The following is a 46,453-nucleotide window of genomic DNA, read 5'->3' as shown; positions in this document are numbered from 1 at the left end:
AAAGTCGAAACTGGCATAAAATCAAATACCTTGATAAATGCCTTAAAACAGTTGATCCAAAAACAAGGGTATCATTTATAAAAGTTGTAAAGTCGTGTAAATATTTATAAACATGCAAACTATTCAATATCTTGTTGTGCTTTATCTGCTAAAGCTGCACAAAGAATTACAGAGACAACTGGTTTTCCAGCTTCGACAATACATAGATTATTAAGCGTTAATCCACAGAAAGGATTTGAGTATGGCCACGAAAACCCATTGACTTCAGATGTAATTTTGATTGATGAGTGTTCTATGATTAATTCTTATGTATATCATGCAATAGTTAGTGCCATCAAAGAGGGAGCAAAAGTTATTATGTGTGGTGATAACAGACAGTTACCACCTATCGGATATGGAAATATTTTTGGAGATTTACTTCTTAAAACAGATAGTTTACACATTTCTCATTTAACAAAAGTATTAAGGCAAGCTGAAAAGTCAGGTATTTTATCCGATGCAAATAAGATTCGTGAAGGAATTATGCCGATTGAACAGCCAGAATTAAGAATTGTTAATGGCGAATTACAAGATATGACTTATATGTTTAGGGACACAAGAGAAGGACTTAGAAATATTGCGATTAAGTCATATTTAAAAGCGATTGAACAGGATGGAATGGATGAAGTAGCTATTATAGTTCCAAGGAAAGAGAATTGAGATAATAGTACATTAGAAATCAATATCAGACTAAGCGATATCCTTCTTGATAAAAATGGAAGAACAATGAAGATAGGAAAAAAGGAATATCTTATTGGTTCAAAAGTAATGCAAGTTGATAATAACTATGAGAAAAATGTTTTTAATGGAGAAGTAGGATATATAACCAAAATTGAAGAAGTTCAAAACGGTAAAGAAAAGACCTTGGAGTTTACTGTTGAATTTAAAATGAACGACCAAACAAAGGTTATTACTTATACAAGAAATGAATTAGATCAGTTGGATTTAGCATATGCAATGACAATTCATAAGAGTCAAGGTTCAGGATATAAAACGGTAATAATCATCATTGATATGACACATTACACATTATTAGACACTTGTTTATTGTACACGGCAATTACAAGAGCAAAGAAGAGATGCTTGCTTTTAGCAGAACCACAAGCATTTAAGATGTGTATGGATAATAACAAGAGTAAGAGTAGACAGACCTGGTTAAAGGAGATGTAAAATTGCAAACTATATATAGTGGTAAATACACAATATAACCACTATATATAGACCAAATATTCCGATGAAATAGGACATTTATTGCTTTTGGAATGAGAGGTTGTGTATGAAGTTAATTAGAGAAGAAGTGTTTTATGTGTCGTGTTCCACAAATGATTTTGGATATAAGAGTAATGACACATATGAATTTTTATCTATAGAAGAAGTTGAAAAATTTCTCGGCATGAAAAATGATTATATAAACCATGTTTATTATCATGGAACAGATAGATATGGAACAGAAAGAAGCCTTGGATGTAATGAATTTCCAGAGGCAATATATTCACGCACTGAATATGAAATAGATTGGAGTGATGAAAATAGTTTATGATTTAGAGTGTAACGATAATTATTACGTTTATACCGAAAATGATTTTTATTCATGTAGAATTGTAAAATGGTTTATACCAAAAGAATTACATAATAATGAAATAGTTAAATCTCAAATGAGCATGAAATTGTTTGATGATTTATTTATGCATGTCAATTCAATAAGAGTTTATAACGTTCAACTTGCTAACCTGTATCTTGATATCGAAAAACAGTCCATTGAAAAGAGAAAACAAGTATATAAAGAAAAATGCTATAAGATTATGGATTCTATTAACAGAGGATTATCGCCTTACCATTGGGAAGTAGAAGAAACATATGAGGATGTAAGAGGTGGGAAAACTCCATGTTATTTAATTGGATTGTTTAATGGTGAGAATAAGATGATTGAGAAAATTGAGAAAATGTGAGGTGAATGTATGATAGGTGATCCTGCAACAACGAAAGTTGATATAGATAAATTATCAAAGGCAATGCAACCAAAACAGAATTTAAAAGTATTCTTAGTAACAAGAAAAGCAGATTGGTGTGAAGATGATGCTATTGCAGTTTTAGCAATAGATAAGTTACATGCGGAACGATGCAAGGTGTAATTCTTCTTACTTCGCAAAAGGAGAAGTATTGGTTACTGAGGTAAAAGCAGATAAAGAGAAAGTTATTTTAATTTCAAATGTGTGAGTGTAAAGGAGAATAAAAATATGTCGATTTTATTAACTATTGTGTTTTTGGTTTTATTAATTGTTGCTACAAATAAAGATTGGGATAGCGCAGGAAGTTTTTGTACGATTGGATTTGGAATATGTTTAGTATCTATTGTTGTATTAAGTTGGAATATTATCAGTAGCCGTACTTTGGAATCTAAAATAGATATGTATACAGAAGAAAATAAGGATATTGAAGAAGATATGAATGTTCTTGTAGAACAATATATGAATTATGAATCTAATACATATGGCGATTTAAAAGAAGAAAATAGTATTACTCTTGTATCGTTGTATCCAGAATTAAAAGCAGATACATTAGTAGAAAAACAAATTGAAGTATACATAGAAAATAACAAAAGGATTAGAGAACTTAAAGAGAAAATGATAAACATAAGAAACTATAAATGGCTTTTGTATTTTGGTGGATGAAAGATAGGTTTCATTTGTTGTATTATACATAAAATTGGAGGTTCCGAATGAAATTAGCAAGAAAAATTATGATGTATACATTATTAATATGTATTGCTTTTATCGTGATTTATTCTGTTGTTGATTATCTTGGAAAACAATCAGAATATCATGAAAGCAGATATGAATTAGAAGAAATAGAAAGTGGTATATATGCTAGAACTTATCATACAGTATCAACGATTCCAGCGCATAACTACGATATAATTGAAATTTGTATAAATGGAAAAGTTCGTACTTATAAAGGAAGTGTAGATATAACTTATACAAATGAAAATCCATATGCTGTAATCATGCAAAATAATCTTGTTAATGATGATAAAGTTTTTGTATATGTTCCAAAAGACACTGTTGATTACAGAGAAAGTGTTGGTGTGAAATGATTAAATTTAGAGCGTGGGATAAAGAAGCAAAAGAAATGATTTATGATGTATAAAACACATATGATTTTACTTGTAGCGGATCTGGTGCTATGGAACCTTCGTTTAAAGATATGCTAGAGGACAATGACAGATATGAAGTTATGCAATTTGTGAATCTGTGTGATTTTGATGATAAGGAATTATATACTGGTGATATTTCTCAGAATCAAAAAGGAGAAGTATTTGTTGTTTACTATGGGAAGGTGGATTTTGTATGTGCTTGGTAAAGGAATGGAATTGGGCAACTTCCAATGGTGTTTCTCCAACACAATTTAGAGGGTTAAGTGATATGAATTGCGGAGGGTGGTTCTTAGAACAACATAGAATTATTGGTAATATCTATGAAAATACAGAATTGATTGCTAAGGAGAGGTATTAATGAAACTTTTAGAGATATGGAAAAGAATAGGTAAGCAGCCATTACGAATTACACGTAGAAAAGATGCGATTGTATTTATTGGTGATTCTGAATACAGAATTAAAAATATCAGATATGATCGTGGACAATTTATCGGTTTTGAAGCAAAACTAAAAGAAAAAGTGGAATGGATAAGTAAAGAAGTTAAGCCCAAAGAAGATACATGGATAATTGTTAAAGACAAAGACGGTCAAGAATATAGAGATCATCAGTGGACAGGTCATGCATGGTATCATTTTTCAATAGGGAAAGATAGTTGCGATGGTTGGAGAAGTGATGTAGATATAGTTAGTTGGAGATATCAGGAGGATTAATCGAATGGCAGGAACATTAAAAGAGATTACAGAAAATTATGAGAAATTACATAGATTACAGATGATAGAAACGATTTTAGATAAAACGCATAGTTATGTTCATGATGTAGTTAGCAGAGTGGAAGACGAGTTCGATGATTGTGTAGATTTTGAGGATTATATTACAGAGAGCGTGATAAAGAGCACTAAAGAAAATCTTGCTACGTTAGGAAAATATTTAGGTTGTAAATCGTATGCTGATTTAATAAGTGATGTAATGCATAAACAGTAAGGCTTTGAAACGCTCGTTTTATTCAGTGAAGATGAGGTGATTATGTGAAAATAATATTTTTAGACGTGGACGGAGAACTTACATATAGTAATTATCGGAATGAGGAAACAGCAAATATTGATATTGAAAAGGTAAAACTTCTTAAAGAAATATGTGACAAAACAAACGCAAAAGTAATCATTAGTTCTAGCTGGAGAGGAACAGAAGATTACACGCCAAAAATATATTATGTATTAAGAAAAATATTATCAAAAAACCATATAAAAGTTTTAGGCGATACACCATATATAGAAGCAGAAATAGTAGGTAGTGTTCCTAAAACAATCAGATTAGAAGAAGATTTAAATATCAACTGCAAACATGGTACTGGTAGAGCTGCTGAAATTCAAAAGTGGATTAACGAGAATGATGTAGAAAATTTCGTGATTTTAGATGATGAAGATTGGCAATGGTCTGATTATGGTTATGAAAATAATTGGATTCAACCTACTTGGTTTGGTGATGGAGGACTAAAAAGAGAGCATGTGAATAAAGCGATTGAAATATTAGGAGAGAATAAATAAATGTTATGGTCATGGAATGAAACAGATAATGAAACTTGGACACATGGCACATTCGATACAAAAGAAGAAGCAATACAGGATGCTTTAGGCTGTAAAGAATGGATTGAAAGAAGTTTATCTACAGATAATCCTATTATTTTTGTTGGTGAATGTGAACTTGTTCCACTGAGAACTGATCCTGACCCAGATAGAATTATGGAGGAGTTAAATGAAGCATATTATGATGACTCTGGATGCGATACATATATTTATGATGGTGTAACAGACGAAGAAAGAAAATGGTTAGAAGACAGGTTATCGGAATTGATGTTTGAATTTCATAAAAAGATTAGTTTGAATCCTGGATGGTTCAAGGTTATTACTATGGAAGAAATTAATTTGAATGATTGCGAGGAAATGGTTTAGATGAAAGATTTCTTAAATAACAAAATAAAAATCGGAGATAAAGTTGTAGCAATGAGACATAGAGGAACTTCATCTTTTTTGTATAAAGGAGAAGTTACAGGGTTTAAAGGTCAATTTGTAGTTATAGGAAAAATCGAAAATGTAGAAAGTGAATGGGGACTATATGATGAAATGAAAGTATCTTCGTATAAAGTTGTTGTTATAAATGATATAGTATCAAAGTCTTGAAACCACGCTTTCAAAGGTAGAAACGAGGTGCAATAATTATGGACAATAGAGCAATCACAGAATATAAACTTATCATTAAAGTATGTGATAGATCGGAATGTGCGAAATATGATCCTTTTGGTTTGTGCTATGTAGATGACTGTTTGAGTTGTCCAAATGCAAGAGTAAAAATTATTCGTCAGGATGGCATAATTATGAGGAATGATTTTGAGAATAATAAAAATGCTAACGAAGAAAGTAAAATATGCGCATATAAAAGGATGTTAGATAGAGATGGTATTGAACTTTTTGAAAAAATGTACAATATCAAATTCACTAAATTTCAGAAATGGTATTTAAACAGATTGCTTAAAACAAATAAGAAGCAATAAAACAAGTCTTTCAAGAGGAGGATTAATGAACAAATTTATTAAGGATATTATTGATAAAAACTGTAGTGATAAGCAAAAGAAAAAAGAGTTAGATAAGTTAAATGATGAAATTGAAATGGCAATAGGTATTTTATCTGGGAAATTTCAATATTGTCAAGATTGTGACGATTATTATCTCGCAAAATCTTTCTTGTCTGATTCAGAAACTAAAAATGCAAGGATTTGTATTTATCAAGATCCCATCAATAGCGGCGGTAATGATTACGCAGATGGGTATGTAGATATTAAATATAGTATTTGTCCAAAAGGGCATAAACATGAAGTAAGTAGAAAAGAAAGAACAAGATAAATTCGCAATTTCATTGATTAAAGAAAGGAAAATATTATGGAATTAAAAGGTCAAGTAATCTTAGATGATGAAACTATGGATAAACTAAAAAAGCAAATTAGAGAAGAAGTAATCAATGAGATAAAGGAAGATGGCAATTATTCATCTGAAATTGAAGAATATATGAATAGTTGCAATTTTGAAAATTATATGAGAATGATAGAACTCACAATAGATAATGTCATTAAGAATACAAATAAAGAAGATATACATTTTGAATCTGGTTGGAAAGCATGGAATAGACTTGTGACTCTTAAAAGTTTATTTAGTATTTAATGCTGTTAAAATGTGTGTTTCAAAGGAAGGAGAACGTGATTGATAAAAGTAATCAATTTGTTTAAGCAGATTCAGGAGACAAGCAGTTTAAATGATAAGAAGGCTATTATTATAGCAAATAGGGATAATGAATTATTTAAAGAGTGTTTGAAGTTTTTGTTGGATGGGAATATTGTAACAGGAATCAGTACAAAGAAAATAAAAAAGAAAGTGACTCCAAGTTCTGAGTTAGCACCATATTATTTGGGCATACATAGCACATTTGAAGATGTCATGGACTATTTGAAGAAGAACAATACTGGAAAAGATGAAGATATTTACGAGATTCAGGTATTTTTATCTGGACAAGAAGAAAATAGAGATTTTTATGAGCAGATGATTACAAAGAAATTTAGGTTGGGTGCTGATGCGAAATTGGTAAATAAATGCATCCCTGGACTAATTGATACTTGGGAAGTACAGTTAGGATCTTCGTATGAAAAACTCAAATTGAATGAAGGAACATGGTTTTCTTTGAGTCAGAAGATGAATGGGAATAGAGCCTCATTTTACCAAGGTAAACTTATTAGCAGACAAGGTAAAGAATTTAGTGGTATGCAGCACATTATATATGATTTACAACAACTAGGCATGGGATGGTTTTATGATGGAGAACTTATTAGAAAAAACATAGATAATCTGTCAGATGGAGAAAACTTTAGAATTGGAACAGGTGTTATTAATTCAGACGCAGAATCTAAGAATGAAATAAAATTCGTCATATTTGATTATTTTCCAGAATCAGAAATTCCCAATAAACAATCAAATAATAAATATAACGTGCGTAGAAAGATGTTAAATGAACTCAGAAAAGTCATTAAAGAAAAGCAACTTCAAAATGTGGAAGTTGTAACTATGGTATATGAAGGAACGGATCAATCCCAGATTATGAAATGGCTTGAATATGCTGTAGAACAGGGGTGGGAAGGTCTTATGCTGAACAAAGATGCAATATATAAGTGTAAACGAACTACTGATCTTATCAAGATTAAAAAATTTTATACAATGGATCTTCCTGTTGTAGAAGTATTGGAAGGTGATGGAAGACTGACAGGGACTCTTGGGGCGTTAGTTCTTCGGTACAAAGATAACACTGTTAATGTTGGCTCTGGGTTTGATGATGCAACTAGAGCAAAATTTTAGAAGGATAAAAATAATCTTATAGGAAGAGTTATTGAAGTTAAATATAAAGAAATCAGTAAAGATAAGAAAACAGGTCTTGAAAGTTTACAATTTCCTATTTTCGTGGGCATAAGGGAGAAAGAGAAATGTATAAGCTATGATTAGGACAAAAACGCATACAAATTAACTTATTACTTAAATCTAACAAAAGAGGTGATGGATAACAATTCAATAGAGTTGGTATATGAATAATAAAAAAATAAATATAGTTTTTTTAATATTGATTGTAATAGTTGGCATTATGATTTTTGGTGAAAGAAAAACAATTAGAAATGTTAAAAAAGTGGAAGTTGAAGTTATGCATAAAACTATAATTGGCAAAAAATCACCTAAAAAGCAATGTAGAAAAAAGATTTTTGAGAAAGAGAATATATTAACTGAATCAGAAACCATAAGAAACGAATTTTGGTCAAAATTAGAATCCATAGATTTTTCAAGTAAGAAAGAATGGTTTATTTCTTATAAGAGATTATTGGAAGAGTATAAGGATTATTCTGATTATTTAGAAATACCAAAATCAGTATATGAAGAATATAACATTGACGAAATAAAAGTGTTTCAAAAACTAGTTTCTGCAGAGACAACAGGAGGAGATTTTGAATCAAAATGCAATGTTGCAAGTGTTGTTTGGAATCGTATATATTCTGAAAAATATCCTGATAATATCATTGATGTTATTTATGAAAGAAATGGAAGCGTTCAATTTACACCTACATATGATGGAAGAATCAATATCGTAGAAGTTACAGAAGATGATGTATTGGCGATAGAGTATACTTACATGTTTGGCTCTACAGCTTACGACTGTATCGCATTTGACAATGTGCCAGGAAATTCATGGAATAAAAATAAATTAGAAGAAGTTTTTACAGACAGTATAAATCATACATTTTATAGATAAAAAAGGAGGTTCTATATATGTCAGCAGATAACGGGGTTTATATTTTAAAGACAAAGGACAATCAGATTAGGGTTGCACATTCAAGTGCAATTAATGGATTGTTTGATTTTAACGGGAATTACATATCAGAACAAATAACCAGGCATTTCGGTATTAGATATACAAAAAATATGGACAGGGCTGTTAGAATAGCAGAGAAGATCAGGAAGAAATTACCGGTATGTGAATATGGGATACAGGTTCTTCCATATTGTGATAAAACATGGAATGAAATTTTAGAAGAAACAGAATAACATTATAAAATTAAAAGGGAGAAATTTTTAAGAGATATAAAACTGTATTCACCTGAATTGATTATGGAATTTGTAAATATATGCTCAATGTATGATTGTGACATAAATATTTACATAGATAAAATTATTATTGATGCAAAATCTGTGGTTGGAGTTTTTGGTACAATACCTGGGGAAAAGGTAAAAGTACAGGCAATGACTATGGATGAAAGTGTTATTTCATCGTTTGTTGAAGATATGAGAAAGTTTGAGGTGTAAAAGTGCAAATAGATAATTTTAGGCATGAAGATAATTGGCAGGAAATTAAAGATTCTACCATGAATACTATCAATAAAACTACAGGAAAATATCCCGATTCAACATGGAAAAGAAAACTTATTATGTCTGAACATTCACCAATAAGAAGAATGAAATTTTATTGGAGATGGTGTGAACTAAAATCATGGGTAAGTGTACATATGGTAAGACATAAAATTGGCATTGAGCATTGGGTATCAACACAAAGACCAGATAGAACAAATGATCAAGATAGAAATAGGGATAAATTACCGCAAGGTGCACTGGTAAACCATGCGTGTGAGGCAGATGCACAAGCATTAATAAATATTAGTCGCAAACGATTGTGTAATTGTGCTGCTACAGAAACGAGAAAAGCTTGGAAATTAGTAAAAAAAGCTGTAGCAAAAACAGAACCAGAACTTGCAAGTTGTATGGTAAGGGAATGTGTCTATCGTGGATTTTGCCCTGAAATGTTTTCTTGTGGATATCATAAAACAGAAGAATATCAAAAAGAACTTGAAGAGTACAGGAAAGGAATTAATGAATGATTATTGTCTTATTAGGGGCTTCCGGGTCAGGGAAGTCCACAATTGAAAAAGAACTGGCAACCCATCATGGATTTGAAAAGATTATTTCATACACTACCAGACAACCCAGGAATGAAGAAGTAAATGGTAAGGATTATTATTTTACAGAAAATAATACATTTGCAGCTATGGTTAATACTGGTATGTTGGCAGAATATGATGAATATTCACAAGGAAGATTATATGGAACATTAAAATCGGATTATGTTGATGGAAATAAAGTAGTAGTACTCACTCCGAATGGACTCAGACAACTTAAGCAGAATTGCTCTAATGATAATATTTTTACTGTACTTGTTAATGCAAGTCTTGGTACAAGAGTTAAAAGATACATAGACAGATGTGGTGTAAATGAATTCACATTTGATGATAAGAACGAGATTGCTGCTAGAGTAGAACGTGATTTTTCTATGTTTTTAGGTTTGGAAAAAGAAGTCAATTTTGTAGTTGATAATAATGAAGGAACAGATATTAGCGATGTTGTAAAAGTCATATTACATCAGGTAGAGTAGAGAGATAATTTTGTAAAAACTTTAAAGATATATAAAGTGTGGAAATGAACGTATTATCATTTGATGAAATGAATGCATGGAAAAAAAGAATTAGATATAAGGATTGGAGAAGAAAAATTTGATAATAAAATTAAACACCATACAAGATGTTAACGATTTTGTTTCTATGTGCAATAAATACAAAGGAGAGTATATTGATGTAAAACAAGGAAGACAAGTTATTGATGGAAGAAGCATACTTGGAATGTACAGTTTAAATCATATGAAAAATTTGGAAGTTGAAGTGGATGGAGATGATTTGAATTCTGTATTTGAATTCTATGAATCAATTAAAAAATGGCAGGTAAATGCAAACAATAAAATGAAATAAGTAGCATATATTGCCTGTTTTATTGGCTAAGGAGGGAGAGATTATTGTTAAGCGGATTGGTAGAAGGGCTAATTGTAGCATGGATATTAGTTCAGTTTGATGTAGACAAAATTTGTATTGAGGTATTGCAACCGTTTATAAAACAATATGAATTAACAACAAGTCACTTTTATTTTACTTTAGGCTTTATTGGTTTTATAAGTGGATGTATTTATCAGATACATAAATGAGGAGGAAACAATTATTGCAGATAATTAAAAAAGACGGAACATTAGAACAGTATGATGAACAAAAGATAATCAATGCTTGTAATAAAGCTGCAAGAAGAGCAATGGTTGAATTATCTGATTCCGACTATCAGATAATTTGTAATGCTGTATGGGATAAAATGGTAGAAAATGATTTAGAAGACACTGAAATTTATGAAATGCATAATATTGTAGAATCTGTGCTTGAAGAGTTTTATCCAGTAGTTGCAAAGATGTATAAAGAATATAGAAATTATAAAAAAGACTTTGTACATATGATGGATAAGGTATATGAAAAAAGTCAGACAATTAGATATATTGGGGACAAAAATAATGCTAATACAGATTCTGCATTAGTTGCAACAAAGAGAAGTCTGATATTTGGAGAATTAAATGGAGAATTATACAAGAAATTCTTTTTAACTTTAAATGAGAAACAAGCAATGAAAGATGGATATATTTATATTCATGATAGGAGTTCTCGCTTGGATACTTTCAATTGCTGCCTTTTTAGAATTGGCAAAGTAATGAAAAATGGCTTTGAGATGGGAAATGTATGGTATAACGAACCAAACTCACTTGATACGGCATTTGATGTTATGGGAGATATCATTCTTTCGACGGCAGCACAGCAGTATGGTGGCTTTACAGTGCCGGAAGTGGACAAAATTCTTGCTCCATATGCAGAGAAATCATATTGGAAATATAGAAAAGAATATGCAAATATATGCGGATATATTGAAAAGGATAATGGAACTCTCATTACTAATACTTCCAGTGCTGAAGAATGGGTAATGAAAAAAATTCAGCGTGACTTTGAACAGGGATGGCAAGGAATTGAATACAAGTTGAATACGGTTGGTTCCAGTCGAGGCGATTATCCATTCGTTACAATGACTATTGGATTGGCAACAGATAAATTTGGTAAGATGGCAGCGATTACATTGCTTAATGTACATAAAGAAGGTCAGGGAAAGAAAGGATTTAAGCGTCCTGTGTTGTTCCCTAAGATTGTATTTTTGTATGATAAGAATTTGCATGGAGAAGGTAGTGAGAAATATGAAAGCGCAGATGTATTTAATGCGGGTATTGAATGTAGCAGTAAGACAATGTATCCTGATTGGTTGTCTTTAACGGGTAATGGATATGTTCCTGAAATGTATAAAAAATATGGAAGAGTGGTCAGTCCCATGGGCTGCAGAGCCTTTCTATCTCCTTGGTATGAAAATGGTGGAATGTCACCAGCAGATGAAAAAGATAAACCAGTATTTGAAGGACGTTGTAATTTAGGAGTAGTTTCACTTCACTTACCTATGATACTAGCAAAAGCTAGACAAGAATCAAAGGATTTCTATGAAGTTTTAGAATATTACCTTGAATTAATCAGAGGATTACATAAACGTACCTATGATTATATTGGAGAACTGAGAGCAAGCGTAAATCCAGTAGCTTTCTGTGAAGGCGGTTTGTATGGTGGTAATTTAAAGCCGGAGGATAAGATTAAATCAATTCTTCCTCAAATGACTATGAGTTATGGAATAACAGCACTAAATGAATTGCAGAGATTATATAATGGCAAGTCAATCCGTGAAGATGGTAAATTTGCATTGGAAGTGATGCAATACATTCAGCAGTACATAGATAGAATCAAAGAAGAAGATCACATTCTATATGCAATTTATGGAACGCCAGCAGAAAGTCTTTGTGGATTACAGATTGAACAATTCCGTAAAGTATATGGAATTATTGAAAATGTATCAGACAAGCCATATGTAAGCAATAGTTTTCACTGTCATGTATCTGAGCAAATGTCTCCCATTGAAAAACAGGATAAGGAAGAAAGATTTTGGGAGTATTTCAACGGAGGAAAGATTCAGTATTGTCGCTATAACTTAGGATATAACATAGAAGCAATTAAGACATTGGTTCTCAGGGCAATGGATAAAGGTTTCTATGAAGGTGTAAATCTTGCAATGTGTTATTGCGAAGATTGTGGGTATCAACAGGTAGAAATGGATGTATGTCCTAAGTGCGGAGGTGGCAAGATTACAAAGATTGATCGGATGAATGGCTATTTGGGATTTACGAGAGTTCATGGAGAAACGAGATATAATGAAGCCAAGAATGCGGAAATAAAGGATAGGGTGTCGATGTGATGAATTATCATAACTTAACTTATCCAGATATGAATAACGGAAGTGGTTTGAGAGTCGTGTTATGGCTCTCAGGCTGTTCTCATAAATGCAAAGGATGTCAGAATCCGCAAACATGGGATGCTAATAGCGGTATCCCATTTGATGAATCTGCAAAAGAAGAATTGTTCAGAGAGTTAGATAAGGATTATATTTCAGGCTTGACATTGACAGGAGGTGATCCGCTTTTTGAGAGTAATCTTGATGGTGTTTTAGATTTAGTCACTGAAGTAAATAAACGGTACAACATTACGCAATATATAGTGGACAATACAGAAGAACAATACAATATATTGAACAAAAATGCCAATAAAATCCTTCTTTCAGCCCCTCAGAAATCTATATGGTTATATACAGGATATGAATTCAATGAAATATTTGGAGAAAATCAATTTAAAGATTCAGGCAATGGGTATTTTAAATGGACTAAAAGAGCAGATATAGTCTCTAGGTGTAATATTCTTGTAGATGGTAAATACATAGATTACCAACGTGATCTGACACTTCCATATAGAGGCAGTAAAAATCAAAGGCTCATCAACATTCAGCAATCATTACAAAAAGGTGAAATTGTATTATGGAAAACATGATTATAACGAGTGAATGTGAACAATGTATTCACTCAGCAATCAACGAAACAGATAAAACAAGAGTGAAAGTACATTGTAATATAAAAAATAAAACATATTATTGGGGACAATGTATTCCATGTGATTATAAGGAGGAATTTAAAAATGAAAACAGAAACCATTAAGTTTAAACGGACAAATATTAATGCAATTATTCCAACAAAAGGAAGCGAAAATTCTGCGGGATTTGATTTGTACGCATGTATCGCACAATCAATTTTCATTAATCCACATGAAACAAAAATGATTAGCACAGGTTTAGCTATGGAATTGCCAGAAGGTACATTTGGGGCTATATTTCCTAGAAGTGGCATTTCTACAAAACGAGGTTTGGCACCAGCAAATAAAGTTGGAGTATGTGATTCAGATTATAGAGGTGAATATAAAGTCGCCTTACATAATCATTCCGAAGTAACCCAGTGGGTGAATCCTGGGGAAAGAATTGCACAACTAATCATCATGCCATTTGTTGATGTGTGTTTTAATGAGATAAATGAATTGTCAGAAACAAAACGAGGTGATGCGGGCTTTGGAAGCACGGGAAAATAATAGAAATGAAAATATAAGTATTCCAATTAAAGATAAGATTAATCTCACCATAAAAGAGGCTGTAAAATATTCAAATATAGGAGAGAAAACTATTAGAACGCTGCTTAAAAAGAAAGGATGCCCATTTTTATTGAAAGTGGGAAACAAGCAGTTAATAAAAAGAAGAGAGTTTGAAAAATACTTGCAAACGTCTCACTATTTATAAAAATGCATTGATAAAGATAGTTGTTATGTGATACAATAAATCATGTAATAATTATCTTTCTGTGCATAAAGAAAGGATATGCAATGGGAAAGAATCTAAAAGGAAAAGAGATTGGACAAGGAATAATCCAAAAAGCAAATGGAAGATACGAGGCAAGGTATACAGACAGATTCGGAAAACGCAGGTCGATATCCGGGCATGATTTAAAGGACATTAAAAAAAGATACAATGAAGCCATATATGAAAATGATAAGGAAGTGAATTTACGGGAAAATATAAAACTTGACGATTGGTATGAAAAATGGATGAATGTATATAAATATGATTCCATCAGAAATAACACAAGGCAATATTACAACCTAGTATATAGGAAGCATATTTCTCCATATTTGGGGAATTTTTATCTGAAAGATATTACTAATTTGAAAGTCCGAGAGTTGATAAAAATTCTTGACAAGCAGGGTTATCAGTTTGAGACAAAGAACAAAGTGAAAATATTGCTTGTTGACATGTTCAACAAAGCCGTGTTTGATGAGTTTTTGAGGAGAAATCCGGCAAAGGGGATTTCAATAAAAAGAGACAAAGAGAAAGAAACTAGAGTTTTATCCTTGGAAGAGCAAATAGATTTCTTTGATTGCTGCAAGGGGACTTTTTATGACAATTTTTTTAATGTTGCGGTATTGACGGGCATGAGAATAGGTGAAATTGCGGCTTTAAGAAAGGAAGATATTGATTTTGACAATAAAATCATTCATGTAAACAGAACGCTTGTTTATCAGAAATATGAGGGCGATGATAAAAAAGTTTTTCATTTTGAACTGCCAAAAACGAAAACAAGTTTACGCGCAATTCCGATGAATAAGCAATGTGAGATTTATTTAAAAAAACAGTACATGCAAAAAAATATTGTTAAAAACAAAGCACCGGCTGAAAAGAAAGTTGAGAAACAGTTTGAAGATTTATTGTTTACAACAAAATATAATACGCCAATTAATTCACAGATTATATGTGACGCAATAAAAAAAGTGATCAATGAAATTAATCTCATGAGAGACATAACCGAAGAAATAATGCCGTTTTCCTGTCATTGTTTCCGGCACACGTTTGCAACCAGATGCTTTGAGGCTGGAATACAGCCAAAGACAGTGCAAGATTATTTAGGACATGCAACTTTGCAGATGACGATGGATTTATACACATCCGTAATGGACGACCATAAAAAGTCAGAAATGGAAAGATTCAATGGAATGATTGAAGACATAAAAGAAATGGGAGAAGAAATTGCGGAACAAAAGTATAGAGACATGCTAGAGAAAAGCAATGTTGCAGACGTAATAGACATTGGAGACTGGGTGGCGGTATAATTGAACAATCTGGAGACATTTTTTGTGAAAGCATTGAAAATTGGGCATTTTTACAGGCTATAATTATACAAACTGGCTCAATTATTACGTATATCAGGCGACGCCCTATGAGTATACTTCGGTGCCGAAAAAATAGCGGGAAACCGGCGGCAAAGGAGAAAGTAAAATAATTTGCCAGAGATCTGCATACGGGTGAGGGCTAAACGGAAATAATATAAATAATTGGATAAAACCGGAAGAATCGCTTTGCAAATGCCGGCAATTCTGCTATAATAAAAAAACGAATAAGTTTTAGGAGGCGTAAAATGGCTGAAGACAGGAAAGCATATATGATAAAAGATGATAATTTAGGCGAGGTGCGTATTGCAGACGAAGTAATTGCAATTATTGCAGGTCTTGCGGCTACCGAGGCAGAAGGCGTCAGTTCTATGGCGGGAAACATCACCAACGAACTGGTGAGCAAGCTGGGCATGAAGAATCTGTCCAAGGGAATCAAGATTGATATTAAGGAAAATGTAGTCCGTGTGGATGTGGCGTTGAACATCCGTTTCGGATATGCGATTCCAAAAGTGTCCTCCAAGGTGCAGGAGAGAGTGAAATCTGCCATTGAGAACATGACCGGACTGGAAGTAAGCAGCGTGAATGTAAGCATTGCCAGTGTGGAGATGGAGAAGCAGAAATAAAATCAGGTGCGGCAGGTTTTTTCCTGTATGAAAATGAGGAATTATATGGAAAGATCATAAGGCTGTCATTTGACAGCCTTTTTGTGAGCAGAACCATTTTGAAAGGAAACATATGAGCCGAAGAGAAGTAAGAGAACAGATATTCAAGCTGCTGTTTCGGGCGGAATTCTATGAAGAAGCAGAACTGCCGGAGCAGCTGGAATTGTTTTTTGAAGAACTGGATCAGAAAGAAGAGAAAGACGCCCGATACATTCAGGGCAAGTTTGAACAGATTGTGACCCGCCTGCCGGAACTGGACGGGATGATTAATGAAGCGGCCAAAGGATGGAAAACTACCCGGATGGGCAAAGTGGATCTGACTTTAATCCGTCTGGCTGTCTATGAAATAAAATTTGAAGAAGAGGTTCCCACCGGAGTGGCAATCAACGAAGCGGTAGAACTGGCCAAAAACTACGGCACCGATGATTCCGCTTCCTTTGTCAATGGGATTCTGGCGAAGCTGGCATGAAAGGAAATGTATATACCGTAGGGCAGGTAAATTCCTACATTAAAAATATGTTCACCCAGGATTTTATGATGAACCGCATTTATGTGAAGGGTGAAGTGTCCAATTGCAAGTACCATACCACCGGCCATATCTATTTTACGCTGAAGGATGAAACCGGGGCGCTGCAGGCAGTTCTGTTTGCAGGAAACCGGAAGGGTCTTTCTTTTTCCATGAAAAACGGGGACAATGTGATTGTTCTGGGTTCCATTTCCGTCTATGAACGGGATGGAAAATACCAGCTGTATGCCAGAGAGATTCTGCCGGACGGAGAAGGACTGCTGTATCAGAGGTTTGCGCGTCTGAAACAGGAATTGGAAGAAATGGGAATGTTTGCACCGGAGTATAAACAGCCCATTCCCAGATATATTCATACCCTGGGTATTGTGACTGCGCCTACGGGAGCGGCCATCCGTGATATTCAAAACATCAGCAGACGCAGAAATCCTTATGTGCAGACTGTCCTCTATCCTGCGCTGGTACAGGGAGAGGGAGCCGCAGCCAGTATCATAAACGGCATTCATGCCCTGGAGCAGCTGGGGGTGGACGTTATGATTGTGGGCCGGGGCGGCGGCTCCATGGAAGATTTGTGGGCCTTTAACGAAGAAGCGGTAGCCAGGGCAATCTTTGAATGCCCGGTTCCGATCATTTCCGCCGTGGGCCATGAAACAGACACTACCATTGCCGATTATACTGCGGACTTGCGGGCGCCTACACCTTCGGCGGCAGCAGAACTGGCCGTGTACGATATCCGGGAGTTGGAAGGAATGCTGTTGTCTTTTCAGCTGGAGCTGAACCGGGGCATTACAGACCGACTGGAACGGACGGAAGAACGCATCCGTCAGTATGCAAACAGATTGAAACTGTTAAGCCCTGTGAATCAGTTAAATGAAAAGCGGCAGACGGCGGCGGATCTGGAAGGAAAGCTGCGCATGAGGATGGAGCAGCAATTACTGCACTGCAGGCATACACTGGAGCTTTTGGCAGAGCGTTTGGAATCGCTGTCGCCTTTGAAAAAATTAAGCCAGGGCTATGCGTTTGTGGCGGATGAAAACGGACAGGGAATCTGCGATGCAAAAAAGGTCAGAACAGGAGATACGCTGAAAATCCATATGCTGAACGGAATAGTGTCTGCAAAAGTGGAAGAGGTGGAACAGGAGGTTTTATGAGCCAGACAAAGCAGGAAAAAGAACAGTCTCTGGAGGAAGCTTTTCAGGAACTGGAAGAAATGATAGAGAAAATGCAGCAGCGGGATGTGACCCTGGAAGAGACATTTGCGCTGTATGAGCAGGGAATCCGGAAGCTGAAATTCTGTAATCAGAAAATAGACAGAGTGGAAAAGAAAATGCTGCTTTTGAATCAGCAGGGAGAATTGGAGCCTTTTGAAGAACCGGCGGAATCCGAAAGTCCGTCCTGAATACGCAGGCTGAGCCAAAAGAAGCAAAAAGAGACAGTACAGAAGAAAGGACGGATCAGTTATGGATATAAAAGCAGAAATTGCGGCCAGAACCAGTCAGATCGAAGATGTGATTGCCGGCTATCTGCCCAAGGAAGAAGGATATCAGAAAACTGTAATAGAAGCAATGAATTACAGTGTGCTGGCAGGCGGCAAAAGGCTGCGGCCCATGCTTATGTGGGAAACGTACCGGATGTTCGGGGGACGCTCAAAAGTAATTGAGCCTTTTATGGCGGCAATTGAGATGATTCATACCTACTCTCTGGTACACGACGATCTGCCTGCCATGGACAATGATGAATACCGCCGGGGCAGAAAAACCACTCATGCGCAATACGGAGAAGCCATGGGCATTCTGGCAGGAGACGGTCTTTTGAATTATGCCTTTGAGACGGCGGTGAAAGCCTTTGAGATAGAACCGGGCAATGCCAATATTGGAAAAGCCCTGCAGATACTTGCTGCAAAATCCGGAATATACGGAATGCTGGGTGGCCAGTGCGTGGATGTGGAGTCAGAGGGAAAACCGGTGGCAGAAGAAACATTAAAATTTATCTACCGGCTGAAAACCGGGGCTTTATTGGAGAGCTCCATGCTGATTGGAGCCGTTTTGGCAGGAGCCACCAAAGGGGAGCAGAGGCAGATAGAACAGGCGGCAGGAGAACTGGGCCTTGCCTTTCAGATACAGGACGACATTCTGGATGTTACCAGTACCACAGAGGTTTTGGGGAAACCGGTTGGCAGCGATGAAAAAAATCATAAAAGCACCTGGGTGACCTTGTACGGCATTGAGCAGGCAGGGCAGGAGGCAGAACGCCTTTCCAGGCACAGCGTACAGCTGTTGGAGGAGCTTGTGGTGAAAAATGAATTTTTAACATCCCTGATGGTGGAGCTGATTCAGAGGGAAAAATAGGAGAAGAAAGGGGATATTCTATATGGTATTGGAAAAAATAGAAAAGCCCAACGACATTAAACAGATAGAAGAATCAGAACTGCCGGTTCTGGCAGAGGAAATCAGGGATTTTTTGATACAGCAGGTGTCGGAGCGGGGCGGCCATCTGGCTTCTAACCTGGGGGTGGTGGAGCTTACCATGGCAATGCATCTTTGCTTTCAGCTGCCGGAGGATAAAATCATCTGGGATGTGGGGCATCAGTCTTATACCCACAAACTTTTGACCGGACGGAGAGAAGGCTTTGAGACGCTGCGCCAGTTCGGCGGAATGAGCGGATTTCCCAAGCGGAAGGAAAGCGACTGTGACAGTTTTAATACCGGACACAGCTCCACGTCTGTTTCAGCGGGTCTGGGATATGCGGCGGCAAGGGAAATTACAGGGGAAAGCTACAGGGTAATTTCAGTGATTGGCGACGGCGCATTGACCGGGGGCATGGCTTATGAGGCGCTGAATAATGCAGCTCTTTTGGAATCAAATTTTATTATTGTGTTAAACGACAATAAAATGTCTATTTCTGAAAATGTAGGCGGGCTTTCCAGTCATTTGGGAAATCTGCGGACCGCGGAAGCTTACCAGGGATTAAAGACCGGGGTGACCAATTCCCTGAACCGGATTCCCGTTTACGGAGAACGGATGGTAGAACGGATTCGCCGAACCAAAAGCGGCATCAAGCAGCTTCTGATTCCCGGAATGCTGTTTGAAAATATGGGAATTACTTATCTGGGGCCGGTGGACGGCCATGACATCAGCGGCATGCAGCGGGTATTTCGGGAAGCCTCCAAAGTAAACGGAGCAGTGCTGGTGCATGTGATTACCCAAAAGGGCAGAGGGTATCTGCCGGCGGAACGTCATCCGGCCAGGTTTCACGGAACGGATGCTTTTGAAATTGAGACAGGACTGCCCAAAAAGAAGCGTACCGCAGCCAATTACACAGACGTTTTTTCCACGGTAATGCGCAAACTGGGAGAGCGGGATGAGAGAGTGGCGGCCATTACTGCGGCTATGGAGGACGGAACTGGATTAAAGCGTTTCCATAATATGTTCCCGGATCGTTTTTTTGATGTGGGAATTGCAGAGGGACATGCAGTGACCTTTGCGGCGGGACTGGCGGCGGCGGGACTGAAACCGGTGTTGGCGGTGTATTCTTCTTTTCTTCAAAGGGCGTATGATCAGATGCTGCATGATGTGTGCATCCAGGATCTGCCGGTGACCTTTGCTGTGGATCGGGCCGGACTTGTGGGCAGTGACGGAGAAACGCATCAGGGTATCTTTGATTTGTCTTATCTTTCTACCATTCCAAATATGAGCATTCTGGCGCCCAAGAATAAATGGGAACTTTCCGATATGGTGAAATTTGCAGTGAATTTTGGGCATCCCATTGCCATACGGTATCCCAGGGGACAGGCTTACGACGGGTTAAAGGAGCACAGAGGGAAAATTATTTACGGAAAAAGCGAAGTGATTTACTGGAAAAATCTCTCAGGTGAACTGCCTGCAGGCTCCCTGAATGCGGAGCCTGTACAGAAAAGAAATCTGGCCGGCGAGCCGCCTGCAGGCTCCCTGAATGCGGAGCCTGTACAGAAAAGAAATCTGGCCGGCGAGCCGCCTGCAGGCCCCTTGAATGAGAATGCAGTACAGGCAAGAAGGCTGACGGTCGGCTCTCCTTCTGTCGGGATTGCACTTCTGGCCGTGGGCAGTATGGTTAAGACGGCAGAGGAGGTTTGGCAGAAGTTAAAAAATGAATATCAATGCACACTGGTGAACGTCCGGTTTGTGAAGCCTATGGATACGGAATTATTGGATCTGCTGGCAGGAGAACATGACCTTTTAGTGACCCTGGAAGAAAATGTGTTAAGCGGCGGATTCGGAGAGCACGCGGCCCGGTATCTGGAAAACTGCCGCTGCCTGAATCTCAGCGGCCTTTCCGAAAAACTGCAGGAAAAGAATGATTCCGAACGAGAACAGCCTTGCCGGGCCAGAATATTAAATATCGCAATACCGGACACTTTTGTAGAACATGGAAATGTGGAAGTTCTTCGAAAAGAACTGGGAATAGACAGTGAATCTGTCATTAAGAGAATCTCGGAAGTAATGAAATCTGATTACGGAAAGGCATAATATGAAGGAAAGATTAGATGTGCTGTTGGTGCAGCGGGGCCTGGCCCCCTCCAGAGAAAAAGCGAAAGCCATGATTATGGAGGGAAATGTGTTTGTGGCAGGTCAGCGGGAAGATAAAGCAGGAACTTCTTTTGACGAAAAGGTTTCCATAGAAGTGCGGGAAACTGCCCTGAAATATGTCAGCCGGGGCGGGTTTAAGCTGGAAAAGGCAATGGAGAATTTTGATATCAGCCTCACCGGCAGGATCTGCATGGATATCGGCGCGTCTACCGGGGGCTTTACTGACTGTATGCTTCAAAACGGCGCAGCAAAGGTCTATGCGGTGGATGTGGGATACGGACAGTTTGCCTGGAAATTGAGACAGGATGAGCGGGTGGTCTGCATGGAAAAGACAAATATCCGCTATGTGACGCCGGAGGATATTGCAGATGTACTGGACTTTGCATCCGTGGACGTTTCTTTTATTTCCCTGACCAAAGTGCTTCCGGCAGCAAAAGAGCTTCTTGGCGAAGCCGGCCAGATGGTGTGTCTGATCAAACCGCAGTTTGAGGCAGGAAAAGAAAAAGTGGGAAAGAAAGGCGTAGTCAGGGACCCTGGCGTACATCGGGAGGTCATTGAGAAAATTCTGGCCTTTGCAGAAGAAATTGGCTTTGGGGTCCGCAATCTGGAATTTTCCCCCATTAAAGGGCCCGAAGGAAATATTGAGTATCTGGTACATATACAAAAAGGATTGGAAAGTCAGGAGGAACCGGTGGATGTGGCGGCTGTGGTAGCGCAGGCCCATGGGACACTGACCTAAAATTATGAAACATTTTTATATTATTGTAAATCCCGCAAGGGATGCTCAGCTGAAATTAACCAAAAAAATCCAGAATTTTATTACAGAAAACGGCGGGATTTGCCAGTATCAGGCCAATCTGGAACTGGAGGGCATCCCCTTTGACCGCAAGAAAATTCCAAAGGATACGGAGTGCATTCTGGTGGTGGGAGGAGACGGCACCCTGCTTCGGGCGGCCAGAAATATTGCGGAGCGGGATATTCCCTTAATCGGGATCAATACCGGCCATCTGGGGTATCTCTGCGAGTTGGAAGCAGATACAGCCGTTGCCGGGGCAGAGCATCTTCTGGCAGACGACAGCTATACCATTGAGCGGCGGATGCAGTTGTCCGGCTGCTGTATCACAAAGGCGGGAAAGGAGCCGGAGCGGACGGCATTGAATGATATTGTCATTCACCGCTGCGGCAGGCTGCAGGTGGTGGATTTGATTATTTCGGTCAATGGAGAGTATCTGAATACATACCGGGCAGACGGCATCATTCTTGCGACCCCTACCGGGTCCACCGGCTACAGTATGTCCTGCGGCGGGCCCATCGTAGATCCCAAGGCCAGCCTGCTGCTGGTGACTCCCATCAGCCCCCATACACTGAACGCCAAAAGCATTGTATTGGATGCGGAAGATGAGATTACCGTGGAGGTGGCAAAGCGGAGCAGCGAACAGGAAGAAGAATTGGAGGTCAGTTTTGACGGGGATCATGTGGGTATTCTTCGGGCAGGGGAGAAAATCACAGTGAAAAAGGCCCGCATCAGCACCGGGATTCTGAAGCTCAGCCAACAGAGTTTTCTGGAAAGGCTTCGGAAAAAATTACAGGGTTATGCCTGACAGACGGAGGGAAAGATGAAATCAAAACGTCATGCTAAAATTTTGGAAATCATTTCAAAATACAGTATCGAAACACAGGAGGAGCTTTCTGAGCGTCTGGAACAGGAAGGATTTCCTGTGGCCCAGGCTACCGTATCAAGAGATATCCGTGAATTAAAGCTGACAAAAGCGCAGGACGGGTCGGGGCGCCAGAAATATATTTCTTTGAATGAAAATCAGCCGGATATGAGTGAAAAATATATCAGGATTTTCCGGGACGGATTTGTTTCCATGGATATGGCGCAGAATATTCTGGTGATTCGAACCGTTTCCGGTATGGCAATGGCAGTTGCAGCAGCTTTGGATTCTATGGACTGTCATGAGATTGTGGGGAGTATTGCAGGAGATGATACAATCATGTGCGCGGTGCGTACCGTGGAGGATACAGAAATTTTAATGGAAAGGCTGCGGAAGATCACAAAGAAATAGGCCCTTTGCAGATTGGAATGCTGCAGGAAAGCAAACTGCCGTCAGGCAGGTATTAAAAAAGAATCGCCGCGGACGAGAGGAGAAAGTTGTATGTTGGTAAGTCTGCATGTTAAAAATTTGGCATTGATGGAAGAAGCGGAGGTGGAATTCGGCAATGGACTGAATATTCTTTCAGGAGAAACGGGAGCCGGAAAATCTATCATCATCGGTTCTATCAATCTTGCTCTGGGAGAAAAGGTTCCGAAGGAAATGCTGCGGGAGCATGCGGAATATGCATTAGTGGAGCTGATTTTTCGGGTGGAGAATGAGGAGCAGAGAAAGCTTTTGGCAGAACTGGATATTTATCCGGAAAATGACGAAATTATCATGTCCCGGAAAATCACATCATCCCGAAGCATAGGGAAAATCAATTCTGAAACAGTATCCGCTTCCTGTATGAAAAAGGCGGCCTCCTGTCTGATTGATATTCATGGACAGCACGAACATCAGTCTTTGCTTCATAAAAAGAAGCATCTGGAAATTCTGGATGAATACGGAAAAGATCAACTGGAAGGAAAAAAGAAAACGCTCAGACAGAACTATCAGAACTATCAGGAGATTCTGGAAGAAAAGCAGCAGGCGCTTTCTGAGGGAGAGGGCAGAGAGCGGGAGCTGTCTTTTCTGGAGTATGAGATACAGGAGATAGAGAGCGCAGGTTTGATTCCCGGAGAAGATGAGGAGCTGGAAATTTCTTACCGGAAGATGGCAAACAACCGCAAAATTATGGAGGCGGCAGGAGCGGCTTACGAGATGACCGGCGGAAGCGGAAGCGCCACAGAGCAGCTTGGCCGGGCCCTTCGGGAGCTTCAGACGGTGACGGATTTTGATCCGAAGCTGGAGGGAATGTGCAGCCAGCTGGAGGAAGTGGACAGTCTTTTAAATGATTTTAACCGGGAGCTGTCAGGCTATATTTCCGAGGAAGAATTTGAAGAGGAAGCCTTTTTTGAAGTGGAAAAACGTCTGGATGAAATCAATCATCTGAAAGACAAATTCGGAGGAAGCATCGAGGCGGTCCTGCAGGCAAAAGAAGAAAAGCAGAAGAAATACAACAGGCTGAAAGATTATGAGGAATATTTAGAGGAATTGGAGCAGCGGCTGAAAAAATCAGAAGCCGCTCTGCAGAAAATCTCGTCTGAAGTTTCCAAAATCCGGAAAAAATATGCCAAAAAGCTGACGAAAGAGATCAAAAGCGGCCTGGTGGATTTGAATTTTCTGGATGTGGATTTTACCATGGAATTTCAGGAAACCAAAGGTTATACGGTAAACGGCCGGGATGAGGCGGAATTTTTAATTTCCACCAATCCGGGAGAGCCTTTAAAGCCTTTGGGAAAAGTGGCCTCCGGCGGAGAACTGAGCCGGATTATGCTTGCCGTTAAAACAATTTTAGCGGAAAGTGATCAGATTGAAACATTGATTTTTGACGAAATAGACGCGGGAATCAGCGGACGGACTGCCCAGATGGTGGCGGAAAAAATGAATGTGATCGGCAAAAGCCATCAGGTGATCTGCATTACCCATCTTCCCCAGATTGCTGCTATGGCGGATTATCATTTTTTAATCAGTAAAAATGTGGTGAATCATGTGACCGTTTCCAGTATTTGCCTGTTGGATGAAAAAGAAAGCGTTACAGAACTTGGCCGGATGCTGGGCGGCGTGAAAATAACGGATACCGTTATGGAAAGCGCCAGGGAAATGAAAGAACTGGCAATAACAGTCAAAAAATCCCAGAGTTAAATCAGCGGGAATTTCACATACTAAAAAGGATTTACGGCGAAAGTCCCTGATTTTCATCGTATGACAGCCAGAAGTCTGCCAAAGGGCAGAAAATGGGCGGAACTTTAGAAGGATGTGAAATGATGAAAGAAAAAAGTCTGATTAGATTTCAGAAATGGATGGCGCGGGGGAGTTTGCTTGCAGGCGTTTGCTGGGGGATCTTTTTTTCGTTTTATTTCATGGAAGAATCCATACCGGACAAAATCCGGATTGAAAAAGGCAGAGAAGAAAATTTTGATTTTCACCTGCCTGTCACCGGGGAACTGGATCAGGCGGGACTGGAGGTTTTCGGCAATCAGTCTCCCACGGTTGAAAAAGATAAAATCAAACTGGACTTAAATCAAAGTTTTTCCTTAAAATCTCAGGAGCAGGGAAGCTATTCCATCACCTGCAGACTGTTCGGCCTGTTTCACATGAAAGAGGTAAATGTGGAGGTGGTGGAGCAGGAGCAGGTAGTGCCCTGCGGAATTCCGGTGGGAATTTATGTAAAGACAGACGGCATTCTGATTATCGGAACAGGAACGGTAACCGGAAGCGACGGCATGAATTATGAACCGGCGGAAAACCTGGTGAAAAGCGGGGATTATGTCAAGACGGTCAATGATCAGGTTATGGAAAGCAAAGAGGATTTGATTGAAACAATTAACCAGTGCCAGGGAGAACCTGTCATACTGGGCATTTTGCGTGAAGAAGAATATATTCAGTTAAAGCTGCAGCCGGTACAGACAGCCGAGGAAGAATATAAGCTGGGAATCTGGGTCAGGGATGATCTGGCCGGAGTCGGAACTTTAACTTTTTATGATGAGCAAAATCAGTACGGCGCATTGGGACATCCGGTGAGTGACCTGGATACAGGAACTCAGGTAAATATGGGGGAAGGAACCCTGTATGATGCGGAAATTGCCGGGATCACCAAAGGGGAAAAAGGAAATCCCGGAGAGATTGCCGGGGTGATTACTTATCTGGATCAGTACCGTCTGGGAACGGTGGAGGAAAATACCAGTGTGGGAATATACGGAAATCTGGAAAAAATTCCGGAAAAGGCAGGCGGCGAAAGTTTCAGTCCCGTTGGGTTTAAGCAGGAAATTGAGGAAGGGGAGGCCAGAATTATATCTACCGTTTCCGGGGAGCGAAAGGAATATTCTATTGTGATTACAGATCTGGATTATAACAGTGAAAATAAGGGGATTTTGTTCCAGGTGACAGATCCGGAGCTTTTGAATCTGACTGGGGGAATCGTGCAGGGCATGAGCGGAAGCCCCATTATACAGAATGGAAAAGTCATCGGGGCAGTTACCCATGTGTTTGTCCAGGACGCTTCCAAGGGGTATGGAATTTTTATTGAAAATATGCTTGGACGATGAGCCGTGCAAGAATAAAAACACAGGCAATTTGGAAGTTTGCTTCTGAAATTGCCTGTGTTTTTATTTTTATAGGGCGAAAGCCGGACAATGGGTAATCACGAGGTGCTTATCCGACATTGCCCAGTGTAAGAAAGAGGTAGAACGCATTTACTATTGCTGATCCTAAATGGTAAAAATATTTTTAAATGTATATCTTGTGTTGTAAAACAAGAAAGAGATTGATACAATGAAATTAATAAAATAAGTAGGTTGTATATTTAAAAGAAGAAAAAAATGGATTTTATTCATGAGATAAAAGAGTTTTTGGACGTAATAAAGAAAGAGAAAGGAGAAGCAACTACAAATATATATAAAAGTAAAATATATGCATTTTTTGAATTTGTCTCATTAGAACTTAGAGAGTTAGATGTTACCTATATCTGTTTCTTAAATGTGATGAATAAGGATAAATTATTACAGAGTGTTGAATATTATGTGAAGGCGGGTAATCTGAAAAGCAGAGCTGCAGTAGATGTCTACTTTTCTGTATTAGGAAATTTTTATAAATTTCTTTCAATTAAGTATGGAGAAACAAATGATTATTTTCAGGACAATATAAAAAAAGAAGAATTTAAAGAAGCATTTGAGAGAAAAATAAAGGAATTAGGATTGCGGGAGTCTGATACGCAAGAGCCAATAGGGAGAGAAATGGCAGAGAAAATTTTAGAAGAGTGAGATAAGATTATTGATGGTATAGATATTGAAAAAATATTGAGTAAAGAGAAAGGAATTTATTCAAACTATATTTCGTCTCTGATTACAAAATTAGTTTTGGCATATGGGCTCAAAAATGATGCTATTAGGAAATTGAAAATTAAGGATTATAATGATCAATTAAATGATTTGATAATCAACAATTATAGAGTGCGTTTGCCAGATGGACTGGCAATGCAAATGAAAAAATATAAAGAAATCCGAAAGAGGTTTTTAGAAAAATATAAAATTGAAAGTAAGAGATTATTTTTTGATGATTATGATATTGACAAAGAATTAGATAACACAAAAATGTATATTGTTCTAAAAAAAGTGATGGGTAATATGCAAGCGGGAGGAGTGGCTAAATATGCTATTATTCAATTATTGAGGGAAAATATTCCTGCTTATATAATTAGTGATTTTACAAATTATAAAGAAGATGTTTTAGACTATTGTCAAGAACAGGTAGATGCAGAAAGAGGCTTATCGTTATTGAGTGAAAAAAGCCGGATATTGGATTCGGCTTTGCGGAAAAATGAATTATTTGATGTTATGTAGTGGCATACTCAGAAGAGAAAGAAGGTGATATTTTATGACTTTGAAAGATATTATATCCGGCGAATCAGAGTTTATTGAGTTTAAACAGGAAGTTCCGAAAAAAAGTGAAGTATACATGAAAACTGTAGTTGCATTTGCAAACGCCAGCGGAGGAAAAATTGTGTTTGGGGTGGAGGATGGTACATGTAAGGTTGTTGGAATTAATCAGGAAGATGTTTTTTCCATAATGGATGGAATTACTTCGGCAATCTGTGACAGTTGTACGCCGATGATTACACCAATTGTAACACTGGCTTCTGTTAAGGAAAAGATTTTAATTGTTGTAAATATAATGCCAGGCAGTCAGCGTCCATATTATCTTGCCGCAAAGGGAAAGGAAAGCGGTACTTATATCCGGGTATCAGGAACTACCCGGCCAGCAGATTCGTTTGTGTTAAAAGAATTGGAGTTCGAGGGTGTTAATCGGTGTTTTGATCAGACATATGCGGCACCTGAAGAAAGTGTCACAGAGGATGAGATTAACTGCCTGTGTAATAAGATGTATCAATATGCTGTGGAACATTGCAGATCTGAGGAAACGGCAGAGAGGATTCATCGCTTGACAAAACAAAGACTGTTAAGCTGGGGTTTTTTGGTAAAACGGGGAGATGACTATTTTCCAACAAATGCATTTTGCTTATGACGCGCAATTTGCTTCCTCAAGCAACAATTCAATGCGCTGTATTCAAGGGGACAGACAGGGATGTATTTATTGACCGGATAGAATACGATGGGGATATTGTGGCACAGCTGAATGCGGCATACGAGTATGTCCTGCGCAATATTCATATGAGTTCAGAAATCAATGGATTATATCGAACAGATGTATATGAACTTCCAACAGACTGCATGAGGGAGATGATTTGTAATGCCGTGGTTCATCGCAGTTATCTGCATCCCTCTAGTGTACAAGTAGCAATCTATGATGATCGTGTGGAAGTGACTTCTCCAGGGATGCTGTTTGGGAGTTTGAGAGTGGAAGATATTAGAGAAGGGATTTCTATACCCAGGAATCGAGCGCTGGTTTATGCATTTACTTATATGAATATTATGGAACATTGGGGAAGTGGGATACCGAGAATTATCAGACGGTGCAAAGAACTTGGATTAGAAGAACCAGAGTTAATGGAAATTGCAGGAAGTTTTCGCATCAATTTGTTTCGATTTCAGGATAAGACGAGAATTAGTAAAAGTACGGGTAAAGTACGGATAAGTACGGATAAAGTGATGGAAAGTACGGATAAATTGAATGACAATTATAAAAAAATTATTCAATATATAGAGGAAAAGGGAGCAATTACAAATAAAGATGTTCAGAGTCTGCTGAATGTGAAGGATTCCCGTGCATTAAAAATCTTAAAGGAACTGGTCGAGACAGGAGTATTGAGAAAAGAGGGGAAGTTCAAGGGAAGTTATTACAAATTGAAATAATTTGTTGAAATTTGTTGTTCTCTACTTGACATATTTATGAGCCACCGCCTTATTCTTTTTTGGTTGGAATCAATTGTCGTATTTATTTCATTGCCATACGATAAAAGATAAAATTTTTTATTTCATATTGGTAAGTGTTAGTACTACAGTGAACAATCTATATTTCGATATACAGGAACTACCGGATTGCCCTTTGGCTAAGCAAACGGTTCATGGGCGTATTGTGTGGAGGTGAAATCCACTGCTTACGGAGTTTTAGGAGTGACGGTTTTCCGGAACTCCTTAGATGCAGTTAGCAGTTAGTTTGCCAAAACAAAAGGAGGAGCGAACTATGAGTGATGTAATAGAATTTGCAGACAGAGAGGAATTTAGAAAGTGGCTTTCGGAGCACTGCCTGTCAAATGATGGCGTCTGGCTTTTATTTGGTAAATCCGGAGGGCCGAAAACCATAAAAGCGGCAGAAGCGCTTGAGGAAGCTCTCTGCTTTGGCTGGATTGACGGACAGATGAAAAGTATCGACGATAAAACATATAAGAAATATTTTTCCATGCGCAGGGAAAAGAGCAAGTGGTCAGAGAAAAATAAGGCGTTGGTTGAAAGCCTTGAAGCGCGTGGGCTTATGACTGATTTCGGCAGAAAGAAAATCGAGGAAGCAAGGAAAACGGCCAGTGGGACGCCCAAAACTCTGTGGCGGTGACAGAGGAGCAAATTGCCCGGCTTTCTTCATTGCTCAAAGAATATGAGCCTGCCAGTACAAATTTTCAGGCGATGTCCTTATCTGTAAAGAAAACTTATATGCGGGCGTATTTTGACGCAAAGACAGAAGCCGGACGTGAAAAGCGGCTTGCCTGGATGGTGGATCGGCTTAATAAAAACCTGAAACCCATGTAAAGGTAATGTGTGTATGAGGGGCATGAGATTCAAATGAAAACGCTGTTCCTACTGGAAAGGAAAGAGAATGAAAATCATTGGAGTATTGATACTTGCTGTGTTTTATACCGTCTACTTTTGTAAGATGATACTGCAAAAAAGAAAAGGCATACAGACAGACCAAATAGCAAGAGGCAAACAGAAAACAAAAATATTTTATATTGAGCTGGTTATGAAAGCAGCCACTTATTCCGTGGTGGCTGCAGAAGTTTTCAGCCTGTTTTGTGCTCCTGAATATTTGCCGCAGCCCTTCGCTGCTGCCGGCGTGGTTCTTGGCTTGATAGGAGATATTCTTTTTACTGTATCCGTTGTAACCATGAAGGACAGCTGGCGGGCCGGCATAGCAGAAAACGATAAAACAGAAATCATCACCAGTGGGATTTACAGCATTAGCAGAAATCCTGCTTTTTTAGCCTTTGACTGCGTTTATGCAGGTCTGCTGCTGATAGCCTTCAACTGGATTTTGATGGCGTTCTCTGTTTTTGCCGTGACAATGCTCCATCTGCAAATCCTGCAGGAAGAAGCGTTTTTGTCCAAAACATTCGGGGCGGAGTACGACGTCTACAAAAGTAAAGTCCGAAGATATCTTGGAAGGAAATGATAACGGTATGCGCATGAATGCTGCCGCCTTGCAGATGAAAATTTATTCTGCGTAATCTACTGTGATATTTAACCGCCGGAGTAATATAACCATCGGAATAAGGAATTTCTTGCGGCAAATGCCCAGTCCAGGGCCAACAGTGAGTTACTGCGGTGGAGGATTCAGATTGAGAGTGAACTGGGCATTCATCCTATGTCGGAATACGATGGGGAGCCTATTTATGGAATGGCATTTATGAGCAGGGGAACAGAGCGCCTGGAAAAACCCATGCAGGAATTGCGGGATGAATTTGACTTCTGCATTCAGGATCAGGACGCCTGCGGGATTGTGAATGGAGAACTGGCCAACAAGGCTTTCAACAAAGGAAAGGCAGTGGAAAGATTATGCGGATTTCTGGGGGTTTCCCGTAAAGGTACAATTGCTGTTGGAGACAGTATGAATGATTTAGAGATGCTTCAGGCTGTGGAAACCGCCGTCTGTATGGCGAATGGAAGCCCTGCCCTGCAGAAGCTTGCCCACATGGTCTGTCCGCCGGTCACAGAGGACGGTCTTTACCAGGCTTTTGAAAAACTGCAGTTAATCTAAAAAGCAGCCGGAGTAATACATGATTTACATAGGCCAGAAAGAACAAGGCAGCGGCAGTTACGATATCTGAACCTGCTGTATAAACAGGCCCTCTTTGATGGAGGTTTCATGATAAATATTATCATAGCGGTTCAGGATTTCAGATACATTGTGAAGGCCGATGCCATGGCCGTTCCCTTTTGTGGTCACTTCCTTTTTATACATCTGTGTGACAGAAAGCCCTTTGTCAACAAAGGTATTGGATATAATAAATACGATATCCTGATTCATTTTGCCCAGATGAAAATTCACCACCGGCTGTTCTGTTTCCAGACATGCTTCTATGGCGTTATCCAGATAAATTCCAAGCATTCGGGTCAGATCTACGGATTCCATGTGAATGGAATCAATTTCGTCCGGAATATCAATATTCACTTCAATATCCAAATTAACGGCTAACAGCAGTTTGCTGTACAGAATACTTTTCAATTCCAGGATATGGATATGTAAGAGCTTGTTCAATGCGCTGTTTTTCTGTGTAAGGTTTTTTTGCATTGGCAGAATATGCTCATAGAAAAAGGCTTCCAGTTCCCCATATTTTTTCTCATCAATATATGCGGCCAGGGAAGTCATAATATTGATATAATCATGCCGGAAAGAACGTAGGTTATTGTATACCATTTCCAGGTTTTTGGTGTATTCGTTTAAGTTTTCCAGATATTCTATTTTTTTCTGAGTTTCATAATTTTTTCTGGCTGAGTACAGCGCAATCAGAATCATGCTTATGGTAAACGCGGTGTAAAGGGCAATGGAAGAAGCCATTAAAAAAAACTCTCTGTGCGTAATTTCCAGGGTATCGTAATAAGAAGCCATCGTGTAGCTTGAAAATGCGCAGAGTAAAAGGGTTAAAGCAATGAAAGCCATCAATTTTTTGTTCATTTCTTCAAACGTAGGGAGCAGATATTTGTCCTGCAGCCGTCTGATCAGATACAGAATGGGGCAGGACGCCGTTATGGTACAGACAAAGAATATGAATAAATAAAGTGCGCTGGCATTTAATTCTTTCACGGAGATATCCCATAACATATTAGCTACAAACGTGAGTACATTGCACACAACAATGTTTACCAAATAACTCAGCGTAGCATAAAAAACCGCATATAATTTCTTGGTGAATTTCACTAACAGCAGAGAATTTACCGTCAGTGTAACCAATAGCAGAAGCGAAATGTTCAGATACATTTGCAGAAAAAAAAGCGCTGAAAAGGATAAAAAGAAAATGGGGTATTTTTTTATAGGAAGATGCGGGTGGATTAATATGAAAATATCACCAGTCAGCATGAGTCCGGTAAAGATGGATGAAAGCAAATACAGTGTAATCATAAAAAACTCCTTCGTGCATTTTATTAACAAAGATCATTCAGAGCTGATGGCAAAATTATTACTCCGGCAGTTCAATATTATAGTTTATTGGGAAGAAATTGGCAAGACAAAACCCATTTATGATTCAAAAATAAGCGTTTGCGACAGAAAAGACAGAATACGGATCTTTTGTTTTATAATAAAACAATTAAGAAGAATGGCCATGATGGGGCATTTCTTATGATTGACAAATTTCAGGCGTTTCGCGATAATGATATCAGGCAGGACAGCCGCAAGGAGAATATGCAGTATGCTGAAACTATATATTTGCGAAGATATAGAAGTGCAGAGAAACAGAATGCAGCAAGTAATCGAAAACATGATTCTGATGGAAGAACTGGACATGGAGTTTGGCTGCGTTTCTGAAGATCCCCATAGGATTCTTGACACAGTGAAAGAAACCGGGGAAGTCGGAATATATTTTCTGGACATTGCCCTGGGCGCAGATATGACAGGACTGACTCTGGCCCAGGAAATCAGAAAATATGATCCAAGAGGGTTTATTATTTTTGTTACAACTCATTCAGAGATGAGTTACATGACGTTTATTTACAAATTAGAAGCGATGGATTTTATTTTGAAGGATGATCCGGAAGAACTGGAAAGAAGAATGTGCGAATGCATTCTCAAAGCCAGTCAGAGATTTGCGTCTGTGAATAATAAAGTGCATGCGAATTTTTCAGTGAAAGTGAACGAAAAGGTATTTACCGTAGATTATGATGAGATTCTCTTTTTTGAAACGTCTCCCAATGTACATAAGATTATTTTGCACTGCAAAAACCGTCAGATGGAATTCTTGGGGAAAATCAAAGAGATTGAGAAAGAGGTGGACGGCCGTTTTTACCGCTGTCACCGCTCTTTTCTGGTAAACAGAGACAATATCAGGGAAATTGATTTTCAGAACCGGGTGATTTATATGGTCAATGGAGATGAATGCCTGATTTCGTCCCGGATGATGAAAGGATTAAAATGAAATATAAAAAGCTGAATGTTACCGGGCTGTCTCAGGAGCATTCAGTTTTTTTATTGGGTCGGCGGCCGGCGTTTGCGATTCCCGGGTGAGTTTTTGGAGGCAGATAAAAGCAAAAAAGACAGAAAATGGATCGTTGGCTATAAAACCGCAGATATCGGGAAAAAACAGGTATAATGATATCTGTAAGGAACAGAAAACAAATTTCAGGATTGTTCCTTAAAGCTGGAAAGGAGAAAGAGAGAATATGAGGAATTTCTTAATAGGAGCCGCCATAGTAGCGGTAACAATGATGATTTTAATGGCAGTCAGTATCTTCTGCAATGTGGAAGGCATTTATTTGGAATCGACAGCGATAGGTGTCGTGTTAGGGATTGGCGCAATGATGGTTTATCAAAAACTGACGAAGGGAAAAACCCGGGAAACAGGGAAATGAATCTCAGGCTTTATGCTGTGAAATATAACCGCAGGAGCAATATCTGCCGGTCTCTGTGAAATTTGCCTTTACACCGTACATCCTCTTTGGTATAATAAATCCATCAAGTGAAAATATTAAGAAAAGAGATGACAGGAAATGATGGTTTTTATAATTGGAGGCGTGGTGCTGATTGCGGTAATCGTTTCAGTGGTGGCGTCTGTAGCCGGAGCAGTGGCAGGAGTCGTAGACGAGGACAGCGAAGATTAAATTTCTGAATACTGCATTTGATGCGGGAATTATCATTTTAGAACGATTTGTACCGAAGCGCATGTGAAAATGTTTTCTCAGATGTGCTTCGGGAAACGCTTTAGCATGATAATTCCTTTTTTTCGTATTGCGGAAAGAATGGAGCGTTGATTTTGAAAGAGCATATTGTATACAGGGTTCAGCCGGGCAGCATCGCAGAAGAACTGGAGGTGGCGCCGGGGGACAGGCTGCTGTCTGTCAATGAACATGAAATAGAAGATGTATTTGACTACCATTATTATACCAATGAAGAATATCTTACCCTTGTGATCCGTAAGGAAAACGGCGAGGAATGGGAACTGGAGATTGAAAAAGAATACGAAGAGGATTTGGGCATTGAATTTGAGAACGGCCTGATGGATGATTATAAGTCCTGCCGCAATAAATGTATTTTCTGTTTTATCGATCAGATGCCAAAGGGAATGCGGGATACGCTGTATTTTAAGGATGACGATTCCAGGCTTTCGTTTCTGCAGGGAAATTATGTGACCCTTACCAATATGAAAGATCATGATTTTCAGCGGATTCTGGACTACAGGCTTGGGCCGATTAATATTTCTGTGCAGGCCACAAACCCGGAGCTTCGCTGCAGAATGCTGAACAACCGGTTTGCAGGAGAGGCGTTAAAGAAAATAGACACGCTTTATGAAGCGGGAATTCCCATGAACGGCCAGATTGTCCTCTGCAAAGGAGTCAATGACAAAGAGGAGCTGAAGCGGAGCATAGAAGATTTGATGAAATATATGCCTGTAATGGAGAGCGTGTCGGTGGTTCCGGTGGGGCTGAGCAGATTCCGGGAGGGGCTGTATCCCTTAGAGCCTTTTACCAGGGAGGATGCAAAAGAAGTGCTTCAGACCGTCCATCATTATCAAAAATTGTGCATGGAGCAGTCGGAGCTTCATTTTATCCATGCCAGCGACGAATGGTATTTGCTGGCAGAGAAGGAGCTGCCGCCGGAAGAACAGTATGACGGATACCTTCAGCTGGAAAACGGCGTGGGAATGCTCAGGCTTCTGCGGGAAGAATTCCGAGAGGCGTTAGAGCAGGAAAAAGCCGGAAGGCCGGAAGCTTCAAGGGAGTTAAAGGCAGAGGAAATCACCGTTGCCACAGGCGTTCTTGCCGCTCCGGCGCTGAAAGAGCTGACGGAGCAGTTTCAGGCGGTTTTCCCGGAAAAACAGATTCAGGTTATTCCCATCCAAAATCATTTTTTCGGAGAACGGATTACGGTTTCAGGGCTTTTGACAGGACAGGATATCTTAGGGCAGCTGAAGGGAAAGAAACTGGGAGACAGGCTGCTGCTGCCCTGTAATCTTCTGCGCAGCGGGGAAGAGGTGTTTCTGGATGATATTACCCTTTCCCAGTTGGAAAATGCTTTACAAGTGAAGGCAGATATTGTAAAATCAAGCGGACAGGATTTGGTGTCGTGTTTGATGAGAGAAAGTTAGGAGAGTGGAATGAGTAAACCAGTAGTTGCAGTAGTGGGGCGTCCCAACGTGGGAAAATCCACCCTGTTCAATGCGTTGGCAGGAGAGAGGATTTCCATTGTCAAGGATACGCCGGGGGTTACAAGGGACAGGATTTATGCCGAGGTGAGCTGGCTGGATATGACCTTTACCCTGATTGATACCGGAGGAATTGAGCCGGAAAGCAAAGATATTATTTTATCTCAGATGCGGGAACAGGCGCAGATTGCCATTGATACGGCGGATGTGATTATTTTCATGACGGACGTGCGCCAGGGGCTTGTGGACGCGGATTCCAAGGTTGCGGATATGCTGCGCCGCTCCGGGAAGCCGGTGGTGCTTGTGGTGAACAAGGTGGACAGCTTTGAGAAATACATGACGGACGTCTATGAGTTTTACAATCTGGGAATCGGCGATCCGATTCCGGTTTCCTCAGCGTCCAGACTGGGAATCGGCGATATGCTGGATGAAGTGGCCAGGCATTTTCCGGAACATGCAGAAGCAGAAGAGGAGGACGAGCGGCCCAAGGTTGCAGTCGTGGGAAAGCCCAATGTAGGCAAGTCCTCGCTGATTAACCATCTGCTTGGAGAAGAGCGGGTGATTGTGTCAGAGATTGCAGGAACCACCAGAGACGCCATTGATACGGAGATTACCTGGCAGGATCGGGAATATGTGTTTATTGATACGGCAGGATTAAGAAGAAAGAGCAAGATTAAAGAGGAACTGGAGCGGTTCAGCATTATCCGCGCCGTTACGGCTGTGGAGCGGGCCGACGTGGTGGTGGTGGTGATTGACGCCACCGAAGGCGTGACGGAACAGGACGCCAAGATTGCAGGAATTGCCCATGAACGGGGTAAGGGAATTATCATTGCAGTGAATAAATGGGACGCCATTGAAAAAGACGATAAGACCATTTACAAGCATGCAGACCGAATCCGCCAGGTTTTAAGTTTTATGCCGTATGCGGAGATTCTTTTTATTTCGGCCAAAACCGGGCAGCGTACCCGGAAGCTTTTTGATATGATTGACGTGGTTTTGGAAAACAACTCCATGCGGGTTGCAACGGGAGTGCTGAATGAGATTATGACCGAAGCTGTTGCAATGCAGCAGCCCCCTTCCGATAAAGGCAAGAGGCTGAAGCTGTTCTACATGACGCAGGTTGCCGTAAAGCCGCCAACGTTTGTAATCTTTGTAAATGATAAGGAACTGATGCATTTTTCTTATACCAGATATCTGGAAAACAGAATCCGGGAGGCCTTCGGCTTCCAGGGCACATCGTTAAAATTCATCATTCGGGAAAGAAAGGAAGGGTAATATGATTCTCAGCAGAGTTATTTGTCTGGCCATTGGTTATGTTTTGGGACTGTTTCAAACAGGATTTATCTATGGGAAACTTCACCATATTGATATTCGGGAATACGGAAGCGGGAATGCGGGAGCCACCAACACGCTGCGCACGCTGGGGTGGAAAGCCGGCCTTATCACCTTTCTGGGAGACGCGGGAAAGGCCATGCTGTCCATGCTGATCGCCTGGCTGTTATTCCGGGAAAAATATCCGGAGGCGGTGCATTTACTGGAGATGTACGCAGGGCTTGGAACAGTTCTGGGCCATAATTTCCCCTTCTATATGAAGTTTAAAGGCGGAAAAGGAATTGCCTGTACGGCAGGATTTCTGCTTACCTTTTATCCGCCTCTGGCAGTTCTCTGCCTGTTGGTGTTTGTGGTGACCGTGGCTGCTACCCGTTACGTGTCCCTGGGTTCTATCCTGGTGTCCCTCTGTTTTTACATTCAGTTACTTATCTTCGGGCAGATGGGCCATATCAGGGTAAATGTCGGGCTGCTGCCGGAGATTTACGCTGTGGGCGCCGTGTTTACCATTCTGGCAATCTGGCGGCACCGGGCCAATGTGAAACGGCTTTTGACCGGAACGGAAAATAAAATTTCCGTCAGCAAGTCAGGGGATCTTAAGAAAAATTCATAAGAACATTACGAAAGAGAATCTCACAGGCGGGGATTCTCTTTTGTTATATCATCTGCAAAACATCAAAAAGGAGAGTGCAGCGCTGAGACAGGGAGACAAATTAAAGAACCGCTATGAAATTCAGAGAATTCTGGGAGCCGGAGGCTCTTCGAACGTTTATCTGGCTTATGACAAAGTACAGAAGAAGAACCGGGCAATCAAGGAGATCCGGAAATCTCAGGGAGCGGTGGAAGAGATACACAAAATAATCATGCGGCAGGAAACGGAACTGATTATGAGGCTGAAGTATCCCTATTTTCCGTCGGTGGAGGAAGTGGTGGAGGAGGAAGAAGCCTTATACATAGTAATGGAATACCTGGAAGGGGAAACGCTGGAGCAGGTTTTAAAGCGGTCAGGGCCTCAGTCCCAGGCAGACGTAGTCCGGTGGGCAAGAGACATGTGCCTGGTGCTGGGATATCTTCACAACTGCCGGCCGCCGGTGATTTACCGGGATATGAAGCCGGGCAATATTATGCTGCAGCCCGGCGGCAATCTGCGGCTGATTGATTTTGGAGCAGTTTTCACAGGAGATGGGGATACGCCTAATCTCGGGACCAGGGGATATGCGGCGCCGGAACAGCTTGCCGGAGAGCGGGCGGACGCCAGAACGGACATTTACGGTCTGGGAGTAACCATGTACCATCTGCTGACCGGCCAGGAGCCGGGACAGGTCAGGGACGGAGCCTTTCAGCTCCGCCGCTGCAGCCGCCGTTTGTCCCGGAAACTGGACAGAATTGTAAGGAGATGCACCCGCCCAAATCCGGATCAGCGGTATCCCTCCTGTGAAGATTTGAGAAAAGATCTGGAAAACTTTGCAAATCGCAAAAAACTATGATACAATAAGCAGGTTAAAAACAGAACATGTGTACCAGAACAGAACAAGAGGAAAGGAAAAGAGAATGGCAAAGAATCAGGAATACGGCGCCGGGAATATTACCGTATTAGAGGGCCTGGAAGCAGTGAGAAAAAGGCCGGGCATGTATATCGGAAGCGTGTCCCGCAAGGGCCTGAACCATTTAATTTATGAAATTGTAGACAATTCTGTGGATGAACATCTGGCAGGATTTTGCGATACCATATATGTAACCCTGGAGGCGGACGGCTCCTGCACCGTGGAGGACAATGGCCGGGGCATTCCCGTGGGAATGCATGAAAAGGGCATGTCTGCGGCCCGCCTGGTGTTCACCACCCTCCATGCAGGAGGAAAATTTGACAATGACGCCTATAAGACCAGCGGCGGCCTCCACGGAGTCGGTTCTTCTGTGGTAAACGCTCTGTCCACTTATTTGGATCTTCAGGTGCATCTGGGCGGGAAAATTTATCACGACAGATATGAAAAAGGGAATCCGGTGGTTGAGTTAGCGCAGGGGATGCTGCCGGTGATTGGGAAAACCAAAAAGACCGGCACCAGAATCAACTTTCTGCCTGATCCGGAAATATTTGAAAAAACCCGTTTCAAGGAGGAGGATGTAAAAAGCCGCCTTCATGAAACCGCTTACTTGAATCCCAGACTTACCATTGTTTATGAGGATAAGCGGGGAGAAGTCACGGAGCATTTGGAATTTCACGAGGAAGAGGGAATCAGCGGATTTGTGAAGGATTTGAACCGGAAAGCGGAAGCGGTTCATGATGTGGTGTATTTTAAAGGAGAGAGCGAAGGAATTACCGTGGAAGCGGCGTTTCAGTATATCAATGAATTTCATGAAAATGTACTGGGATTCTGCAACAATATTTACAATGCGGAAGGGGGAACCCATCTGACCGGATTTAAAACCATATTTACCACGGTGATCAACAATTATGCCAGAGAGCTGGGAATTTTAAAGGAGAAGGATTCCAATTTCACCGGGGCCGATGTGCGCAACGGCTTAACGGCTGTAATTTCCATTAAGCATCCCGATCCCCGGTTTGAAGGCCAGACCAAAACAAAATTAGACAACCAGGACGCTTCCCGGGTGACCGGCAAAATAACCGGAGAAGAGATTCAGCTTTATTTTGACAAGAATCTGGAGAATCTGAAAAAAGTCATTGCCTGCGCGGAAAAAGCGGCCAAAATCCGCAAATCCGAGGAAAAAGCCAAGACCAACCTTCTGACCAAACAGAAATTTTCCTTTGATTCCAACGGCAAACTGGCCAACTGCGAGAGCAGAGACGCTTCCGTCTGTGAGATTTTCATTGTGGAGGGAGATTCTGCCGGCGGCTCTGCCAAAACAGCCAGGGACCGGAATTATCAGGCAATTCTGCCCATCCGGGGGAAAATTCTGAATGTGGAAAAAGCCAGTATTGATAAGGTTTTGGCCAATGCGGAAATCAAAACCATGATCAATGCCTTCGGCTGCGGATTTTCAGAAGGGTTCGGCAATGATTTTGATATTTCCAAACTGCGCTATGACAAGATTATCATTATGGCGGATGCGGACGTGGACGGAGCCCATATTTCCACGCTGCTGCTGACGCTGTTTTACCGTTTTATGCCGGAGCTGATTTTCGAGGGACATGTCTATATCGCCATGCCGCCGCTGTACAAGGCTATTCCCTCCCGGGGAGCGGAGGAATATCTTTACGACGATGTGGCTTTGGAAAAATACCGGAAACGGCACAAAGGCCCCTTCACCCTGCAGCGGTATAAGGGACTGGGGGAGATGGATGCGGATCAGCTGTGGGAGACTACGCTGAATCCGGCTACCCGTATTTTAAAGCAGGTGGAAATTGAGGATGCAAGGATGGCTTCTGACGTGACAGAAATGCTGATGGGAACAGAGGTTCCGCCCCGGCGGGAGTTTATTCACGAGCATGCCCATGATGCGGAGCTTGACATTTAATGAATGTTTGGCACAGATAACTGACAGAAAGGATTTACCATGCAGGAAAAGGAACAGATTATCCGAACGGAATATTCGGAAATAATGCAGAAATCATACATAGATTACGCCATGAGCGTGATCATCGCAAGGGCGCTGCCGGACGTACGGGACGGATTGAAGCCTGTTCAGCGCAGAACCCTCTACGATATGCATGAACTGGGCATCCGCCATGACAGGCCCTACCGGAAATGCGCCCGTATCGTGGGGGATACCATGGGTAAATACCATCCCCATGGAGACAGCTCCATCTATGAGGCGCTGGTGGTGATGGCTCAGGAATTTAAGAAGGGCCTGCCCTTAGTGGACGGCCACGGCAATTTCGGTTCCATTGAGGGAGACGGGGCGGCGGCTATGCGTTATACGGAGGCCCGTCTGCAGAAAATCACCCAGGAAGCCTACCTTGCCGATTTGGACAAAGATGTGGTGGATTTTGTGCCCAATTTTGACGAGACGGAAAAAGAGCCCTCCGTGCTTCCGGTGAAGGTGCCCAATCTTTTGATTAATGGCGCGGAAGGCATTGCCGTGGGCATGGCTACCAGTATTCCGCCCCACAATTTTTCCGAAGTGATTGAAGGAGTGAAAGCCTATATGAAAAACCCTGATATCACAACGAAAGAGCTGATGGAGCATATCAAAGGCCCGGATTTTCCCACCGGGGGCATTGTGGTGAATCAGTCAGATTTGCTGCATATTTATGAGACAGGCGCCGGAAAAATCAAAATCCGGGGAAAAGTGGAGATTGAACAGGTAAAAGGCGGCAGGCAGCGGCTGGTGATTACGGAAATCCCCTACACCATGATAGGGGCCAATATCGGGAAATTCCTGATGGATGTGTACAATCTGACAGAGGCCCGGAAAACCAACGATATTGTGGATATTTCCAACCAGTCCTCCAAAGAGGGCATCCGCATTGTACTGGATTTGAAAAAAGGCGCAGATGTGGAAAATCTCTGCAACATGCTTTACAAAAAAACAAGACTGGAGGACACCTTCGGCGTCAATATGCTGGCAGTGGCAGAGGGCCGGCCGGAAACCATGGGGCTTGTGCCCATCATCCGCCATCATGTAAACTTCCAGTACGAACTGGCCACCAGAAAATACAAAACCCTGCTGGCAAAAGAACTGGAAAAGAAGGAAATCCAGGAAGGCTTAATCAAAGCCTGTGACGTTATTGACTTGATTATCGAAATCCTTCGGGGTTCCAAGAATATCAAAGACGCCAAAGACTGTCTGATGAACGGCAACACAAAGAACATAGAATTCCGCTACAAAGGTTCCGAAGCGGACGCCAGACAGCTCTGCTTTACAGAGCGGCAGGCCACGGCTATTTTAGAAATGCGCCTGTATAAGTTAATCGGGTTAGAAATTGAAGCCCTGATGAAAGAACACGATACAACCCTTTCTAATATTGCAAAGTATGAGGAAATCCTGGGAAGCCGCGCTGCAATGGCCAAAGTCATTATCAAAGAGCTGAACCGGTTTCAGAAAGAGTACGGCCGGGAGCGGAGAACTGCCATTGAAAATGCGGCGGAAGCAGTCTATGAGGAAAAGAAAGTGGAGGAGATGCCGGTAGTCCTTTTAATGGACCGGTTCGGCTATGTAAAGACAGTGGACGCCGCCACTTATGAGCGGAACCGGGAGGCGGCAGACGCGGAGAATAAATACGTGATTTCCTGTATGAATACAGACAAACTGTGTATTTTTACCGACAAGGGACAGATGCATTCCGTAAAGATTTTAGATCTGCCCCATGGAAAATTCCGGGACAAGGGAACGCCGTTGGATAACATCAGCAATTATAACAGCAATGAAGAAGTTATGGTCTGTGTCAGCAGCCTCAGCGGGCTGCTGGGGCGAAAACTGCTGTTTGCAAGCAGCGGCGGAATGCTCAAGCAGGTGCGTGGAGAAGAATTTGACGTATCCAAACGCACCGTTGCAGCCACCAAATTAAATGAAGGGGAGCGGCTGCTGCTGGTCCAAATTCTTTCAGAAACAGAAGAAGAGAGCATTGTTCTGCAGACAGAGAAAAACATGTTCCTGCGTTTTCTGGCCTCCGACGTGCCGGAAAAGAAAAAAGGAGCTATCGGAGTCCGGGGTATGAAAATTGATGAAAAAGACAGGCTTTCGGCCGTCTATCTTCTGAACCAGGAAGAACAGACAATCACGGTGAAAGAAAAAGAAATCGCCCTTCACCGGCTCCGGCTTGCCAACCGGGATGGAAAAGGCGTGAAAAAATAGCAGGCCGTCCCTAAGTCAAAGTTAGCAGTTAGTTAGCCGAAGCGTTACCCAGTTTTGCGTGCGAAAGGGCCGCCTGGCTGTTCCGTCCGTATCCAAATATATAAAACTTCTCTGTACTATTTAAAAAATATATATTACCACCCGAAAAACATGGAGGATTTTCAAATGAATACAAAAAAATTAGGTTTCGGCATTATGCGCCTTCCCCTTACAGACCCGTCGGATACCACAAAGATCGATTATGAAGCTTTCTGCCAAATGGCAGATCGTTTTATCAGCCAGGGCTTTTCTTATTTTGATACGGCAACGCCCTATCATGGAAAAGAATTCAGTGAACTGGCTTTTAGGGAATGCGTGGCTAAACGGTTTCCCAGGAATGATTATACCATCACGGACAAGCTGAGTTTTTCGCTGCTTCAGGAGGGGGACAGTCTGGAAGATTTTTTTACGGGACAGCTTGCCCGGTGCGGAGTGGAATTTTTCGACTATTACCTGCTCCATGCCATGAACCGGAATTATTTTGAAATGGCGGAGCGTATGGGCGCGTTTGAATTTGTGGCCCGAAAGAAAGCGGAAGGGAAAATCCGCCACATCGGTTTTTCCTTCCATGACAGCGCAGAAGTGCTGGAAGGAATTCTGGAAAAACATCCGGAGATGGAATATGTTCAGCTTCAGATCAATTATGCGGACTGGGAAGATCCGGAGGTTCAGTCCCGGAACTGTTACGAGGTCTGTGTGAAACATAAAAAACCGGTGATTGTTATGGAGCCGGTCAAAGGCGGGCTTCTGGCAAATCTCCCTGAGGACGCTGAAAATCTGCTGAGAAAGGCAAATCCCGGAATGTCTGCTGCCTCCTGGGCGGTTCGCTATGCGGCTTCTCTGGAAAATGTAGTGATGGTGCTCTCGGGCATGAGCAGCGAAGCGCAGATGGAGGATAATATTTCTTATATGAAGGAGTTAAAACCCCTGACAGAGTCAGAGCAGGAAACGCTTACGCAGGCTCTTGCGGCGATCCGCGCCAAAAAGAGCGTTGCCTGCACCAACTGCCGCTACTGTGTGGACGGCTGTCCCAAACAAATTCCGATTCCCGATTATTTCAAACTGTTAAACGGGGTCAGCCAGTTCGGTGACGCCAGATTTCCCGCCGCCAAGGAATCTTATGACCGGCAGGCTGAAAAATCTGGCAGGGCTTCCCACTGCATTCAGTGCGGCCAGTGTGAAACACAGTGTCCTCAGCATCTTCCGGTGATTCGGCATTTGCAGGAAGCGGCAAAGATGTTTGAACGGTGAAAAAGGGCAGTGAGAATATCGCAAATGCTGAATGGAAAAATATATCTTCATCCTGGAAATTTGTCTCCCATAAGGCTATACAGGATAGCTGGGGAGAATATATTCTGTTGAATATGCCCTGAGCCGGAACATGAGTCCAACCATGATTTCTGAATACCGGACAAAACTAATCAGCAAGGAAACCTTACAATGGAAACTTGTGGAACTGACAGAAATGACAGTGATTATGATGAGTCCCTGTTATTTTTGTACTTTCAAATCAACATAAGGAACGGAGACATAGGCGGTAAGGAGTCGTCTATGTCTTTTTTGACAATGATTGAGTTAAGCCGATTCGTATTATGGATGAATAGATTTATAAGGAGGACGGTTCAAATGAAAAAATATGGTTACATTCGGGTTTCTACAAAGGAGCAGAATCCGGAACGGCAGTTTATTGCATTAAAGGAACAGGGCATTTCGGAAGAAAATATCTATCTTGACAGAATATCAGGAAAAGATTTTCAGCGTCCGCAGTATCAGAAACTTTTAGCAGGTTTGAAACGGGGAGATGCTTTAATCATTAAAAGCATTGACAGGTTGGGAAGAAATTATGGGGAGATATTGGAGCAGTGGAGAATTGTCACAAAAGAAATAGGGGCGGATATTCAGGTGGTAGACATGCCATTGCTGAATACAAATTTCTGCCATGGAGATTTAACAGGCATTTTTATCTCTGATTTGGTTTTGCAGATTTTGGCTTATGTAGCGGAAACGGAGCGGGTTTTTATCAGACAGCGGCAGGCGGAGGGGATAGCGGCAGCAAAAGCCCGGGGGATTAAGTTTGGATGCCGGAAGGTGGAAACGCCTGAGAAATTTGAAGAATATTTTCAAATGTGGGAACAGGGAATGATATCAACACGCGAAGCAGCGGCTGATTTACATATGAGCCATTCGACATTTTACCGCAGATGCTGTGAAAAACTTAAGAGTCAGAAGAAAATATTGTAACAAATAGTAGACAATGAGAAACAGTTTTTTTCGATCTCACTCTCGTCTGCTTTCTGACAATTTTATCCATAAATACATTATAACCGAACTGTTTCAAAAAGTCTGCTTTGTGAAACAATTCGGTTCTGGTGATAAAAGGAAGGAGTAATTAAATTATGGGAGAAATATTCAGGTTTAAAGCGCTGCATAAGGCGATGGGTGGAATTGAAACAGATGCGGTAATATATGATAACAAAATTGAATTAAAAAGAAAAATATCTGGTATTGTTTCGATGTATTGTATTTAATAAAAATAAGCGTGAGATGGAAGAGAATTATAAGCGGATAAAAGAGATATTTGAAGAATTTTCCAGTAAAAATCAATCTGTTCAAAGTGTAACAAATGTTATTAATGAAGAATCGGCGTTGGACAAAATAAAGAAGCTGAAAGATTTATTGGATACAGGAGTAATCAGCCAAGAAGAATTTGATGCAAAGAAAGAAAAACTTCTGGATGCATTATAAACGGCTGAAGTATTTTGCATAACCGAAGGTGTAAAAGGAATTTCAGTATAGTATATGAAAGAGGGTGCAGACAAATGAAGAAACACATGGCAAAGTTTCTGGTATTCCTGCTGATGTTCGGCAGCCTTGCCATACATATCCCGGCCCTGGAAGTGCAGGCTGCAGACCAGGCAGAGGCTATCGTTGCCGTGGCAAAAAGGGTAGTGTAAATAAGTTTGTGTTTTTGGAAATAAATGGCTCCTTTTTGGTAAGAATTAGGATATGGAAATTCTTATCGAAAAGGAGTGTTTTTATGCCA

Annotated in this window: 60 protein-coding genes and 1 pseudogene; 60 read left to right on the top strand and 1 reads right to left on the bottom strand. The window is 40.7% G+C overall.

Features of this window, described 5'->3' with window-relative positions; translation table 11 throughout:
• Positions 1-102 precede the first annotated feature (102 nt).
• The 47 genes and pseudogenes from ACTO17_RS13065 to ACTO17_RS12835 all read left to right on the top strand — a co-directional run bounded on the left by ACTO17_RS13065 (position 103) and on the right by ACTO17_RS12835 (position 31,691).
• Positions 103-699, top strand: coding sequence for an ATP-dependent DNA helicase (locus tag ACTO17_RS13065; RefSeq protein WP_482558233.1), 597 nt, complete (start codon positions 103-105; stop codon positions 697-699).
• A gap of 18 nt (positions 700-717) precedes the next feature.
• On the top strand, positions 718-1,209 hold the full coding sequence (locus tag ACTO17_RS13060) for an ATP-dependent DNA helicase (protein WP_482558232.1): 492 nt from the start codon (positions 718-720) through the stop codon (positions 1,207-1,209).
• 106 nt (positions 1,210-1,315) lie between these two features.
• Complete coding sequence (locus ACTO17_RS13055; protein ID WP_482558231.1) at positions 1,316-1,579, top strand: hypothetical protein; 264 nt, start codon at positions 1,316-1,318, stop codon at positions 1,577-1,579.
• The gene (locus tag ACTO17_RS13050; RefSeq protein WP_482558230.1) at positions 1,563-1,988 is read left to right on the top strand and encodes a hypothetical protein; all 426 of its coding nucleotides are present in this window, start codon (positions 1,563-1,565) and stop codon (positions 1,986-1,988) included. The genes ACTO17_RS13055 and ACTO17_RS13050 overlap by 17 nt, the downstream gene beginning before the upstream one ends.
• Before the next feature lie 9 nt (positions 1,989-1,997).
• Positions 1,998-2,171, top strand: coding sequence for a hypothetical protein (locus tag ACTO17_RS13045; RefSeq protein ID WP_482558229.1), 174 nt, complete (start codon positions 1,998-2,000; stop codon positions 2,169-2,171).
• A 105-nt stretch (positions 2,172-2,276) separates the two neighbouring features.
• Positions 2,277-2,711: a hypothetical protein gene (locus ACTO17_RS13040; protein WP_482558228.1), complete on the top strand. Its 435-nt coding sequence runs from the start codon at positions 2,277-2,279 to the stop codon at positions 2,709-2,711.
• A 47-nt stretch (positions 2,712-2,758) separates the two neighbouring features.
• Complete coding sequence (locus tag ACTO17_RS13035; protein WP_482558227.1) at positions 2,759-3,133, top strand: hypothetical protein; 375 nt, start codon at positions 2,759-2,761, stop codon at positions 3,131-3,133.
• Positions 3,134-3,386: 253 nt separating this feature from the next.
• Positions 3,387-3,551 carry a hypothetical protein gene (locus ACTO17_RS13030; RefSeq protein WP_482558226.1) on the top strand — a complete coding sequence of 55 codons (165 nt, stop codon included), beginning with the start codon at positions 3,387-3,389 and terminating at the stop codon, positions 3,549-3,551.
• Positions 3,551-3,904, top strand: a complete 354-nt coding sequence (locus tag ACTO17_RS13025) for a hypothetical protein (RefSeq protein ID WP_482558225.1) — start codon at positions 3,551-3,553, stop codon at positions 3,902-3,904. The genes ACTO17_RS13030 and ACTO17_RS13025 overlap by 1 nt, the downstream gene beginning before the upstream one ends.
• Positions 3,905-3,908: 4 nt before the next feature.
• Positions 3,909-4,175: a hypothetical protein gene (locus tag ACTO17_RS13020; RefSeq protein WP_120432791.1), complete on the top strand. Its 267-nt coding sequence runs from the start codon at positions 3,909-3,911 to the stop codon at positions 4,173-4,175.
• A 44-nt stretch (positions 4,176-4,219) separates the two neighbouring features.
• On the top strand, positions 4,220-4,738 hold the full coding sequence (locus tag ACTO17_RS13015; RefSeq protein ID WP_482558224.1) for an HAD domain-containing protein: 519 nt from the start codon (positions 4,220-4,222) through the stop codon (positions 4,736-4,738).
• On the top strand, positions 4,739-5,143 hold the full coding sequence (locus ACTO17_RS13010) for a hypothetical protein (protein WP_482558223.1): 405 nt from the start codon (positions 4,739-4,741) through the stop codon (positions 5,141-5,143).
• Positions 5,144-5,371 (top strand): hypothetical protein, encoded by a 228-nt coding sequence (locus ACTO17_RS13005; protein WP_482558222.1) that lies wholly within the window; start codon positions 5,144-5,146, stop codon positions 5,369-5,371.
• A gap of 38 nt (positions 5,372-5,409) precedes the next feature.
• Positions 5,410-5,742, top strand: a complete 333-nt coding sequence (locus tag ACTO17_RS13000; RefSeq protein ID WP_482558221.1) for a hypothetical protein — start codon at positions 5,410-5,412, stop codon at positions 5,740-5,742.
• Between the two features lie 25 nt (positions 5,743-5,767).
• A complete protein-coding gene (locus ACTO17_RS12995; protein ID WP_482558220.1) occupies positions 5,768-6,091 on the top strand; it encodes a hypothetical protein in 324 nt (107 codons plus the stop codon).
• Between the two features lie 36 nt (positions 6,092-6,127).
• The gene (locus tag ACTO17_RS12990; RefSeq protein WP_482558219.1) at positions 6,128-6,406 is read left to right on the top strand and encodes a hypothetical protein; all 279 of its coding nucleotides are present in this window, start codon (positions 6,128-6,130) and stop codon (positions 6,404-6,406) included.
• Positions 6,407-6,445: 39 nt separating this feature from the next.
• Positions 6,446-7,588, top strand: a complete 1,143-nt coding sequence (locus ACTO17_RS12985; protein ID WP_482558218.1) for an ATP-dependent DNA ligase — start codon at positions 6,446-6,448, stop codon at positions 7,586-7,588.
• A 223-nt stretch (positions 7,589-7,811) separates the two neighbouring features.
• The gene (locus tag ACTO17_RS12980; RefSeq protein WP_482558217.1) at positions 7,812-8,528 is read left to right on the top strand and encodes a cell wall hydrolase; all 717 of its coding nucleotides are present in this window, start codon (positions 7,812-7,814) and stop codon (positions 8,526-8,528) included.
• A gap of 17 nt (positions 8,529-8,545) precedes the next feature.
• Positions 8,546-8,821: a hypothetical protein gene (locus tag ACTO17_RS12975; RefSeq protein ID WP_482558216.1), complete on the top strand. Its 276-nt coding sequence runs from the start codon at positions 8,546-8,548 to the stop codon at positions 8,819-8,821.
• 63 nt (positions 8,822-8,884) lie between these two features.
• Positions 8,885-9,079: an HPr family phosphocarrier protein gene (locus ACTO17_RS12970; protein ID WP_482558215.1), complete on the top strand. Its 195-nt coding sequence runs from the start codon at positions 8,885-8,887 to the stop codon at positions 9,077-9,079.
• Between the two features lie 2 nt (positions 9,080-9,081).
• On the top strand, positions 9,082-9,648 hold the full coding sequence (locus ACTO17_RS12965) for a hypothetical protein (RefSeq protein WP_482558214.1): 567 nt from the start codon (positions 9,082-9,084) through the stop codon (positions 9,646-9,648).
• Positions 9,645-10,199, top strand: a complete 555-nt coding sequence (locus tag ACTO17_RS12960; protein WP_482558213.1) for a hypothetical protein — start codon at positions 9,645-9,647, stop codon at positions 10,197-10,199. Before ACTO17_RS12965 ends, ACTO17_RS12960 begins: the two co-directional genes overlap by 4 nt.
• Positions 10,200-10,317: 118 nt before the next feature.
• The gene (locus tag ACTO17_RS12955) at positions 10,318-10,569 is read left to right on the top strand and encodes an HPr family phosphocarrier protein (RefSeq protein WP_482558212.1); all 252 of its coding nucleotides are present in this window, start codon (positions 10,318-10,320) and stop codon (positions 10,567-10,569) included.
• Positions 10,570-10,613: 44 nt separating this feature from the next.
• Positions 10,614-10,799, top strand: a complete 186-nt coding sequence (locus ACTO17_RS12950) for a hypothetical protein (RefSeq protein ID WP_172539096.1) — start codon at positions 10,614-10,616, stop codon at positions 10,797-10,799.
• A 14-nt stretch (positions 10,800-10,813) separates the two neighbouring features.
• Complete coding sequence (nrdD, locus tag ACTO17_RS12945; RefSeq protein ID WP_482558211.1) at positions 10,814-12,973, top strand: anaerobic ribonucleoside-triphosphate reductase; 2,160 nt, start codon at positions 10,814-10,816, stop codon at positions 12,971-12,973.
• Positions 12,973-13,599, top strand: a complete 627-nt coding sequence (locus ACTO17_RS12940) for a 4Fe-4S cluster-binding domain-containing protein (protein WP_172539098.1) — start codon at positions 12,973-12,975, stop codon at positions 13,597-13,599. Before nrdD ends, ACTO17_RS12940 begins: the two co-directional genes overlap by 1 nt.
• Positions 13,600-13,743: 144 nt before the next feature.
• Positions 13,744-14,187: a dUTP diphosphatase gene (gene dut, locus ACTO17_RS12935; protein ID WP_172537049.1), complete on the top strand. Its 444-nt coding sequence runs from the start codon at positions 13,744-13,746 to the stop codon at positions 14,185-14,187.
• The gene (locus tag ACTO17_RS12930; protein ID WP_482558210.1) at positions 14,168-14,392 is read left to right on the top strand and encodes an excisionase; all 225 of its coding nucleotides are present in this window, start codon (positions 14,168-14,170) and stop codon (positions 14,390-14,392) included. The genes dut and ACTO17_RS12930 overlap by 20 nt, the downstream gene beginning before the upstream one ends.
• An 83-nt stretch (positions 14,393-14,475) precedes the next feature.
• A complete protein-coding gene (locus ACTO17_RS12925) occupies positions 14,476-15,756 on the top strand; it encodes a site-specific integrase (RefSeq protein WP_482558209.1) in 1,281 nt (426 codons plus the stop codon).
• A gap of 305 nt (positions 15,757-16,061) precedes the next feature.
• Entirely contained in the window at positions 16,062-16,439 is a 378-nt protein-coding gene (locus tag ACTO17_RS12920; RefSeq protein ID WP_172538022.1) for an Asp23/Gls24 family envelope stress response protein, read from the top strand.
• 112 nt (positions 16,440-16,551) lie between these two features.
• The gene (nusB, locus tag ACTO17_RS12915; RefSeq protein ID WP_482558208.1) at positions 16,552-16,947 is read left to right on the top strand and encodes a transcription antitermination factor NusB; all 396 of its coding nucleotides are present in this window, start codon (positions 16,552-16,554) and stop codon (positions 16,945-16,947) included.
• Positions 16,944-18,152 (top strand): exodeoxyribonuclease VII large subunit, encoded by a 1,209-nt coding sequence (xseA, locus tag ACTO17_RS12910; protein ID WP_482558207.1) that lies wholly within the window; start codon positions 16,944-16,946, stop codon positions 18,150-18,152. The genes nusB and xseA overlap by 4 nt, the downstream gene beginning before the upstream one ends.
• On the top strand, positions 18,149-18,400 hold the full coding sequence (gene xseB / locus ACTO17_RS12905; protein WP_482558206.1) for an exodeoxyribonuclease VII small subunit: 252 nt from the start codon (positions 18,149-18,151) through the stop codon (positions 18,398-18,400). Before xseA ends, xseB begins: the two co-directional genes overlap by 4 nt.
• Before the next feature lie 61 nt (positions 18,401-18,461).
• Positions 18,462-19,349: a polyprenyl synthetase family protein gene (locus tag ACTO17_RS12900; protein WP_482558205.1), complete on the top strand. Its 888-nt coding sequence runs from the start codon at positions 18,462-18,464 to the stop codon at positions 19,347-19,349.
• 22 nt (positions 19,350-19,371) lie between these two features.
• Positions 19,372-21,507, top strand: coding sequence for a 1-deoxy-D-xylulose-5-phosphate synthase (dxs, locus tag ACTO17_RS12895; RefSeq protein WP_482558204.1), 2,136 nt, complete (start codon positions 19,372-19,374; stop codon positions 21,505-21,507).
• Position 21,508: 1 nt separating this feature from the next.
• Positions 21,509-22,306 (top strand): TlyA family RNA methyltransferase, encoded by a 798-nt coding sequence (locus ACTO17_RS12890; protein ID WP_482558203.1) that lies wholly within the window; start codon positions 21,509-21,511, stop codon positions 22,304-22,306.
• 4 nt (positions 22,307-22,310) lie between these two features.
• Positions 22,311-23,168 carry an NAD(+)/NADH kinase gene (locus tag ACTO17_RS12885; RefSeq protein WP_482558202.1) on the top strand — a complete coding sequence of 286 codons (858 nt, stop codon included), beginning with the start codon at positions 22,311-22,313 and terminating at the stop codon, positions 23,166-23,168.
• A gap of 15 nt (positions 23,169-23,183) precedes the next feature.
• Entirely contained in the window at positions 23,184-23,636 is a 453-nt protein-coding gene (gene argR / locus ACTO17_RS12880) for an arginine repressor (protein ID WP_172538030.1), read from the top strand.
• Positions 23,637-23,726: 90 nt separating this feature from the next.
• Entirely contained in the window at positions 23,727-25,409 is a 1,683-nt protein-coding gene (gene recN / locus ACTO17_RS12875; protein ID WP_482558201.1) for a DNA repair protein RecN, read from the top strand.
• 119 nt (positions 25,410-25,528) lie between these two features.
• Entirely contained in the window at positions 25,529-26,812 is a 1,284-nt protein-coding gene (gene spoIVB, locus ACTO17_RS12870) for a SpoIVB peptidase (RefSeq protein ID WP_172538032.1), read from the top strand.
• Between the two features lie 273 nt (positions 26,813-27,085).
• Positions 27,086-27,526, top strand: a complete 441-nt coding sequence (locus ACTO17_RS12865) for a hypothetical protein (protein WP_482558200.1) — start codon at positions 27,086-27,088, stop codon at positions 27,524-27,526.
• Positions 27,527-27,562: 36 nt separating this feature from the next.
• Positions 27,563-28,105 (top strand): hypothetical protein, encoded by a 543-nt coding sequence (locus tag ACTO17_RS12860; RefSeq protein WP_172538895.1) that lies wholly within the window; start codon positions 27,563-27,565, stop codon positions 28,103-28,105.
• 34 nt (positions 28,106-28,139) lie between these two features.
• Positions 28,140-28,787, top strand: coding sequence for an AlbA family DNA-binding domain-containing protein (locus ACTO17_RS12855; protein ID WP_482558199.1), 648 nt, complete (start codon positions 28,140-28,142; stop codon positions 28,785-28,787).
• Positions 28,788-28,885: 98 nt separating this feature from the next.
• A complete protein-coding gene (locus ACTO17_RS12850; RefSeq protein WP_482558198.1) occupies positions 28,886-29,575 on the top strand; it encodes an ATP-binding protein in 690 nt (229 codons plus the stop codon).
• 331 nt (positions 29,576-29,906) lie between these two features.
• Positions 29,907-30,466 (top strand): annotated as a pseudogene (locus tag ACTO17_RS12845) (YdeI/OmpD-associated family protein).
• Between the two features lie 67 nt (positions 30,467-30,533).
• A complete protein-coding gene (locus ACTO17_RS12840; protein ID WP_482558197.1) occupies positions 30,534-31,106 on the top strand; it encodes a methyltransferase family protein in 573 nt (190 codons plus the stop codon).
• Positions 31,107-31,298: 192 nt separating this feature from the next.
• Complete coding sequence (locus tag ACTO17_RS12835; RefSeq protein ID WP_482558196.1) at positions 31,299-31,691, top strand: HAD family hydrolase; 393 nt, start codon at positions 31,299-31,301, stop codon at positions 31,689-31,691.
• Between the two features lie 57 nt (positions 31,692-31,748).
• Here ACTO17_RS12835 and ACTO17_RS12830 read toward each other — a convergent pair whose 3' ends face one another.
• Positions 31,749-32,738, bottom strand: coding sequence for a sensor histidine kinase (locus ACTO17_RS12830; protein WP_482558195.1), 990 nt, complete (start codon positions 32,736-32,738; stop codon positions 31,749-31,751).
• 604 nt (positions 32,739-33,342) lie between these two features.
• Here ACTO17_RS12830 and ACTO17_RS12825 point away from each other — a divergent pair.
• The 13 genes from ACTO17_RS12825 (at position 33,343) to ACTO17_RS12765 (ending at position 46,364) form a co-directional block, all read left to right on the top strand.
• Positions 33,343-34,065, top strand: a complete 723-nt coding sequence (locus ACTO17_RS12825; RefSeq protein ID WP_172536935.1) for a LytR/AlgR family response regulator transcription factor — start codon at positions 33,343-33,345, stop codon at positions 34,063-34,065.
• A gap of 244 nt (positions 34,066-34,309) precedes the next feature.
• Positions 34,310-34,498 (top strand): hypothetical protein, encoded by a 189-nt coding sequence (locus ACTO17_RS12820; RefSeq protein ID WP_172536933.1) that lies wholly within the window; start codon positions 34,310-34,312, stop codon positions 34,496-34,498.
• A gap of 395 nt (positions 34,499-34,893) precedes the next feature.
• The gene (locus ACTO17_RS12815; protein WP_172536932.1) at positions 34,894-36,231 is read left to right on the top strand and encodes a DUF512 domain-containing protein; all 1,338 of its coding nucleotides are present in this window, start codon (positions 34,894-34,896) and stop codon (positions 36,229-36,231) included.
• Positions 36,232-36,240: 9 nt separating this feature from the next.
• Positions 36,241-37,563 carry a ribosome biogenesis GTPase Der gene (gene der, locus ACTO17_RS12810; protein ID WP_482558194.1) on the top strand — a complete coding sequence of 441 codons (1,323 nt, stop codon included), beginning with the start codon at positions 36,241-36,243 and terminating at the stop codon, positions 37,561-37,563.
• Between the two features lies 1 nt (position 37,564).
• On the top strand, positions 37,565-38,230 hold the full coding sequence (gene plsY / locus ACTO17_RS12805) for a glycerol-3-phosphate 1-O-acyltransferase PlsY (RefSeq protein WP_482558193.1): 666 nt from the start codon (positions 37,565-37,567) through the stop codon (positions 38,228-38,230).
• Between the two features lie 40 nt (positions 38,231-38,270).
• Positions 38,271-39,104, top strand: a complete 834-nt coding sequence (locus ACTO17_RS12800; protein ID WP_482558192.1) for a serine/threonine protein kinase — start codon at positions 38,271-38,273, stop codon at positions 39,102-39,104.
• Positions 39,105-39,168: 64 nt separating this feature from the next.
• Positions 39,169-41,091 (top strand): DNA gyrase/topoisomerase IV subunit B, encoded by a 1,923-nt coding sequence (locus tag ACTO17_RS12795; protein WP_172536929.1) that lies wholly within the window; start codon positions 39,169-39,171, stop codon positions 41,089-41,091.
• A 39-nt stretch (positions 41,092-41,130) separates the two neighbouring features.
• Positions 41,131-43,371, top strand: coding sequence for a DNA gyrase/topoisomerase IV subunit A (locus tag ACTO17_RS12790; protein WP_482558191.1), 2,241 nt, complete (start codon positions 41,131-41,133; stop codon positions 43,369-43,371).
• A gap of 165 nt (positions 43,372-43,536) precedes the next feature.
• Entirely contained in the window at positions 43,537-44,661 is a 1,125-nt protein-coding gene (locus ACTO17_RS12785) for an aldo/keto reductase (protein WP_482558190.1), read from the top strand.
• Between the two features lie 375 nt (positions 44,662-45,036).
• Positions 45,037-45,651 (top strand): recombinase family protein, encoded by a 615-nt coding sequence (locus ACTO17_RS12780; RefSeq protein WP_482558189.1) that lies wholly within the window; start codon positions 45,037-45,039, stop codon positions 45,649-45,651.
• Positions 45,652-45,806: 155 nt separating this feature from the next.
• Positions 45,807-45,938, top strand: coding sequence for a hypothetical protein (locus ACTO17_RS12775; RefSeq protein WP_482558188.1), 132 nt, complete (start codon positions 45,807-45,809; stop codon positions 45,936-45,938).
• Positions 45,939-45,954: 16 nt separating this feature from the next.
• Positions 45,955-46,155 (top strand): SHOCT domain-containing protein, encoded by a 201-nt coding sequence (locus ACTO17_RS12770; protein WP_482558187.1) that lies wholly within the window; start codon positions 45,955-45,957, stop codon positions 46,153-46,155.
• Positions 46,156-46,229: 74 nt separating this feature from the next.
• Positions 46,230-46,364 carry a hypothetical protein gene (locus ACTO17_RS12765; RefSeq protein WP_482558186.1) on the top strand — a complete coding sequence of 45 codons (135 nt, stop codon included), beginning with the start codon at positions 46,230-46,232 and terminating at the stop codon, positions 46,362-46,364.
• Positions 46,365-46,453: the final 89 nt, after the last annotated feature.

It is taken from the genome of Petralouisia sp. (assembly GCF_056822245.1).
The sequence above is the reverse complement of the archived record's forward strand: the minus strand, read 5'-3'. Positions and strand labels throughout refer to the sequence as shown.

Coding starts and splice junctions, on each gene's coding strand:
- nusB (WP_482558208.1), top strand. CDS start 16,552: ATGAGCCGAAGAGAAGTAAGAGAACAGATATTCAAGCTGCTGTTTCGG.
- recN (WP_482558201.1), top strand. CDS start 23,727: ATGTTGGTAAGTCTGCATGTTAAAAATTTGGCATTGATGGAAGAAGCG.
- dut (WP_172537049.1), top strand. CDS start 13,744: ATGAAAACAGAAACCATTAAGTTTAAACGGACAAATATTAATGCAATT.
- ACTO17_RS12835 (WP_482558196.1), top strand. CDS start 31,299: ATGTCGGAATACGATGGGGAGCCTATTTATGGAATGGCATTTATGAGC.
- ACTO17_RS12925 (WP_482558209.1), top strand. CDS start 14,476: ATGGGAAAGAATCTAAAAGGAAAAGAGATTGGACAAGGAATAATCCAA.
- ACTO17_RS13030 (WP_482558226.1), top strand. CDS start 3,387: ATGTGCTTGGTAAAGGAATGGAATTGGGCAACTTCCAATGGTGTTTCT.
- dxs (WP_482558204.1), top strand. CDS start 19,372: ATGGTATTGGAAAAAATAGAAAAGCCCAACGACATTAAACAGATAGAA.
- ACTO17_RS12980 (WP_482558217.1), top strand. CDS start 7,812: ATGAATAATAAAAAAATAAATATAGTTTTTTTAATATTGATTGTAATA.
- ACTO17_RS12900 (WP_482558205.1), top strand. CDS start 18,462: ATGGATATAAAAGCAGAAATTGCGGCCAGAACCAGTCAGATCGAAGAT.
- ACTO17_RS13025 (WP_482558225.1), top strand. CDS start 3,551: ATGAAACTTTTAGAGATATGGAAAAGAATAGGTAAGCAGCCATTACGA.
- ACTO17_RS12765 (WP_482558186.1), top strand. CDS start 46,230: ATGAAGAAACACATGGCAAAGTTTCTGGTATTCCTGCTGATGTTCGGC.
- ACTO17_RS13010 (WP_482558223.1), top strand. CDS start 4,739: ATGTTATGGTCATGGAATGAAACAGATAATGAAACTTGGACACATGGC.
- ACTO17_RS12890 (WP_482558203.1), top strand. CDS start 21,509: ATGAAGGAAAGATTAGATGTGCTGTTGGTGCAGCGGGGCCTGGCCCCC.
- xseB (WP_482558206.1), top strand. CDS start 18,149: ATGAGCCAGACAAAGCAGGAAAAAGAACAGTCTCTGGAGGAAGCTTTT.
- ACTO17_RS13055 (WP_482558231.1), top strand. CDS start 1,316: ATGAAGTTAATTAGAGAAGAAGTGTTTTATGTGTCGTGTTCCACAAAT.
- ACTO17_RS12855 (WP_482558199.1), top strand. CDS start 28,140: ATGACTTTGAAAGATATTATATCCGGCGAATCAGAGTTTATTGAGTTT.
- ACTO17_RS12865 (WP_482558200.1), top strand. CDS start 27,086: ATGGATTTTATTCATGAGATAAAAGAGTTTTTGGACGTAATAAAGAAA.
- plsY (WP_482558193.1), top strand. CDS start 37,565: ATGATTCTCAGCAGAGTTATTTGTCTGGCCATTGGTTATGTTTTGGGA.
- ACTO17_RS12970 (WP_482558215.1), top strand. CDS start 8,885: ATGGAATTTGTAAATATATGCTCAATGTATGATTGTGACATAAATATT.
- ACTO17_RS12990 (WP_482558219.1), top strand. CDS start 6,128: ATGGAATTAAAAGGTCAAGTAATCTTAGATGATGAAACTATGGATAAA.
- ACTO17_RS12780 (WP_482558189.1), top strand. CDS start 45,037: ATGAAAAAATATGGTTACATTCGGGTTTCTACAAAGGAGCAGAATCCG.
- ACTO17_RS13045 (WP_482558229.1), top strand. CDS start 1,998: ATGATAGGTGATCCTGCAACAACGAAAGTTGATATAGATAAATTATCA.
- spoIVB (WP_172538032.1), top strand. CDS start 25,529: ATGATGAAAGAAAAAAGTCTGATTAGATTTCAGAAATGGATGGCGCGG.
- der (WP_482558194.1), top strand. CDS start 36,241: ATGAGTAAACCAGTAGTTGCAGTAGTGGGGCGTCCCAACGTGGGAAAA.
- ACTO17_RS12825 (WP_172536935.1), top strand. CDS start 33,343: ATGCTGAAACTATATATTTGCGAAGATATAGAAGTGCAGAGAAACAGA.
- ACTO17_RS12770 (WP_482558187.1), top strand. CDS start 45,955: ATGGAAGAGAATTATAAGCGGATAAAAGAGATATTTGAAGAATTTTCC.
- ACTO17_RS12885 (WP_482558202.1), top strand. CDS start 22,311: ATGAAACATTTTTATATTATTGTAAATCCCGCAAGGGATGCTCAGCTG.
- xseA (WP_482558207.1), top strand. CDS start 16,944: ATGAAAGGAAATGTATATACCGTAGGGCAGGTAAATTCCTACATTAAA.
- ACTO17_RS12795 (WP_172536929.1), top strand. CDS start 39,169: ATGGCAAAGAATCAGGAATACGGCGCCGGGAATATTACCGTATTAGAG.
- ACTO17_RS13005 (WP_482558222.1), top strand. CDS start 5,144: ATGAAAGATTTCTTAAATAACAAAATAAAAATCGGAGATAAAGTTGTA.
- ACTO17_RS12775 (WP_482558188.1), top strand. CDS start 45,807: ATGGGAGAAATATTCAGGTTTAAAGCGCTGCATAAGGCGATGGGTGGA.
- ACTO17_RS12790 (WP_482558191.1), top strand. CDS start 41,131: ATGCAGGAAAAGGAACAGATTATCCGAACGGAATATTCGGAAATAATG.
- ACTO17_RS13000 (WP_482558221.1), top strand. CDS start 5,410: ATGGACAATAGAGCAATCACAGAATATAAACTTATCATTAAAGTATGT.
- ACTO17_RS12920 (WP_172538022.1), top strand. CDS start 16,062: ATGGCTGAAGACAGGAAAGCATATATGATAAAAGATGATAATTTAGGC.
- ACTO17_RS13040 (WP_482558228.1), top strand. CDS start 2,277: ATGTCGATTTTATTAACTATTGTGTTTTTGGTTTTATTAATTGTTGCT.
- ACTO17_RS13020 (WP_120432791.1), top strand. CDS start 3,909: ATGGCAGGAACATTAAAAGAGATTACAGAAAATTATGAGAAATTACAT.
- ACTO17_RS12785 (WP_482558190.1), top strand. CDS start 43,537: ATGAATACAAAAAAATTAGGTTTCGGCATTATGCGCCTTCCCCTTACA.
- ACTO17_RS13050 (WP_482558230.1), top strand. CDS start 1,563: ATGAAAATAGTTTATGATTTAGAGTGTAACGATAATTATTACGTTTAT.
- ACTO17_RS12840 (WP_482558197.1), top strand. CDS start 30,534: ATGAAAATCATTGGAGTATTGATACTTGCTGTGTTTTATACCGTCTAC.
- ACTO17_RS12940 (WP_172539098.1), top strand. CDS start 12,973: ATGAATTATCATAACTTAACTTATCCAGATATGAATAACGGAAGTGGT.
- ACTO17_RS12975 (WP_482558216.1), top strand. CDS start 8,546: ATGTCAGCAGATAACGGGGTTTATATTTTAAAGACAAAGGACAATCAG.
- ACTO17_RS12820 (WP_172536933.1), top strand. CDS start 34,310: ATGAGGAATTTCTTAATAGGAGCCGCCATAGTAGCGGTAACAATGATG.
- ACTO17_RS12960 (WP_482558213.1), top strand. CDS start 9,645: ATGATTATTGTCTTATTAGGGGCTTCCGGGTCAGGGAAGTCCACAATT.
- argR (WP_172538030.1), top strand. CDS start 23,184: ATGAAATCAAAACGTCATGCTAAAATTTTGGAAATCATTTCAAAATAC.
- ACTO17_RS13035 (WP_482558227.1), top strand. CDS start 2,759: ATGAAATTAGCAAGAAAAATTATGATGTATACATTATTAATATGTATT.
- ACTO17_RS12995 (WP_482558220.1), top strand. CDS start 5,768: ATGAACAAATTTATTAAGGATATTATTGATAAAAACTGTAGTGATAAG.